Source organism: Gemmata obscuriglobus, from assembly GCF_008065095.1.
Classification (GTDB): domain Bacteria; phylum Planctomycetota; class Planctomycetia; order Gemmatales; family Gemmataceae; genus Gemmata; species Gemmata obscuriglobus.
Genome location: NZ_CP042911.1, coordinates 2180616 through 2238286, shown reverse-complemented (window position 1 = coordinate 2238286; position 57671 = coordinate 2180616). Strand labels below are relative to the sequence as shown.

The following is a 57671-nucleotide window of genomic DNA, read 5'->3' as shown; positions in this document are numbered from 1 at the left end:
CGCGACCAGCGCCGCAAAGGTCGGATACTCGGTGCTGTCGAGTTTGCCCGTCGCCATGTAGCGGGCGCCGGGCGAGTGGTTGTTGGTCGAGTAGTCGAGCCCGTTGAACGTGAGCAGCTCGGCGCCGAACTCGGAGTAGAAGTCCTCGTTACACAAGCCGCCTTTCGCGTGCGCCTTGTTGGGGGCGTACTTGTGCGCGCCCTTCGTGAGGATGTCGCCGTCCTTGTAGAGCCGGTTGATCCCGTTGACCCCTTTCGGGTCCATCAGGTACGTCGTGTCCCACCCGCCGGAGGCGTTAAACACGACGTAGAACGGCCCCGGGTAGGGCTCGTCCGTGGGCTTCCCCGCGGCGCGCGATTCGCGCGACCGGAAGGGCACCGCGAGCCCCAACCCGGCCAGCCCGCACAGTTTCAGGAAGTCACGTCGCACGTGTTTGCTCCGTCGAGCGCGGGCGGAACGCCGTGGCACTTAAATACAACAGCGGTCCGCGTTTCGCAACCTCCACCTGTACCCGGGCTCCGCCGCGCGAGCCCGCGAGTTCCGGTCGTTAAAACCCACCGATCGACGCCCCGCCCACATACACCTGCCGCACGTTCAGTTCGTGATCGAGTACGACCAGGTCCGCACGCTTCCCGACCTCCAGGCTGCCGATCTCGGTCTCCAGCCCAAGGATGCGGGCGGGTGTCAGACTCGCCATGCGGACCGCTTCAACGAGCGGAACGCCGGCGGCGAAGTGCATGGTCCGCAGGCAGTGATCCATACCCATCACGCACGACGCCAGCGCCGTGCCGTCGAGCGTCACGCCGACACCGTCCTTCTTGCGGACGCGCTCCCCGCTCCCTTCGGCGCCGAACCAGTATTCGCCGTCGGGCATATCGACCGCGCGCATCGAATCCGTCACCAGCGCGAGCCGGTCCGCGCCCTTCGCCTTGTACGCGAGGCGCAGCAGTTCGGGTGCGAGGTGCTTCCCGTCGGCGATCACTTCCGTCGTGAGCTGGTCGAAGTACAGGGTGGCTTCGAGCACCCCGGCCCGCATCGGGAACGCCTGTGTTTGCCGCAGCCGCGCGCGATCGGACATCGCGCAGAAGAGGTGGTCGACGTGCTTCACCCCCCACGACACCGCCGCTTCCACCTGGGAGAACGTGCCGTGGCTGTGCCCGGCGTTGAACTTCACGCCGCGGGGGGCGTAGGTCCGAACGAGCCACTCCGCATTTTCGATCTCGGGCGCCACGGTGACGACCAGGGGCATTTTCGCCGCGAGCTTCGTGAACCGGTCCGCGTTATCGGCGTTCGGAACGAGGAACTCCTGATCGGGGTGACACCCGCGGGCCGGACGTGCGAAATAAGGGCCATAAAAGTGGCTGCCCACAATGCGGGCACCGCCGAGAACGTCGCCGTACAGTTCGTCACACAGATTCAGGAACTTGTCGTACTGCGGGCCGGTGGCGACGGTGCTCGTCGGGGTGAGGCTCGTCGTCCCGTGGCGCGCGTGGCACCGGCACACGGTCCGGAACGCTTCGGCGGTGCCGTCCATGAAGTCGGCGCCGTCACCGCCGTGAACGTGAAGCTCCACGAACCCGGGCGCGAGGTACATTCCCCCGAGGTCGATCGCGTCAACCACGTGCAAGTCCTGGTCGATCTCCGAAATGCGGCCGTCGGTAACCGCCAGCGTGGCGCCGGGCCACACGCGATCGGGCAGCACGAGCGTTGCGTTCGAGAAAACCGTTACAGCCATTTCAGCTCCCCGTATTTACCGAGATCATGTTAGGACCGGCCGGCGCGACTTCCCGTGCGTTGTCGTAGAACTAACGTGGAGTGTTCGCAGAGGGGATGTCATGGCGCGTCGGAATCTGAGCGGGCTGCGTGTGCTGGTCACCGGGGCGTCGCAGGGCATCGGGCGGGCGCTGGTGACCGAGGCCGCGAAGCGCGGGTGCCGGGTGCTCGCGGCGGCGCGGTCGCAACCCCTTCTGGACGAACTCGCGACCGAGGTGCGGGCCGCGGGCGGCACCATCGCGACCGTTGCCGCCGACATCACCAAGCCCGACGACCGCGCCGCGATGGTGAAGGCCGCAACCGACAGCTTCGGCGGGCTGGACGTGCTCATCAACAACGCGGGCATCGGGGCGACGGGCCACTTCATGGACTCGGAGCCCGAGGTGCTGCGTCAGATCTTTGAAACCAACTTCTTCGGGCTGACCGAAACGACCCGCGTACTCCTACCGCTGCTGAAGCAGGGGACCACCCCGGCGATCGTGAACATCTCGTCGGTGGTGGGCAAGCGGGCACTGCCGGCGCGGTCGCTGTACTCCGCGAGCAAGTTCGCGGTGATGGGGTTCAGCGAGTCCATCCGCGCCGAACTGGCGAAGGACGGCGTCGATGTCATCGTCGTGTCGCCCGGCCTGACGCAAACCAACTTCTCGAAGAACATGTTGGAGCAGAAGGCCAAGATGCAACTCGACCACATGCGCGGCATGACGAGCGAAGAGGTAGCCGCGGCGACGCTGAACGCCGTCACGCGCGGGAGCCTGGACGTGACCCTCACCTTCCGCGGGAAGCTGCTGGTGCTGGTGAACCGCTTCGCCCCGTGGGTCGTGGACTTCTTCTCGAAGAAGACGGTGCGCAAGCTGTTTGCGGACGAGATCGCCGAGCGCAAGAAGAAACAAACAGAAGCGGCGGGGAAGTGAACACGCCCCTGGGACCGCGGCCGTCTCGGCCGCTTTCGGTCAACGGTTGAGGCCGCCACGCGCTCCTTCGCCAAGCTCATCCATCGGACTACCGGCGGCCGGGACGGCCGCGGTCCCAGCGGAAGAATAGGCTCACCTCACGGTCACGAACGGGCGCAACTTGTCGAGCGTTTTCGCGCCGATCCCCTTCACGCGGTCGAGGTCATTGACGCTGTCGAACGGCTTCGTCGCGCGAGCCGTTACGATCGCGTGGGCCATTACGGGTCCGACGCCCGGCAGGCGCTGGAGTTCGTCCGGCGACGCAGTGTTCACGTCGATCGGCGGATCTCCCGGCTGAAGCTTTTTCGCGCCGGTGGAGGCAACCGGTCGTGGCGGAAGCGGCGGCGGGTCCGATGTAAGTGGTGAGGAGAAGGAGGTACGAGTAATCGTTGCGGGCGGTTCCGGCGGCGCGAGCGGGTCTGTGGCAATCGTCTCCGTGTGGAACCGGTGCCGCACTTTTTCGAGCGTCTGCGCTCCGATCCCACGAACGTTCCGCAACTCTTCCACCGACCGAAACGGGCCATGCGTTTGACGGTGAAGCACGATCGACTGGGCCGTTTTCGAGCCGATGCCCGGCACCTGCACGAGTTCCGCCTCGCCCGCGGCGTTCAGATCAACGGGTGCGGCCACGGCCGGTTCGGTGGGCCGCGCGCCGAAGTGCGAGCCGTACCCGCGGTACGCGAGCAGTCCGAGCAGCACCGCCAAGAAAATGCCCAAAACCGCCTGCGCGCTGCCCGATGTTCCGGGCGCGTTGGCGGTCGGCGAGGGGGGCGCGGGCGCACTCATCGGGGCAGCTCAAGCAGCACATTCCGCACGGCCCCGACAGTCTATCCGGCCCGCAGGACGATCACCACATACCGGCACCAGTTTTCGAGCGGCGGAACAGTCCGCAGCAGCCGCACATCAACCGCATCAAGGAGGCGGAGAGCCGGCCGGTTCTTCCACACCCGCCGCACCATGCCCAGGAGTTGGAACCCGCGAACGTTCATCGCCGGGAAGATGCGCCGCAGCGGGTCCAGGTCGCGGCGCGTGAGCGGGTGCTCGTCCGGGGTGCGGTCCTTGCCCGGGTACGGCAGCGCCCGCCGGGCGAACCCCAGCAGCGGGTTCCCGCCCCACGGCTCGCAGAACACCGCCACCCCGCCCGGCTTCAGCACCCGGCGCAGCTCGGCACCGGCACGCGCCAGGTCGAGGTGGTGAAGGATCGCGTTGCCCCAAACCGCGTCGAAGGATGCCGTCTCGAAGGGCAGCTCTTCGCCGTCGGCGGTGACGCACTCGACGACGACCCCGTTCGCATCGGCCCGGGCGCGCGCCTCGGCCACGTACCCCGGCGAAAGGTCGAACGCGGTCACATGTGCGCCGGCGCGGGCGAGCGTGACCGCCGCCATCCCGTGCCCGCACCCGTAATCGAGCGCCCGTCTCCCGCGCAAATCGCCGAGCGATCCGAACGCGGGACGCACCCAGGTTTCGTGATCGAGGTAGTCGTCGGTGTTAAACCGGAGCGAACCGGCGTCGCCGCGGAACGTGTCGGCGCGTTCCGCGGCCTGCTTGTCGTGGAAGAGCTGTTCGGCGAGTCGGCGGTCAGTGCCGGTCATGGCGGTCGCTCACGTGGCGCTCGCCACCCCGGTCAGAACGGGAGCAGCGCGGGCGGGATCAGAGCGTACCCGCCCACGCCGACCGAGACCAGCCCGATCAGCCCCGCGAACAGCCACAGCGCGCTCTTCTGCTTGCGGGCCAGCGCCAGCGACGACGCCACGGCGCCGATCTGGGCCACCAGCATTGCAATTGATAGCGCGTCGCTCTTGCGGCGGTGCTTGTCGCTCTCCGCGGCGCTCACCTTGACGCGGATCTCGTACAGGAACCCGATCCCCTGCTCGATCCGCGACTCGGTCCGGTACCGGCGCTGCTCCAGCTCGAACCCGGCCGCCTGGGCCGCGGTCGCCGCGTGCTTCGCGGCGTCCGCGGCGTCGGGCTTGGACACCTGTTGCGCCCGGACCCACGCCTCCGCCGCGGCGACCACCGGCGCCCACTCCTTGTCCGTTTGCTCCTTGTACCGCTCGGCGTCGTCGATCGTCTTGGTGATCCTGGCGATGTCCACCCGGCCAGCCTTCTTGAGCTGATCTCGCTCCGGTTCGCGGTGCTCGATCGCGTCGCGCAGCTCCTTGATCCGCTCGTCCTCAATATCGGGCAGCTTGGCCGGCGGCGGCCCGCCCTTCTCGCCGCGCTCGGTGAGCCACGCGAGCGCCTTCTGTCCTTCGGCGCCGGACGCGTCCTTGGGAGCCGCATCGAACTTCGCGGGCGCGTAACCCGCGGTGGCCCGGAGCTGCGCCGCGGTGGTCTGCATCATCAGCGAGCGGTCCCGCTTGAACCCGGCCAGCGACCACTGACTGGTGGACTTCGCCTGGTCCTGGGCCGCCTGCGACTTCCAGTACATCGCTTCCTGGAGTGCCCCGTTGGACATGGACCCAAACACCGCGGCGAGCGCGGTCAGGGCGACCGGGAGCGCGGCCCCGGCCTTCTCCAGCAGGCTCTTCGGCTCGTCGGACTTCTTGTCGTCGGCGTTGGACGCGGAAGCGTCGCTCGACATGGGTTCCGTCTCCGTGGTGGAACGAACGTCGGAACAGTGTAGCGGCCCGGCCCGGGGCGGTCATGGCGCGAGCGAATTTTCACCCGGGCTTCTTCTTCACCTTTCGCTGGCGCCGTGGCCTCATTTGTCCGGTTGTTGACGCGGTGTGGGTACGCGCACGGCCCGGTCAGCGCCGCGCGAAACCGCGGCGCTGCGAAACGGCGCCCCCGCGCGTTCACCCGCCCTTCCCTTCCGGACAACGAGGCGCGGGAACGGGTCCACCCGCGAACGCTCGCCCCCTCTCGGGTGTCCTTGCATTCGACCCGTAACTAAAAAGCTCTTAACACCCAACACCGTGGAAACGGAAGAATTTACCGTGGCGGACGAAACAACCGACCTCGCCGAAGTGCGGCTCCAGAAGCTCCGACAGATCGAGGCCCTCGGCCTCGACCCGTGGGGCCACCGGTTCGATAACGCCCAGCCCATCGGCGAGATTCGGAAACTCCCGGCCGACAAGTTCGACGACGCCAAGTCCGGGCCGAAGGTCCGCGCCGCCGGCCGGGTGGTGCGGGCGCGCACCGGCGGCAAGCTCATGTGGTTCGAGATCTGGGACCAGACCGGCCGCGTCCAGCTCATGGTCCGGGTCAACAAGCTCACCGAGACCGAGTGGCAGGTCGCCCAACTGCTCGACCTGGGCGACATCATCGGCGTGGACGGCGAGTTCGGCACCACCAAGACCGGCGAACTCACGATCCAGGTCGAGAAGCTCACGTTCCTCACGAAGAGCCTGGAGCCGCACCCCAAGGACGTGTACGGGATGGGCGACGAGGAGTACCGGCTCCGGCACCGGTACCTCGACATGGTCTACACGCCCGACACGCTGCGCCGCGCGCACCAGCGGGTGAAGATCATCCGCACCATCCGCAACCACCTCGACGCTCAGGGGTACATGGAGGTCGAAACGCCGACGCTGCACGCCATCGCCGGCGGGGCCGCGGCGCGGCCGTTCGAGACGCACCACAACGCGCTCGACATTGACCTGTTCGTGCGCATCGCCCTGGAGTTGCCGCTGAAGCGGTTGCTGGTGGGCGGGATCGAGAAGGTGTACGAGCTGGGGCGGGTGTTCCGGAACGAGGGGATCAGTCGGAAGCACAACCCCGAGTTCACGATGCTCGAGCTGTACCAGTCGTACGGCGACTACCAGACGATGATGGACCTCACCGAAGGGCTCATCGTCGCGTGTGTCGACGTAGTCGGCCCGACTGCGACCGTCAACCTGGACGAGGAGTACGAGGATAAGGGCGAGAAGAAGACCCGCGCGGTGCCCCACCGCGTGTACGACCTGCACGGCGAGCGGCACCTGCGGTTCGGCGAGAAGGTGGTGAACTTCAACCCGCCGTTCCAGCGCGCCAAGTACGGCGACCTGTTCAAGGAACACGTTGGCTGCGACATGACCGACGAGGCCGCGGTGCTCGCTGCGGCGCGGGCGGCAAATATTGCGACGGAAGGGAAGGATAAGACGACAAACTACGCTGAGAAGCTTAATCTCGCTTACAAGAAGGTCGCCCAAACTGTCCCTGCAGATGCACAACCGCCCCGTGAAATTACTACGCCCAAGGCGCACGTGGTTCTCGTTCAAGAACTGTTCGAGAAGTTTGTGGAGGACGCGCTGGTCGGTCCGGTGTTCGTGTACGATTACCCTTCACCTCTGTGCCCCCTCACGAAGCGCAAGCGGGAAAACCCGGCCATCGCCGAGCGGTTCGAGCTGTACGTTCACGGGATGGAGCTGGCAAACGCCTACACCGAACTGAACGACCCGATCACGCAGGAGCAGACCTTCTCGCAGCAGCTCGCGGGCCTGAGTGACGACGACTCAATGGCGAAGATGGATCACGACTTCATCCGCGCGCTGCGGCACGGCATGCCGCCGGCCGGCGGCCTGGGCATCGGCATCGACCGGCTGGTGATGCTGCTCACGAACACCCAGACCATCCGCGACGTGATCCTGTTCCCGCTACTGCGCCCGGAGCAGAAGTGAGCTGGGGGTTGCACTACACTCTGCCCTGGGACGTGCTCGACCGCGACCGCATCCGCGCCGCGGCCGAGCACGTGGTGGGAACCAACCTCGGGCTAACCCGGTACGAGATCGACGACCGCGGCCCGGACTTGGTCTGGGTGTTCTTCTACTTCCCGGCCGCGCTCGAGCGGCGACTGGGGCACTCGAACGCGGAACGCAATTTCCCGCTGTACGGCATCGCGGACGGTGACGAGGCGTTCGTCCACTTCACGTTCGAGCACACCCCACCCGACAACGGGTACGAACTCCCGTGCGAGACGTACTTCGAGTTCTATTCGAACATCTCGGGTAATTTCATCTTTGCCGGGGTCGGGATCGAGGTCGCCGATCGTCTCGGCAAGCACTTCGGGGTGACGTGCCGCCCGGATTGAAGACCACACAACCACACCACGACCGTACCGACCGCAACCGGCCCACCTCCTTCGGGCAAGCGCCCCCACGCACCTCAAGTCCAACGCTGCTTCAGGCAGCAGAATAAATCATCACGGATTCGGCACGCAGCCGCAGTTGAACGCACCGGCAGTTGGTCGGTATACTACTCGCGCAGCTATCCACAACGCTCACGCGAGTATTAACCTTGCGGAGGAAGGAGCCCCGTGACCGGACAACCTTTCCGTTCTCGCCTTCACTGTGAACAACTCGAGACCCGTTACACGCCCACGACCATCGCGAACCCCTCGGTCATAATTTCAGGCTTGGTTCAGCCGACCGCAATGGCGGCCAGTCCGGACGGCCGCATCTTCGTGGCCGAAAAGGCCGGCACGCTCCGTGTGGTCCAGAACTACGTTCTGCCCTACACCACGCTGATCCAGGACTACGCCCTGCTCGACACCCCGTTCGTGTCGCTGAGCGTGGACACCGCCGGCGAGCGCGGGCTGATCGGCGTGGCCCTCGATCCCAACTTCACGACAAACGGGTTCGTCTACGCGTACTACACCACCGCCGGCCCCACGCCCGTCAACCGGGTCAGCCGGTTCACCGCCAACGGCAACGTCGGCACCAACGAAACCGTCCTCCTCGACAACATCGCATCGGCCCCGAACCACAACGGCGGCGCACTGGCGTTCGGTGCCGACGGCAAGCTGTACGTGGGCACCGGCGACGCCGGCGACGGGAACAACGCCCAGACGCTCAATAACCTCAACGGCAAGGTGTTACGGCTCAACCCGGACGGCACCGTCCCGACCGACAACCCGTTCTACGCAACCGCCACCGGCGACAACCGCGCGATCTACGCACTCGGGTTACAGAACCCGCTCGCCGTCGCGGTTCAGCCCGGCACCGGCCGGCTCTTCATCACGGACAGCGGCGACCTGTCCGACGAGGTGAACGAAGGCGCGCCGGGAGCCAACTACGGATGGCCCGGTAACGAAGGCGACTTTGACCCGGGTGCATTCCCCAACTTCACCCGCCCGGTGTTCACCTCTCCGCACCTCGTAGTGGTCCCGGGTGCCTCCGCGCCGGCAGTTACCGACATCGTTACGATCGGCGGTTGGCCGACCCACGCGCTCAGCGGCGGAACGTTCTACAACCCCGCGACCCCGTACTTCCCCGCCCAGTACGTCGGTGACTACTTCTTCGCCAAGCCGGCCACCGGTGACATCTTCGTCCGAGACGGAGCCACCGGCGCGGAAAGCCTGTTCGCGTCCGCCGGTTTCGGCACCGTCGATCTTGATGTGGCGGCCGGCGGCTGGCTGTTCGCTCTGAACCACAGTGCGGGAACGATCACTGTATTCGTCGGAAGTACGGTCCCGAACACGAGCGTCCCTCCCTACCTCTCTGTCACGCCCTCCATTCCCACCCCCCAGTACCCCAATCCGACCGGCACCGGAGCCACGCAGCCGGTACAAACGATCGCAGTCGGTACCGGGCCGGGAGCGCCGGCGCAGGTGGCGGTCCTCAACACGGACGGCACCGTCCGGTTCAAGATCGCGGCCTACGACGGGTACAGCGGCGGGGTGCGGGTCGCCACCGGCGACGTCAACGGCGACGGGGTCGAAGACGTCATCACCGGCACCGGTCCCGGCGCCCCGCCGCACGTGAAGGTGTTCGACGGCGCGACCGGCGCCGTCATCCGCAGCTTCCTCGCGTTCGATCCCGCGTACCGCGGCGGGCTCTACGTCGCCGCCGGCGACATCGACGGCGACGGCCGCGCCGACATCATCGTCGGCACCGCCACGGGAAGCTCGCACGTGAAAATCTTCGACGCGGTGACGGGTGCGGAGGTGCGCAGCTTCCTCGCGTTCGACGGGTTCACCGGCGGGGTCACGGTCGCGGCGGGCGACTGGACCGGCCGCGGCCGGGCAGATGTCATCGTCGGCACCGCGACGGGCAGTTCGCACATCAAGGTGTTCGACGGCACGACCGGTGAAACGACATCCAGTTTCTTGGCGTTCGTACCGGAGTACAGGGGTGGCGTTTCGATCGGGGCCGGCACGGCCGGGCTGTTCGTCGGCTCGGCGGCCGGCGCGACCCACGTAAAGCTCTTCTCCGGGGGGCAAGAGCGGGCCAGTTTTTACGCGTTCGACCCGGAATTCGCGGGCGGCGTGCGGGTGGCCGCAAACGGCCCCGTGCTGGTCGCGGGCGCGGGGCCGGGTGCCGGTCCACAGGTGAAAACGTTCGAGTCGTTGCGATCCGATTCGGCGGTGCTCGACCGGCTCGCATTCGACCCCGCCCTACCGGGCGGCGTTTTTGTCGGATGATGCCGCCCATCCCCGCCGCGGATCGCGGCGGGGATTCTCGACCGCCACAAAATCGCGACCGCGGCTCGGACGACAACTACTGACTCGACAACGGAGCCCCGCTGTCACCAGCCCAGCCCTTTGGTGATGGTCTTCACGCGGGTGAGTTTGTCGTTGGTAGCGAGGTACAGTACGGTCCCGTCGTCCCCCCAGCCGCAGTTCGCGGTCTTGTCGTTGGTCACAATCCGACCCAGCAGCGTCCCCTCGGGGCTGAACACGTACACGCCGTTGACCGCGGTGGCGAAGATGTTCCCCTTCGCGTCCACCTTGAGGCCGTCCGGCAGCCCCTTGTTGGGCGCGGCCTTCACGTCCGCGGTGGCGTCGTAGAGCAACTTGCCTTTGCCGAGCGCGCCGTCGGCGCCGATCGGGAACGCCATCCAGACGGCCTTATCGGGATCGGAGTTGGCGACATACAGCGTCTTCTCGTCGGGCGCCAGCGCGACCCCGTTGGGGCGAGTCATCTCCTTGGTCAGCAGCGTGACCTCACCCTTGGGCGAGAGCCGGTACACGCCCTGGAAGTCGAGTTCCTTCGCCGGGTCCTTCACCTGCTCCGGGAGGCCGTAGGGCGGGTCGGTGAAGTAGATGTCGCCGTTCTTCGCGAGCACGAGGTCGTTGGGGCTGTTGAACCGCTTGCCCATGTACTTGTCCGCGAGCGTCTCGAACTTTCCGTCCTTGAGTCGGGCGATGCGGCGGTCGCCGTGCTGGCACAGGATCAGGTGCCCGTCCTTATCGAACGCCAGCCCGTTGGCGCCGGGTTCTTGGCCCTTGAACTCGGCCTTCCCGGTGTACCCGCTCGGTTTGAGGAAGTCACTGACCCCGTCCTTCGCCGACCACTTGACGACGCGGTTGTTCGGGATGTCGGTGAAGAGAAGCGCGTTGCCCTTCTTGTCCCACACCGGCCCCTCGGTCCACTTGAACCCGCCCGCGAGGACCTCGATCCGGGCGTCCTTCGGGATCAGGGCGTCGAGTTTGGCGTCCCGGCGGTCGATGGAGCCGAGCGTCATCGGGAGCTTGGGCTCTTCGGCCCCGACGAGCGGGGGGCGCGGCCCCACTGCTACGGCCACGAGCGCAGCGGCGGCAACGGCGGCGAGTGAGCGGAACATGAAGTGTGATCTCTCGGGATTCGGCGGGCCACGGCGGGTGAGGTTGGAGGGAGGCTGCGGCGCCCGCACGCGGACATCGTACCCGGTCGCGGCGCGCAAGCAAGCGGGCAGCAGAATTCGCGTGCCGGACGCGGGCGCGGTGGGTAAGATCGCTACACTTCTCCGCACAATTCCCCGCAACTTTCGCTCAAGGGCCAACCGACGTGTCATCAGCCGTGCCATCCGCCTCCGTCCCGCCCGACGCACCCACGGGCCACCCGCCGGGGTTCTGGTTCTTCTTCTGGGGCGAATTCGCCGAACGGTGCTCGTACTACGGGATGCGGGCGATCCTTGCGAAGTACATGATCGACAAGTTGGGCGTGGCCGAGGGAGACGCCGGCACGTTCATGTCACTGTTCATCGCGGCTTGCTACTTCTTCCCGCTACTCGGCGGGTACATCGCAGACAACTTCCTCGGCAAGTACTGGACCATCGTCGGGTTCTCGGTGCCCTATGTGGTGGCCCAGTTCCTTGTCGGCATGGAGGATAAGTACATCGTGTTCATGTCACTCGTACTGCTCGCGATGGGCAGTGGGGTGATCAAACCGAACATATCCACCCTGATGGGCCTGACGTACGACCAGCAGCGGCCCGGCCAGGACCAGTTGAGAACCAGTGCGTTCAGTTGGTTTTACATGGCCATCAACATCGGCGCATGGCTGTCGCAGATGGCAATGCCGTGGCTGCGGAACAAGTACGGTTACCAAGTCGCGTTCCTATTTCCGGCCGGTTTAATGGCGATGGCGCTGGTCATTTTCGCGCTCGGTAAGCGGTTCTACGGCAAGGAACGCATCGAGCGCAAGGTGGTGACGGCGCCCGGCACACAACCGCCCGACGGCCGAACGATCACCGGCCTGCCGGTCGTCTACAAGGCGGTCACGCCGGAAGAGAAGCGGGCGGACTTCAAGTTGAAGATGGAAACGCTCAGCCGCATCGGCCTGTTGTTCCTCACCGTCATGTTCTTCTGGGCCATCTTCGACCAGTCCGCGAGCACCTGGATCTTCTTCGCTGACACTTACATGGACTGCACGCTGTTCGGGATCCCGGCCCCGGCCGACGCGATCCAAAGCTTCAACGCGCTGTTCATCATTATCCTGGTACCGATCAGCGTGTTGTTGTTCAAAAGCCTCGACCGCGCGGGTATGGGAATAAAGGCGACTCAGAAGCTGGCCCTCGGCTTCATCCTCACCGGCCTGAGCATGGCGATCATGAGCGTCGCCGGGTCCCTGGCCGGGGCCAAGCAGGAGATGCTAAAGGTTACCACGGCCGAAGGAGTGTTAGTGCTGCCAAAAGCCGACGCCAGCGACCTGAGCAAGGTCAGCGGAACCGCGAAAGTGGGCACCGACGTGCCGGTGTCGGCGACCGACTTCGCGTTCGACGAGGGCAAGAAGAAGCTGAGCTTCGCGAACGGCACGATCACGCTGAAAAACGGTCAGGTGTTAACCGTTTCGGGCGGCCACCTCGTAACGAGTGCGGTACCGAATGCCGGCGACTTAACCGCGGGCGGAGTGGCCGAGCCGCTGCTGAAATCGGACCAGGATATCGCCGCCGTCAAGCGGGACTCCAGTGACAAGGCAACACTCGAATCGATCGGCTGGGTTAAGCCGGAAGAGCGGGTGACGGTGTGGTGGCAGGTGCTCGCGTACCTGATCATCACCGTCGCCGAAATCCTGATCTCGGTGACCGGTTTGGAGTTGGCATTCGTGGCCGCGCCGAAGACGATGAAGAGCTTTGTCACCGGGTGCTGGCTGGCGGTCGTATTCTTGGCCAACCTGCTGATCAACGCTCCGATCACACGCCTCTACCAACACCTCTCGCCGAGCGCTTACTTCGCGATGCTCGGCGGGGCAATGGTCGTTGTCGTTGTGGTGTTCATCCCGATTGCGGCCCAGTTCAACCGCGCGATGCTCCGGATGAAAGAAGCCGAAGACGCCGCAAAGGCTGCTGAGGGCAACACCGAAGCGGTGTAGTCGAGCGGCCCGCTCCTGCGATCAGTAGCGCGGCACGGCAGGGTCGACCGACAGCGACCAGCGGTCGATCCCACCGGCCAGCGAGAGCGCTTCAAGGCCGGCGGCGCGGAGGATGGCCGCACCGGTCAGGCTCCGAACGCCGTGGTGGCAGTACACCACCACCGGCGTCCCGTCGGCCGGCACCTCTTTCACCCGCCCCGCCAGTTCCCCCAACGGAATGAAGAGGCTGTTCGGCAGCGCGCAGAACGCGTGCTCGTCCGGCTGGCGCACGTCGAGCAACACAACAGGCATGTTCGCGTCCAGTGCCCGTTTCAGGTCGGTCGGTTGGATCTGAGGGATCATGCGCCGTTCAAAAATGAGGGCTCACCGCCGGATGCGTGTGAGGGCAGGGATTCAAGAGAAGATAACGTCAATACTCTTACGGCGTCTCTCCGTGCCCTCACACGCATTCGGCGGTGAAGAGGGCTTCAATTTCCCGCAATGTCCGGCAGTCCGAGTTTCGTGAGGTACTCGCGCTCTTTGGCCCGCATCTCGCGTTCGCTGTCGTCGTCGGTGTCGTCGTACCCGGTCAGGTGCAGGCACCCGTGGACGACGTACAGCAGCAGTTCGAGGTTGAACGCGTGGTTGCGGTCGGCGGCGTACTCCTTCGCCACCTCGTACCCGATGACCACCTCCCCTTCCAGCGACTTCGCGCCGGGGTCGGTGTACGGAAAGGTCAGCACGTCCGTCGGCTCGTTGTGGTTCAGGAACTGCTTGTTGAGCCGGTGGATGTGCGGGTTGTCCACGAACGCGAGCGTAACCTTGCCGGCTTTCACGCCCTCGCCCTCCAGCACGGCGCGCGCGGCGTCCTTGAGTTGCTGGAACTCGAGCGGGTACTCATACGGGTTCGCGACGGATACTCGGATCATGACGCCATTCTAGCGGCTTCCCAGGCGCGCAGCACGCGGTCCGCCGCGTCGGGAGCGTCCGCGGGGACGGGAACGCAGGCCGGGAGGTGGCGGAACCACGTGAGCTGGCGCTTCGCGAACTGCCGGGTGTGGGTCTGGATGAGGGCCACGGTCTCGTCCCAGTCGCCGCCGACATCCAGGTACTGAAGCAGTTCGCGGTAGCCGAGTGCCTGCTTCGCCTCGCGGCTGAGCGGGTGCGGTAGTTCACGGAGCCGCCTCACCTCGTCGAGGAAGCCCGCGTCGATCATCTGAAGGACTCGTCTGTTGATGCGGTCGTACAGGGTCTCGCGCGGCAGATCGATTCGCACGGCCGGAACGCGCACCGGGGGCGGTGCGGGTTGCGACGCCCCCGCGAACGCGGGCGTGTCCCAGGTCTGCTGCCAGTCGGAAATGGGCTTCCCGGTGAGTTGATGCACCTCCAGCGCGCGAACCACGCGCCGCACATCGTTCGGGTGCAGGCGCGCGGCGGTCTTCGGGTCCACAACCGCGAGCCGGGCGTGAAGCACGACGTTCCCTTCTTGCACGGCCTCGGACTCGAGTTTCGCGCGCAACTCCGGGTCGCCGGGCGGCCCGTCGAACAGCCCGTGCAACAGCGCCTTCAGGTAAAACGGCGTGCCGCCGACGAAGATCGGCACCTTCCCCCGTGCGGTAATGTCGGCACACGCGGCCTCGGCCCGTTCGAGCCACCACGCGACCGTCAGCGACTCCCACGGGTCGAGAACGTCGATCAGGTGGTGCGGGACCCGCGCCCGTTCCGCCGCGGACGGCTTCGCGGTTCCGATGTCCATGCCGCGGTAGACGGTCATGGAGTCGAGCCCGACGATCTCGCCGCCGATGCGCTCGGCGAGGTCGAGGGCCAGCGCGGACTTCCCACAGGCGGTCGGCCCGGTCAGGATAACGGCGTTGTTGAATGCGGACATGAACCGAATTGTAGCAGTGCTCAGGGTAAGAGGTCGCTCACCGACACCGATACAGTCGGGGCGAAGAGGGTCGAGACGTGATCCGTCGAACCGAACGTGGCGTGCGTGCGGTAGGCCGTGGCTCCGAGCCCAGCAGGCAGCGGTTGTGGATCACGAAACACGCGCAGTTGGCGGTGCTCAAGATCGATCACCCAATACTCAGGTACTCCAGCGGTCGCGTACAGCTCAGCTTTCGTCGTAGTGTCAGTAAAGAGCGTCGTGTCGGCGACCTCAACGATCAGGGCCGCACGGGTAGGTGTCGTTGTCGTGCTGCGAATTGAACCGAGTACGACAGCCAGATCCGGCCCGGGATCGTTGTCGGTACCGATGTCAAAACCTTGCTGGTTGCGGACGTAGTGACCGGCAGGACAAACAACACGTAAGAACTCGTAGGTCAAGTTGAGGGCCATGTCGTGAGGGGGATTCGGCATGGGCATCACGTACAACTCCCCGTGCAGCAACATCGTCTTCACGTCATGAAATAACCCGGCGCGAGCCAACTGGCGGTATTCACCAATCGTCCAGTGATGCGGCGCAAGGCGATGCGCCCCGCCGCGGGGTGGTGGGGTGGTTGCGAGAGCCGGCGGCCGAATCGCGGTAGACATGCTTCACCTCCGCACCCAGCGTACCATCACTCGTTCTCGATAACGAGGTCAACAGCCCAGCAGCCGCGAACATGTTCCCCGTCGCGCCGTTCACACTGAAGGACGACGGGCGCCGGTTACTTCAATTCACCGCGGCTGCCGCATCATGCCCTCTCCCTTCCCGACGCCACGAACGGCATACATCACCGGTCGCGCCCGATCAGCGACGCAGGTTCGCGTCGAGGAATTTGACGACGGACGTGAGCGTGTGCTCCAACCGCGGGCCGCCCCACACGTGCTCCGCGCCGGCCTCTTCCACCAGTTCAACAGTTACACCCGCCCGGCGCAGCTTCGCGGCGAACGTCCGGGCCTGGGCGACCGGCACCAACTGGTCGTGGGCCGAGTGGACGAGCAGGACCGGCGGGTCGTCTGAAGTGGCATAGGCTCCCGGCGAAGCACGCGCGTACAAAGCGGGGTCTTCGGCAAACGTCTTGCCCAGGAACGGGCGGAGGTAGTGCGCCTCAACGAACGTCGACCACTCGCCGCCGGTCCAATCGACCGGCGCGCCGAGGGCGACGACCGCCTGTACACGGCCAGCAACCGGCTCCTCGCCGGGGTCGTCGAACCCGTCGTTCGGGCCGGTTGTGCCGAGCATGCACACCCCATAGCCCCCGGCAGACACTCCAATCGCGCCGACCCGGTCGGCCGCCAGCCCCAGGCGCCCGGCGTTCGCCCGCAACCACCGGACGGCGGCCTTGCCGTCCTTGATCTGGGCCGGGAACGGGTGCGCGCCGATGAGTCGGTAGTGGATGGTCGCGACCGCGTAGCCGGCGCGTGTGAGGGCCTTCACCAGAATGCGGCAACGATCCTCTCGCTTGAACGAGCCGTCCCAGTCGCCGCGGTGCGGTGCGAACAGAACGACCGGGTGCGGCCCCGGTCCCGCCGGGTAGTCGATCTCCAGGGTCAGCGGCGTTCCGCCCGGCGCCGCGTACACGATCCCGCCGTCCGGCGCCGGCCATGCCAGCCACGCAGCCAGCACGCCGGCCCCACAAACGACGGCGAGCACGGCCGCCCGGCGCCGGGTCACGGCGGGGCGGCCCCCACGGGTCAAAGCGGTCATGGGATTTGAAAGTCGTGGGTTTGTGGGCCGGACTTCACCTCCACCCGCAACGGCGATTCCCACGGCTGCATGTACTTGTCCGGCACGCGCGAGACCGGCGCCTTACCGGGCATGATCGCTCCAGTCGGCAGCTTGCCCGCCAGCTCCGGCGGTAACCGCCCCTTATCGAACGCGGCGATCGTGCCCATGTTCAGGGACATGATGAACGCGGGATCGCGGTCGTACAGGCACACCCGGTGGGCGCCGACCACGGCCCCGTCCGCCCCGGTGTCGGCTTGCAGCCGGTACCGGCCGTTGGCGTCGGTGAGCGCCGTCGACCGCGGCCCGCGTGTCGGCTCGTCGGCGTAAAAAGCGACTTCGATGTTGGCGACCGGCCGCCCGGCTCGGGTGACCGTCCCTTCGACCGGTGCGAACTCCGGTTGGCGCTCGCACCCGCAGGCCAGGGCGGCGAACAGGAGCGGAGCAAAATAATAGCGACGCACGATTCAATGCCTCCTCGGGTGCGGCGGTGCGGTCAGTACGCCGTGGCGTCGATGGGCTCGCCACCGGCCCGCGAACAGAGCGCCGGCAGAACCAGCGGGGAGCTGTTGATGTTGTTCGAAATGAACCGGACGGACCCGTCCGCAAAGGACACGTTCGCCCCGCCGCTGTGGCTGCTGCCGAACGCCTGCGCGCGGAGCTGGATCGTGTTCAGCGCGGTGGTCAAAGTGGTCCCGGACGGCGCCGCGGGCAGCCGGTAGTTGAACGGCAGGCCGCCCGTGGCCAGGCAGCCCGAACTGCTCGAATCCCAGACGCCCGCGAAGATCCACAGCTCGTACCGCGAGTCGCTGCCCACGAACGGCGCCCAGCTCACAAAGTTGGGATCGAAATTCGTCCACTCCCCGAACAGCAGCGTGTTCGACGTGCCGTCGGTAATGTCGAGGATCTTGACCGTTCGCGCGTTCGGGATCGCGCCATCAGTGCCCCACTTGCTGTTCGACTTGTCCAGGCCGGTGGCAACCGGGTGGTAGCTGGTAAGGCCGTGGTAGAAGTTGCTGCCGGGTTCCTGGCCGACCGCCGGGTTAGGCATCTTGTCGGACGGGCAAACGAGTAGCGGGATCGGTGTGGCGTCGAGCGAGTTCGCCCCGCCGTCGCCCACCCCGCCCACGTACTTCCGGTTCGCCGCAACCGCCTTGGCGCGTAGCGCGTCGTACAGGGCGGACTGCTCCAGATACGGGAGCAGGGCCACGAAGCAGGTCGAGTACCCGGAGGCCACGGTAGTGCCCGTGAGAGTCGTTTGCGGAAAGCTCTGGTTAGCGTCGTGGTAGTTGTGCGCGGCCAAGCTTATCTGCTTGAGGTGGTTGCTGCACTTCATCCGGGCCGCCGCCTCCCGGACCTTCTGAACGGCCGGCAGCAGGAGGCCGATGAGTATGGCAATAATCGCGATCACCACCAGCAGCTCGATCAGCGTGAACGCCGAACGTCGCGTACCCCGAGTCATAAACTCCCCCCTCCAAATGAAAGAGATAACGTGGACCGGTATCGTTTCGACGAACCGGCCGAACCGCAGGAGAGAGAGCGGTTCGGCCCAGCGCCCAATCCCGGCGCCGGTTGGAGAAATCAAGCCTTTGGTAACGCCCGTTCGGTCGCCCCGGTTTTCACTGCGCAGTGGCCGACACCAGCCGCCGGTATGCCGCCCGTGACTCACGCCCGAGCAAGCTCTCGGTCGGCGCGCCCGCGAGTTCTCGTAAGAGTTCCCGGGCGGCCGGGTCCGCTCCCAACCGTTCCAGAACTTCGACACCCCGTACAACCGCCCGGCTGTCCGGCGACAGAGATCCGAGCCGCTCCAGCAACCGCCGGAGCCGGGCACGCACCTCCGGCGAGCCGGCGGCGGCGAGCGCCTGTTTGAGTTCCGGGAAAACCTGATCGCCCCGCCGCGCCAGTTCGCGGCTCGCGGCCTCGCGGGTCGCGAACTGGTTGCTCCCCAGGTCCGCCAGCCATTCCCGCACGCGCGCGGGCGGTGCGGCGGGCGGGGCAAGTTTGGAGCGGAGCAGCGGAACCGCAACACCGGGCGAATCGACCAGCGCCGCAATCGCGCGGTAGGCCGGTGCCGCCTCGTGCCCCGTCAGGGCGGCCCAGAGTTCCTCGGGAGCCGCCCGATTCTTCGGCACGGCTGGGAGCGTCCCGACGTCCCACACCAGCGCGGTACAGTCGTAACTCGCCGACGCCACACGCCGCGAGTCGGGGCTGTACGCCACCGAGAACACCCCGGCGCGGTGCCCGGAGAAGCGGTACCGCTCCTCGCCGGTTGCCACCTCCCACACCCGCACCGTCCCGTCCCGGCCGGCCGCCGCGAGGGTGCGCCCGTCCGGGGAGAAAACAAACTCGGGCGCGGGTAGCCCGCTCAGCCGCGCGTCCGCCTGCCACAGTTCCGCCCCGGTCGCAGTTTCGATCACCCGCAGCCGGCCGTCGCGTCCGGCAACGCACACCGCGAACAACCGCCCGTCCGGCGATAGAGCCAGCGGCGACAGCGAGAATTGAACGGCCGCGCCGTCGTCCCGCGGCCAGGCCGTCTGGCGGCCGTCCACCAGCGAGCAAACGGTCACCCGCCGCGCGGAGACGTCCAGCACCCCGACGCAGCTCCCGTCGGCCGAAAACGCGAGGCTGTTCGCCTGACACTTGATTGGGAGTGCTCGCACCTCTTGACCGGTCGCGCGATCACAGAACACAACGCGGTCGCCGGTCGCGGCGGCTACGTAACGGCGGTCCGGCGATGACGCCCCGCACCGGGTCCCGGCCGGCAGCGGGTAGCTGGCCGGCGGACGACCGAGCCCCTCCGCCCACGTCATGACGCGAGTCCGCGGCGCGGGGTTTCGGTACAGCGGCACGCTCGCCACCGACACCGCCCCGTCCGGAGCGATGTCGAGGCCCCAGATAATGTGTCCCGTTCCAGTACCGGCCTGCCCCCGGAGTTTGCCGTCAGTCGCATCCCAGAGGTACAACGAGCCCCCGGCCGACTCGCTGTACGCCGCCGTCACGACGGACCGGCCGTCCGGGGCGAACGCGACGGCATGAACCAACCCGTCCGGCATCCCCGCGCCCGCGCCGATCTCGCGGCCGGTCGCGACCTCGCGCATCCCGGCGCCGAACAGCCCGGCCCGAGCCAGGAGGGTTCCGTCTCCCGAGAGGAGGTACGCGTCCGCGGTGTCCTCGGCCCGGACCGGCGGCCTCGACTGCGCCCCCCGCACCGTATCCCAGAACCGGACGCGACCACCGCCCGCCTCGATCAATGTGCCGTCGGGCTGGAACCCGACGTAGGCGAGGGGGTCAGCGTCTGCGGTCAGATCGGCCCGCCACGTTCCGTCAGCCGCGTTCCAGAGCCGCAAGCGGCGATCACCCGCAGCCGTGGCCACGGTCGTACCGTCCGGAGAGAACGCAACGGCCGAAACCGCTCCGCCCTTCGGAGCGACCTGCAGGGTGTACTCGTGCGCCCCATCCGCAACGTTCCAGACCGACACGTCCGTCACCGCGACGCTCGCGTTCACGGCCGACTCGTGAGACCAGGCCGCGAGGCGCATCGAATCCGGCGCGAAGGTCAAGCCGGAACCGACCGCAGGAAACGTGCGCAGTTCGTCGCCCGTGGCCGCGTCCAGCAGCACGACCGTTCCCTTCACCGAACCGTGGGCGACCAGGCGCCCGTTCGGCGAAATTGCGATGCTCCCGCGCACGATCCGGGGCTGTTGTGTCTTCCAAAGCACGGCCGGCGGGTTGGCCGCAAGATCCCACGCCCAAACCTCAGAAGCCCCAACGCCAACCAGGCGCCGCCCGTCCGGGGTTGCACTGACCGCGGTGCAAAGCCGCGGGGCGTCCAGGCGCGGCCTTTCGCGGCCGGTAACCGGGTCCCAAACGTGGACAACGTCGTCGCCGTGCGCCGACAGCAGCGATTTGGCCCCCGGTCCGAAAGCGACGCTCGACGTGAAACCCATCCGCCCGGTCCGGAAGCGAAGCGTCCCCAGGCGGGCGATCGCCCCTGTCGGCAACGGATCACCGAACGCATGGCCGCCGTCGCGAACCTCTGGAGGGGAGGCGGAGCGCACGTCGGCCGGCGGGGTCGGCGCCGGCCCCAACCCCACCGCCGCGGCGACCGTCACGCCGAGGAACGCGACGGCCAGCACGCCCACAAATTTGATGTTCACGCCGGCGCGAACCGGGGGCACACCGAGGGCGAGTTGCCCCGCCGCGGTGCCCGCGCCGTCGCCCGTCACAAACGGCCGGGCCGCGGCTGCGGTAGCGTCCGCCAGCCGGGCCGGTACAGGTGCGACCGCTGCGCGAGCCGTCGAACCGGCGGCCGCGAGAACCACAGCGACTTGACCGACGGCAAGAGCAACACCGCGGCGGGCGAGGCGATCGCGAAGAAGTTCACACGCCCGGGCCAGCCGCCCCGACACGGTCCCGACCGGGCACCCCAACTGTCGGGCCGCGTCGGCGTGCGTCTTGCCCTGGAAGTAGCAAAGCACAAGAGGCTCGCGGAACCGAGCGGGGAGTTGCCCCAGTTCCTCGTCCAGCACCCCGCCCAGCTCAAAGGCAGGCGAAGCGGGTGCCGTCGCCCGCTCGCTCCAGTCGGCGGCCGCTTTCTGCTCGTGTTCGCACCGCCGGGCTTGCGACCGCCGCAGGTTGTGTGCGATCCGCTGGGCCGTCAGGTAGAGCCACCCCGCCAGGGTCTCGTGCGTGCGGGCACGCTCCGCGAGCGCACCGGCCTGACGCGCTAGCGCGAGAAACGTCGCCTGGAACGCGTCCTCGGCGTCGTTGGGATCGATCAACCCGCGGCTGCAAACGCCCCACACCAGCGGCCCGTGCCGGGCGACAAGATCGGCGAACGCCTGGTCGTCCTGTTGGTGAGCGAAAGCCGAGAGCAAATCGGCGTCGCGCGCGTGGTCCTGCCGCAACCCGCCTGCGAACTGGCGGATCATTTCGGACAACGCGGGCCGAACGCGGGTCGACATCGAATGCCTCGATCGGGTCTTCACAATACTCATTCCGCCCGCGGCGGCTCAAATGGGTCGATTTCGCGATTTTTTCACATCGCCGACGATCGCCAAACGGAACCGGACGGCCACGGGCGCGGCCGGAGCCGATTAAGCCCATCCGCTGTAGCAAGAGAGCGCGCCGCACCTTGCAGCCGTAACACCTTCCTCGCCAACCACTTTCTGAACGCCCGCGCGCTCCCGGGTGTCCCCCACCCCGAGCAGGGGCCTTGGTCGGTTCCGGTACCGCACCCCACTTGGGCCGGCCGGCGTTCGACCCGTACCGGTTCCGGAGCGGGCCGCGACGGAAGCCGTATAATGTGGGCTACCTTCCCGAAACTGCGAGGTTCAAGCCGCGCGCCATGACCGGCTCACTCGTACAGAACATTCACCACTACTGCATCGGGCTCAGCTACCTGTGCGCGTTCCTACTGGAAACGGGCCGGCTGCTGTGGCCCGCGGCCGGGTGGCGCCTCACGGGTCTGGCGTTCGGCGCCGCCGGGCTGTTCGCGCACTCCGCGTACCTGCTCGTGAACCAGCCGTCGCCCGCGGTGCCGTTCGGGTCCGTGCTGCTGCTCGCCTGGGTGCTCGCGCTGTTCTACTTCTACGGCACCGTTCACCACGCGAAACAGGCGTGGGCCGTGTTCGTGCTGCCGGTCGTGATCGGCCTCGTGGCCGCCTCGCGCGTGCTGCTCACCGTCGAGCCGGAGTACGCCGCGGTCGATCTGGCGCAGTGGACCTCCGGTGAGCGGTTCTGGGGCGGCGTTCACGGGGTGCTGATCCTCTGTGCATCCGTGGGCGTGAGCGTAAGCTTCCTGGCCAGCGTCATGTATTTGATTCAGTCGCGGCGGCTGCGGAACAAGGTGAGCCCGCGGGCGGTGGTGCCGATGCTCAGCCTGGAGCGGCTCGAACACATGAACCGGCGGGCGATCAACATCGCGTTCCCGATGCTCACCGTCGGGTTGCTCGTCGGCACCCTGCTGCTGGAGAGCACCCACGCGCTCGGCGAGAACTGGTTCTCGGTCAAGGTGCTGTCGTCGGCCGGGCTGTGGGTGCTGTTTCTCGTTCTGCTGTACCTGCGGTACGCGGTACACCTCCCCGCGCGGCGGCTGGCGCTCTTCTCCATCGCGGCGTTTGCGCTCCTGCTCGTGGCGCTGGGCGCGGCGCACCCGTTCGCGATCGGGGGTGGCAAGTGAACCTCCGCGCCATCGGCTGTAACGTCGCGTCCGCCAGCGTCGAGTTGCGCGAGAAGCTCGCGTTCAACGACGAGAAAGCTCGGCGAGCGCTCACCGAACTCAACGCGCGGTTCGACGCCGAAGCCGTCGTCGTCGGGACGTGCAACCGGGTCGAGATCTACGTCGCGCGTCAGGACACTGTCGCGGCGCTGCACGCCCCGCTCATGGCCGAGTTCCTCTCGGAGGTTCACGGCGTGCCCGCGGACGCGATCCTGCCGCACCTGTACGAGCACGCCGACGCCGACGCCGCGAAGCACCTGTTCCGCGTCGCCGCCGGGCTCGACAGCGTGGTGCTGGGCGAGGGGCAGATCGCCGGGCAGGTGAAAGACGCCTACGAGTCCGCGCACAAGGCCACCGCCACCGGCCCGCTGCTGAACGCGCTGTTCCCCAGCGCCCTGCGGGTGTCCAAGCGGGTGCGCACCGAGACGGGCATCGGGCAGGGCCACGTGTCCGTTTCCAGCGCCGCGGTGGACTTCGTCCGCCAGGTGTTCGACACGTTCACCGACAAAACCGTTCTCGTCATCGGCGCGGGGAAGATGGGGCGGCTCACGCTCAAGCACCTCGCCGAGGAGCACCCGGCGGCGATCCTGGTGACCAACCGCAACGCCGACAAGGCCGCGGCGGTCGCCGCCGATTGCGGCGGTACGGTGGTGCCGTGGGCGCAACTGGACGACGCACTGGTCCGTGCCGACATCGTGCTCAGCACCACCGGCGCGCCGGAGCCGATCATGCCGGCCCGGCGGTTCGACGAGAAGGTGCGGCGGAGCCGCGCGGGGCGGCCCCTGGTGGTTTTCGACATGGCGGTGCCGCGCGACTTCGACCCGGCCATCCACGACGGCGACGCCGTGAGCGTGTTCAACGTGGACGACCTCGCCCGCGAAGCCGACCGCTGTCTGGGCGAGCGGCGGCGGCACCTGCCGGCGGCCGAGCAGATCATCGACACCGAGGTGTCGAAGTTCGTGGAGGACTGGAACCGGCGTGCGAACGGCCCGGTGATCGGGCAACTCACCGCCGAGATCGACAAGCTTCGCGCCGCGCTGCTCGAGCCGATGCTGGGCAAACTGAACGGCAAACTCACCGCCGCAGATAAGTCGCTGATCGAAGGGACCTTCCGGCTGTTCCAGAACAAACTGCTGCACGGCCCGATCGCGGCGCTGAGCGAAGCGAGCCGCGAGGGGCACAGCGGCAGCTTGCGCGACGCCCTCCGCAAACTGTTCCGGCTGAACAACGGCTGATACCAGTTCGCGGCCGATTTCACGGCTCTGTCGCGGCCACCGGCGCCGGCTCCCGCCCGAGAAGGCGGAACCGCGTATCAAATCACACACGCTGCAACCTGTTCCGCAATCACATGTTGCAGCGCAAATCCCATTCCATACCGAAGCGGCGTTCCGTTCGTCCGGGAGCATTATCCGGGTTTTGCGGGCGCGATTCCGTGGTAGCGACCGACCAGCAATCAGGTAGCGACTTGGTAGCTCAACGGCAGCGAATGACCCGTCGGAACCCCACTGAGCCGGCTGCGTGTGTCGCACTGTAACCCCCGTTACAACGCGCGCGAGCTTTTCCCGTTCGCGCCACCTGGATGGCTTCGGTCATCCGGTTCGCACCGCGCGCCCGGCCAAGCCCCATACTCACCAGATGGCACCGCGCCCCAGTTCCGGGTTCCCGACTTGGTGAAGTCTGGCACGGGGTCACTCCAACTCGACTTCCAGCACCTCGAACAGTGGCATTTCTGCGAACAATTCCCACACCGCGGCCCGCTGCTCAACCGTGATCAAATCCTGGCACAGGTCCCACCACACCCGCCACTCTTCGTCCCACGGATCGTCCGGACACTCAACAGGAAACCCGAGCGCGCGCAAGCTCGCAGCGAGCGAGTCACTCACAGTGACATGTGTGAACGGGCTCACGGTCGATCGCGCGGCCGTACCCAACGCCGAAGCGTGTGCCTCGGCTGCGACGCGGGTCACGAACAACCGCAGCGGGACGCGCGAGCCGGTGTCGGACACGAACTGGTCCCCGCAGCCGGCGCCGCCCGCGGTCAGCGCCCGGCGCACCACCAGGAACGCGGTGCCGCTCACGCATCGTCCCCCAGGTCGATCTCCACGACCTCGAAGAACAGGGTGTCGGCCATGCCGCGTGGCCCTTCGGTCTCGCCTCCGTAACGGGTGGAGCGGGTGAACGAACTGTACCCGTTGTGATCGGGCCGACTTTGGCGCTCAAGGTTCAATCGGGCGCACTCGGCCTCGGCCCGCTCTCGCGAGCGGAAGGCACGGACGGCGAGCCCGCCCTCATAGTCAGCTTCGAGTGTCGATTCGTCCTCCCACTTCCAATGCAGTTCCACGATGACGTACCCCTTCGGTCCCGACCGCCGCTCCGACACCTCGAAGAACTGTATTTTGTCGAACGCCTTCCACGCGTGTGCCAACTGCTCCGCGCTCCACGTCGGCGCAGCCGTATCCCACCACGCGGCCCACCCGGCGTGCGCCTGGGGTGCGGCCGGCGGGTCGATGCCCACATCCATCAGCCAATCGTGTAGGCGCGGGGCGTCGAGCGACGTTTGGTAGAACAGCGACTCCCCGCCGTACCAGAAGGGGTTCGCACGCGCCCGCTCGGCGGCCTCGCGCGCCGCGCGATCGTCCTCGGCAGCGTCGAACGTGTCGAACGCTGCCACGCGCTCGGTTCGCGGGGTTCGACGCGCGTACGGTTCGCCGTACTCGGATCGCGCCCAATCGATCCGCCGAACCACGAACCGGTCGGGGTCACTCATCGGCCACCTCCACGCGCAGCACCTCGAACATCGGCTGGTCGCACGCCCGCCACACCGCCGCGCGCTGCTCGTCGGACACGTCCTCCTGGCACAGGTCCCACCACTCGATCCAGTCGCGGCGGCGGTCCCCGGACGGGACCGGCAGCGGGAGTTCGAGGGCGGCCAGCTCCTCCCGGGCGCCTTCCGTCGCCGCGCCGTGGGCCGGGTCGGCGAAGACGAACGGGTTCAACACCTGCCGGCTCTCCGCGGCGAGCCGGTCGCGGTGCTCGATCGCGTCCGACCGCGACGCGTACAGCGCCACCGGAACGCGCGCGTCGGCCGGCGGGCGGGTCCGCCACACCGTCCCCGCAAAGGTGTCAATCACGGCGCGGCGCTGCACCAGGTACCCGACGCCCGCGAACGGCGGCACGTCCGACGGCACCGCCAGCGCTTCGTAAAACGTCGCCTGACGAGCCGGGATCGGGTTGTGCGGGTCGGCCGAGTACCCGGCGCGCCGGTCGTACCGGTAGCGCCCGCCGCCCGCGTTGCGGTCGCGGCTCAGTTCGGCCCGGAACCGTTCGGCCCGCGCCGTTCGCCGGTACACGCCCATCAGCCGGCCGCCCTCCGTGCCGGCGGTCATCGCGTTCCAGTCGCGCTCCAGCAGGCCCCACACAATTTCGATCACCGCGTGCGCGACGCTCTGCGGCTCCTCGATCACGTCGAAGAACCGGACCTTGTCGAACGCGCTCCAGGCGTGGTGGAGCTGGCCTTCGGTCCAGGTGTGCGCGAACGCGGCCCACCACTCGTGCCAGTCGCCGTGACGCAGCTCGCTGGCGGGCGGGTCGATGCCCTCGTCCATGAGCCAGTCGTGGAGCCGCATCCCGTCGAGCGACGACTGAAAGAAGACCGAGCACCCGCCGAACCGGAACGGGTTCTCGCCCACGCGGGCGCCCGCTTCGAGTTCTCGTCGGTGTTCTTCCGCGGCGTCGAACGTGTCGAACCCCGCGACCGGCACCGCCGTGGGCACGCGCCGCGTGTACGGGTCGCCGTGCGGCGGCTGATACCAACCCAACTGCCGAACGGTGTAACGCGACTCGCTCATACGCCCCACATCGGAGAAGTCGTTGAGAACGCGGGGCGGAGTGCGCCCACGCACGGGGCGCGGCCAGCCGCGGGCAATGTGGCACGAAGGCGCCAAGGCAATTTTGACAGGATCGACAGGATAAACAGGATGAAGACCGATCAATTTAAAATCCTGTTTATCCTGTCGATCCTGTCAAAATCTGCCTTCATAAACACGAGGCCCGCGTGGGCCGAAACGAATCCACGACCGGCCGGTCTACCGTTTCTCGTTCCAGTCCGGGTGGGCGTATTTCTCGGCCCGAATCGCCGCCGTGCGCTCCTGCTCCGTGACGGTCCAGTCCCTGGGCGTCAACGTCCAACCGGTGTCCGCCGCAAACGCCTCCGCGATCAGCTTCGCGAGCGATTCGGGGTCGAACACGGGCGCCCCGTCCGCGTCACAGATCCCACCGAGTGCGGGGGCGAACTCGCTGCGGCGCAACAAGATGCTGCCGTGTTGAAGGAGCGCGCCCTTCATCTTTCGCTGCGCGCTCCCGGCCACCTTCGACCCGTTCAGCAGCAAGTCGCCCGGCGTCTGGTGCAGGAAGCAGACCACCGGGCCGAGCTTCTGCTCCTCGCCGCACACCACCGCGTGCGTCTCCACCCCGTGTGCGCGCAGGACGCGCTGGACGATGTGGTGCATCAGGCAAATCCAGTGCTCGGCGGACGCCCACTCCTTTCCCGGCGGCAACGCGAGGGCGTAGGTCAGTTCGTGGTGGTGAACGATGGCCGCGCCGCCGGTCGAGCGACGGACCCACGCCAGCCGCGCGAGGTTCGCGTCGGCGGCGCGTTCGTTGGCCCGCTGGAAGTAACCGAGCGACAGCGTGGGCTCGCTCCAGGTGTAGAACCGCAGCGACGCGACGCCGCTGGACGCCGATTCCAAAAGCGCTTCGTCGGCGGACATGTTCGTGGCGCCGTCGGCGCCGGCAAACGGTAACAGGCGGATGGTTTGGCTCATACCGGCATTTTATCCCCGCCCCCGCGATTTCGCGGTGATCGGCCGAAATCGACCGCCGCGCTTGGCGAACACTCAGGCAGAGAGTACGATTTCAAAGTGATATCACAACAGTATCGGAGACTCCTGCCATGGAAGACCGTGAGCTGAAACTGAATTCCGGCTGGCTGGCGCTGTTCGGGATGCTCGTGTGGCTGGGCGCGGTGATCGCACTGATCACCTACTCCGCACAGTGGCACGAGCCCCGGCTCGTGTGGGCCATCGTGCCGCTGTCGCTGCTGTGGCTGTTCGCGTGGGCCGGGTTCATCGTGAACGGGCCGAACCAGGCGCGGGTGGTGCAACTGTTCGGCAAGTACGTCGGCACGGTGCGGCGGACCGGCTTCTTCTACGGCAACCCGCTGTACTGGCGCACCCGGGTGAGTTTGCGGGTGCGGACGTTCGAGACCGGCATGAACAAGACCGAGGAGAAGAAGGACGCCGCGGGGACGGTGCTGGTGCCGGCGAGCACCCACCGCGAGCCGATCAAGGTGAACGACAAGGACGGCACCCCGATCGAGATCTCCGCGGTGGTGCTGTGGAAGGTGGTGAACCCGACGGAGGCGGTTTTCCAGGTGGACGACTACGAGGAGTTCGTGAAGCTCCAGGCCGACGCCGCGCTCCGCAGCCTCACGAGCCGGTACAGCTACGACGCGCCCGACAGCGACGCGCACTCGCTCCGCGGGCACATCGAGGAAGTGGCCACGCAACTGAAGCACGAGCTGCACACGCGGATGCAGTTGGCCGGCGTGGAGGTGCTCGAGGCGCGGATCAGCTACCTGGCCTACGCCCGCGAGATCGCGGCGGCGATGCTCCAGCGCCAGCAGGCCGGGGCGATCGTCGCGGCCCGGTCGCAGATCGTGGCCGGCGCGGTCGGGATGGTCGAGAGCGCGCTGGACCTGCTGAAAGAGCGGAACGTGGTCGAACTGGACCCGGAGCGCCGGGCCGCGATGGTGAGCAACCTCCTGGTGGTGCTGTGCGGGCACGCGGTGCCGCAACCGGTGCTGAACACCGGCACGCTGTACAACTAACTCCCCTCTCGTGAGGACGAAGGGCGGGGCGAAGGGCGACGCAGCCGGCTGCGTCGCCCGCGCGGTCGTCCTTCGGCACGTCATGGCCAAGAAGGAAGTGAAGCCGTTCCTGCTGCGGCTCGATCCGAAGGTCCACGCCGCCGTCCAGCGGTGGGCCGAAGAGGACCTGCGCAGCCTGAACGGGCAGATCGAGTTCATCCTGCGCCAGGCGCTCGCGAAGCGCGGGATCAAGCTCGACGCGCCGGACGAGGAACCGCCCGCCGCGAGCGGGTGATACCGGCTCTCGCCCTGTGCCAGCCACCAGTGGCACGGACCGCCGATCACCCACACACGTTCGCGCCGGACGCCTTCCCGGCCCAAACGCGACCGCGCCGCGGGCGCGGCTCTACTGATACCCGAGCACCAGCGACACCCGTTCCACCGGATGTCCCGCGCGACCGGAGGGGGCTTCGGACGGCAGAACCCGGTGTTTCCACTCGTACCGGCTCTCACCGCTCAGCAAGAGCAGCGCCCCGACCGGCAGCATGATGTCGGTCACCGCGCCGCCCTTCGCGATCTGGAACAGCGCCTCCCGCTGAACGTTCAAGATCATCGTCACCACGCCGTTCGACGGGATGTCGACGTGGAACGGGAACCCCGCGACCCGGCCGTTCGCGCGGCGGTAGAAGTTGGCGGTGAGCTTCCACGTCAGCTCTTGCTCGGGGGTCACGAGCCCTTCGGACGCCACGAGCCCGTGAACGCCCGGCACCAATTCATCGCGAACGAAATCGGGAAGGTTCGCATCCCGCTGGAAGTACCCCAGCGAGTGACCGTCTTCACCGTACCGCGGAAAGTACTCGGCCCGGATCGTGCGCCCCTGGGCTTCGCTAAGGGCCACGCGCACGAAGCGTTCTTCGCTCGCGAGGTTGTGGTCTGCACTGCGGACGTAGGCGGGTTGCGGGATGTGCGCCTGCTCGGACGCGCCGCCCTCCCCAACCGCGACTTCAAGCCGCTCGTACAGGCGGAGCGAGTGCGCCAGCAGGCCGGCGCATTCCGGGGGAGCAAAATAGGTGGGATCGAACAGCAATCCCGGGACGTGCGGGAAGCGCTGGAGCGACATGGGCGTGTTCCGTACGCGGCGGGCGACGCAAGGAGATACTCGTCGCATCTGCCGCGCTTTACACCCGGCGGCCGTTGCGGTTCACGGCCGGGTGCGGCGCTCGATCCTCTTGACCGCCCGGGCGGCACACCCGCGGACGTTCAACGCACCCGTGTCGTCATCACTTTCGGCGAGCTTCTTCAGCGCGGGTAGCGCCTTCCGGCTGCCCAGCGTTGCGAGCGCGTTGCTCGCGTTCACCTGCCGCCAGGGGTTCCCGCCCGCGAGTGCCTCAATGAGCTTCGGTTCTGCGGCGTCCAGGCCCAGGTAGCCCAGTGCCCGGGCGGCCTCGCCGGCCGCCCGGTAGTCCTTGCCAGCGAGCAATTCTAGCAGCGGGGCCAGCGCCCGCGGATCGCCGGAACTCCCCAGAGCCAGCATCGTTTCCGCGCGCTCGTCGGGGTGCGCCTTGAGCCCCTGAAGCAACACCGGCACGAGGTCTTTGTGCGGGCGCAGGAACGCCAGCCACGTGCCCCAGAGATAATCGCCCTTCTGCAGTTCGCGCAGGATCGCCGCCGGTTGGAGCGCGTCTTCGACCGCACCCCGGAACGCGCGGAACGCGGCGCCTCCGGGAGGCGGTCCGGCCAGGTACTTCAGCACCGCGGCGGCGTGGCGCCGGCTCCGCCCCTTCCACAGCGCGCGGGCGGCGGCCAGTTGCTCGTCGGCGTCGCCCTTTTCGAGTACCTTCGCCAGCCCCTCTTCCTTCTCGTCGAGGCTGCCAACGCACCCGTACTGTAACTCGGGCGGGTTCAGGTGGCTCCACGAGAATTCGCCCGGTTCCGGGTCGAGCCGTTTCGTGTCGGCGGCGCCGAATGCCGGCGCTCCCCACACGGTGAGCAGGACCAGCGCGGCCGGCAGTGCGGGTCGGGTCATCGGGGACCTCCTGGGTAGAACAACAACGCCGGCCCGCGGCGCCCGTTGGCGGCCCTTTCGCGATTGCCCGTCCGCGCCCGCAATCGTAAACCTCTAAAGCAAGCAGTTTCACCTCTAACTCGTCGGACGGCTTCCATGAGCCAGAAGAAGGTTCGCGTCGCGATCGTGGGTCTCGGGTTCGGGTCCGAGTTCATTCCCATCTACCAGGCCCACCCGGACGCGGAGATGTACGCCATCTGCCGCCGCAACCGCGCGGAACTCGACGCCTGCGGGGACAAGTTCGGCATCCCCAAGGAGCGCCGCTACACCAGCTACGAGGACCTGCTCAAGGACCCGAACGTGGACGCGGTCCACATCAACAGCCCGATCCCGGAGCACGGGGCGCAGAGCATCGCGGCGCTGAAGGCCGGCAAGCACGTCGCCTGCACGGTGCCGATGGCGACCAAGAAGGACGAGATCAAGCAAATCATCGAGCTGCAGCGTGAGACCAAGAAGGTCTACACGATGATGGAGACGGTGGTGTACGCCCGCGAGTACCTGTTCGCGAAGGACCTGTACGACCGCGGCGTGCTGGGCCGCATCCAGTTCCTCCGCGGCAGCCACCAGCAGGACATGGACGGCTGGCCGGGCTACTGGCCGGGCCTCCCGCCGATGCACTACGCCACCCACTGCGTGAGCCCGTGCCTTGCGATCCTCTCGGACCCGGCGAAGGGCAAGGTCGCGCTGGCCGAGAGCGTGGTGTGCCACGGCTCGGGCCGCATCCGCGAGGAGTTCATCCCCATCTACGGGTCCCCGTTCGCGGTCGAGAGCGCGACGTTCAAGATCGGCGGCACGGACGTGGTCGCGGAGGTGACGCGGAGCCTGTACGACACCGCCCGCCAGTACCGCGAGAGCTTCGACGTGACCGCCAGCAACGTCAGCTTCGAGTGGCAGCAGGTCGAGGGCGAGGACCCGGTGCTGCACATGCGCGGACTGCCCGAGCACCAGATCCCGCGGCGGGTGAAGGTGCCCGACTTCGCGGGCCGGCTCCCGGACCCGATCCGCAAGTTCACCGGCGCGATCCACGACGCCACGCACCTGAGCTTCGTGCAGGGCGGCGGGCACGGCGGCAGCCACCCGCACCTGGTCCACAACTTCCTGATGGCCGTGCTCGGGAACCAGCCCGCGTTCCCGGACGCCCCCACCAGCGCGAACTGGACGCTGGTCGGCATCTGCGCCCACGAGAGCGCGATGGCCGGCGGCACCCGGGTCGAGATCCCGAAGTGGTGAAAACGGGGCGGAATGCGTGTGTTGTTGAGGGTGGTCCGCTCACTCCGTGAGCGGTCGGTCTGCACGCCAGACCGGCTTCGCGTGAGGTCCTGGCGGTTCAAAGCGGTGTGGGACCCACCCGCCCGCGGATCCGATCCGATGTGCGAAGCGGCCGCTCACGGCGTGAGCGGCCCACCCTGAAAAGCACTGGCGCCCGCGCCGCGACGCCAGTTCTGTGCCGCCCGGTATCACGCAACGTACACGCCGCCCAGATCGGACCCGGCCGCGAACATGCTGAGCAGTTCGTTGGCGCCGATGGCCTTGAAGTGCCCCCGCGTGCCCGGACCGGAGCCCACGAGGACCACCGTTTCACCGTTCACCACCGCGGTGCCCACGCGCACCCCGCCCACGAAGCCCGGATCGAACGCGAAGAAGCTCCTTTCGAGCGCGAAGCCCTGCCCGCTGAACACCTTCACGTGACCGCCCGGCGCCCCGGCCCCGCTGCCGGTGATGACATCGGCCAACCCGTCCCCGGTCACGTCCCCGGCCCCGACATATATCCCGCCCCGGAACCCGGCGTCGTAAGCCAGGAAGCTCTTCAGCAGCGCCCCGTCCTTGCCGCTGAACACCTTGACGTTGGCCGCGGCCCCCGCGCCGTTGCCGGTGACGATGTCGGCGAACCCGTCCCCGTCCACGTCCCCGACCGCCACCCGCACCCCGCCGCGGAACCCGGCGTCGTAAGCGAGGAAGCTCCGCAACAACGAGCCGTCCGCGCCGCTGAACACCTTGACGTGCGGGGCCGCGCCCGCGTCGGCGGACACCACGATGTCGGCGACCCCGTCCCCGTTCACGTCGCCCGTCGCCACGAACACGCCGCCAGCGAAGCCGTCGAACGACAGGAAGCTGAACCGCTGGGCGCCGGTGGCCCCGTCGAACACCTTGACGTGCCCGCCCATCGAGCCGGCCCCGGCACCGGTGATCAGGTCGGCGACGCCGTCGCCGTCCACGTCACCGGACGAGACCCGGACCTCGCCCGCGAACCCGGTGTAGGCCGGCACCGACGCCCCCGGCTGTCCGGTCACGGGGTCGAGCTGTTGCACCATACCGCCCACCGGCCCGAGGACGATCCGGGTCGCGGTGTCGTCGTTGGTGATGGTCCCGGTGCCGTTGCCCGCGATTACGGCGGCGACAGGAGACGACAGCACCAGGCGGAACGTCTCGTCCGCTTCCGCCGCGGTGTCGCCGGTCACCAGAACGGTGACGGTTTTGGTCGTTTCCCCTGGCGCGAACGTTAGCGTCCCGGAAGCGGCCGTGTAGTCGGTGCCTGCGGTCGCCGTGCCGTCGGCCGTGGCGTACGCGACGGTAACGGTTTGAAGGCTCGGCGCGGACAGGGTCACGGTGAAGGTGAGCGCGGTGGTCCCGCTGTTCCCCTCGGCCACCGACGCGCCGGTGACCGACAGCACCGGCAGGGGGACGGCGGTCAGGGTCACGTCGTTACCGTCGCCGCCGGCGTACGAGATCCGGAACGTGGTGCCGCCAAGGAGGAAGGTCCCGCCCTCGCTCAACCCGGCGAACGTGCCGACGACCGCGTCGGAGCTGTCGTTGCTGATGAGCACGAACGTGTCGCCGCCCGCCGGGGTGAAGCCGAGCGTGGTCGCGAGCGTCGCCCCGGTCAGGTTCACCGTGCCGGCGACGTTGAGCTGGTCGTACTGGGCGCCCGCGGTCGTGCCGTTGAGTTCGACAGCGAAGGTCGAGCCGATGGCGAACGTGGCGTTGCCCGAGGCAAGGGCGCCCGACGGGTTTCCGGGAGCGACCGTGCCCCCACCGACGAGCAAGAACGCGGGGAGCGCGCCCGAGCCACCCAGAGTAGCTCCGACGACGAGCGTCACCGCGCCGCTCGTGGCGATGCTCCCGTCAACGAGCAGGGCGCCGCCGGCGACAATCGTTGGACCGTTGTAGGTGTTCGCCCCGCCGAGTTGGAGCGCCCCGGCGCCGGTCTTGGTGACGGCGGCCGTGCCTGAAATCACGCCCGAGAGTGCCAGCGTCCCGCCCGCGGCCACGTCGAACGTCTGGTTACCCGTCAGGTTCGTGGCGAGGGCGATCGTCGAGGTGCCGGACGCGTAGCTCGTGGTCACCCCGCTGTCGAGTTGAATCGCGTTGCCGGTGAAGGAGAACCCGGCCCCGTCGATCGTGATCGACTTAAAATTAGTCCCGGCGACGAAGTCGTTGACGCTGGTCGTCCGGGCGGCCCCGGCGGGGAACACGAGGTCGTCGCCCGCGACCGGGGCGACCCCGCCGGCCCAGTTCCCGGCGGTGGACCAGTTGCCGTCCCCACCCAATCCGGTCCAGGTACCGGTCCGACTCACCAGAGTCAGGACCACATCGTTGCCATCCCCCCCGACGTAGCTGATCGCGTAAGTCGCGGAACCGGAGGTGATCGTGGCGCCCTCGGCCAACCCGGCGAACGTGCCGCTGACCGCGTCGGAGCCGTCGTTATTAATCAGGGCGAACGTGGTCCCGACGGTGGGCGCGTAACCAATGGACAGACTGAGTGTCGCGCCGGCCAGGGTCACCGTGCCGGTGACGTTGGTCTGGTCATACTGGGTGCCGGCGATCGACCCATTGAGTTCGACGGCGTAGGTCGAGCCGCTGCTCTGGAAGGCGAGGTCCCCCGTATTCAGGGCGCCCGGTGAGTTGCCGGGCGCCAGCGTACCGATGCTTGAGACCGTCACGGCGGGGAGCGTGCCCGTGCCCCCGAGGGTGCCGTCGACGAAGACCACGTTGCTGGTGGCGAGCGAACCGTTGACGATCAGCGTGCCGTCGTTGACGTTCACGTTGCCCGTGTGGGTGCTCGTGCCCGTGAGGACCAGCGTCCCGGTGCTGTTCTTGTCGAAATCGGGGGAGCCGCTGATGGCCCCCGAGACCGTCAGCGCGGTGCCGCCGGCCACATCGAAGGCAACGTTGTTGCCCCCGGTGATCCCGACGTTGCCCTGAATGATGTTGTTTCCCGAGACGCTGTTGATCTTGCTCCGGTTGGTGACAGGCACGCCGTTGAGAGTGATGGCGTTGGTCAGCGTGATCCCGCCACTCAGGTCCAGCGACCCGGTGTTGCCGACCGTTACCAGGCCCGTGCCGAGTGCCGCGCCGTTGCTGATCGCGATCACGCCGCCGCTGATGGTCGTGCCGCCGTCGTAGGTGTTCGCACTGGAGAAGGCCACCGTGCCCGACTGGACCTTGGTGAGGGCGTAGCTGCTGGCGCCGTCGCTGATCGCGCCGCTGAACGTCAGGGTGCCGCTCAGGGAGCCGATGGTGCTGTTGGCCCCGAGCGTGAGCGCGCCGGAGATGGTGTTGTTGCCGTTCCCGTTGAAGACCGCCCCCAGGCCGCCGAACCCCACCCCGTTGATGGTGATCGGCTCGGGCACCGTGATGCCGCCCAGCAGGGCCAGCGAGAACCCGCTGTTGACGACCGTCCCGGCCGACGCCGCGCCCAGAGCGTTGTCGCTGGCGATCTCGATGGCCCCCGCGGTGATCGTGGTGATGCCGTCGTAGGTGTTGTTCCCCGATAGCAGGAGTTGACTGTTGGCACCAGCCTTAATGAGCCCCGCGCCGGTCCCGCTGATGTTGGCCGTGATGCTCAGGTCGGGGTCGAGTTGGGCGTTGTTGGCCACCGTGAAGGTGCGGGTCGCCCCGCCCAGGTCCAGGTTGCCCGAGATGACGGAGGTGACCGTGTCGGAGTTGGTGGTGACGTTCCCGCCCAGGGTGAGGGTCCCGGTGCCGGTGGCGACCGTGGCTCCGGTGAGATTCAGGGCGCCGATGGCGTCATCGAAGTTGCTCAGGTTGAGCGTCGCACCCGTGGCCAGAGTCACAGAAGCGGCGTCGGGGATCTGGTCCGATGCCAGGAGCGTGACGGCGTCGGGGCCGGAACTGTCACCGACGACCAGATCCCCCGCGAACGCGTTCACGCCGGCCGTCTTGTTGAGCTCGAGCAGGCCGTCGTTGACGGTGGTCGCGCCCGTGTAGGTGTTCGCGCCGGCGCCCGAATAGCGGAGCGTACCGCCGCCGGTCTTGGTGACGCCGAAGCCGGTTCCGGAGATTGCCCCGGACAGGTCGAGCGCGCCGCCGGTGGCAACGTTAAACGTGCTCGACGATTGCAACGCGAGCGGCAGCGAGACCGTCGAGTTCCCTGAAGCGTAAGTGGTTTGCAGCCCACCGAGCAGGTTGATCGCGTTGCCGCTCAGGGCGTAACCCGCATCCCCGACGGTCAGCGAAGAGAACTGAGAACCGGCGGCGAGGTCGTTGGTGTTCGTGAGCCTCAGGGCGCCAGTCGGGAAAACAAGATGGCTGGGCTGCGAAGGCGCAACGTCGCCGACCCAGTTGTCGGGCGACGACCACAGGCTGTCGTCGGCGTCGCCGCCGTCCCAGGTGAAGGTCGGGATCGTGACGTTCGTGACCGTCAGGACCACGCCCGAATTGAAGTAGCCGATACTAAACGTTACCGGGCCGGAGGTGAAGCTGGCAAACTGGCTGAGGCCGTTGAACCGCCCGGTAATCGGGGACGCATACGTCTGCGAGACGATCTGGAAGCTGGTGCCCACCGTCGGCAGGTAACCGAGGCTAACGTCCAGGGTCGCGCCGTTCGGGTTGAAGAGGGCGGAGCTGTTGGTGAGCGCCAGTCGATCGTAACCCGTTCCGACGGTCGACCCGTTGAGGTCGATGTGGAGCGTCGTGCCAGACGCAAGGGCGAGCCCGGTCGCGTTCGCGTACGTCAAGATCCCGGTCCCGCCGACTGTTCCCGGATCGACGGCGCCCGACGAGGCCGTGATCCCGGAACCGTTGAGCGTGCCCGAACCGCTCAGCGTGCCCCCCGCAAGAACCACCGCGCTCGAGATCGTCCCGTCCACCTGCAGCACGCCCGCGTTGATCGTGGTGCTGCCGTCGTAGGTGTTGGTCCCGGACAGGGTCAGCGTCCCGGCGCCGGTCTTCGTCAGGCCGAACGTCCCCGCGCCATCGCTGACGGCCCCGCCGAGGCCGAAACCGCCGCCGCTGATGCTCATGGTCACGTCGGCGAGTAGCGTGATGTCCGTGTTGAGCGACGAGGGCACGGCTCCGCTATAAGTGGTCGTGATCCCGCCCGTCAGGTTGAGCGGGTTGCCTGCGACGCTGTAGCCGTAGTCGCCGAACACGATCGTCCCGAACGTCGCGTTCGTGAAGTCATTGAACGGATTGTATCTGACGCCGTTGGTGGGGAATGTCAGGTCATCGTTATCGACGGGAGCGACATCGGTCGACCAGTTTGCGGCGGTCGACCAGAGGCTGTCGGCGCTGCCGCCGCCGTCCCAGACGCGGGTCGCGGGCACCACACGGTCTTCGAGGCAGGTCAGTGCGAGGCGTGGGCGGAGCGCCGGGAGGACATTTCGGTTGGGGCGGATCGCGAGTCGGAGGCGGGAGCGGAGAGAGTCGATCCAGTTCATGTTGTTGATCGCGTTTGGAGATGACGCCGACCGCTGAAACTACTCAGCGACGGCAACCCTGGAAATTGGGGCGTCAGGCGCTCACCCGAATCTGCTCGGACCGTAGTTCATGCCACGCGCAATAGCAGGGAACGAAAGCGTAAATAGCTGTGAACACGGTAAAGGAATCTCAACGTTACGCTCCCGCGTGAATGTTCGAGTGCAGGCGAAAAAGTCGCGCGGGGCAACCGCAACAGGCGGTAAGTGGTGCAGGGACAACGGACAAAGAAGCCGCCCTGCTCCGCGCGATCGGTGGCCCCGGGCGGCTCGCGAGCTATTTGATGTGTGGCTCGCTACCGACGAATTGCACACACGAACCGGCACAACGCCCCGCGCGAACAGCGCGTGGTTCGAGTTCCGTTCGGCGTTCGTGCCACGACTGATTATTTCAGAGGCGATTGCGGCAACATCCGATTTGGCTCATGGCTCCGTCTTTTCGGACAGGAACCGATTCCAGCCGCCACCGCGCCGCAGAAGGTGCGAAAAACGATAGGTAGCATTCTAGACTCAAGCCGATATAATCCGTATGGGGATCACACATTCTTCATGAAACTCTTCACGTTTCTGCTTGAGTTTGTGAGCCAGTGTACTTACTGTTTCCAACACGTTGCCGCCCCGGTCGAGGCAGGACCATGGCCGAACACAACCTGACAGTCGCCGGCGCGGATTGGGCACAGTACGACCCCGATGTGGCGGGCCGCTACGGCGGGAACTGGGTCGTCGCGGTCGCCCGCCAACACAACGGCCGGTTTCAGGGCGAGGTGATCGCCCACGGCCAGGACCCGGAGGCCGTTCGGCGTACGGGCGCGGAGCGGTTGGGCGTGGCGCTCGATGTCGTCGTCGTCTGCGCGGTCGCCACGATGGAATCCCGCACCTGGATCGGGTGGTAGCGCCGATGCCGTGGTTCGCCCTTCAGCCGGACGTTATCGAGTACCAGACGGTTTCGTGGGGTCCGCTCGTCGCCACCCGACCGACCTTGCGGGTCGAACTCGCGGGCGCGCGGGGCCTGCAACCGTACACCTTTCTCGACACCGGCGCGCCGGTGTCCGTCGTCAGCCAGGCGGTCGCGATCGGAATCGGGGCCGCGCTCCGGCCGATCGCCGTCCCCAACCCGGTGCCCCGCGTCCAGCACGGCCGGCCGATCCCCGCGGAACCGGCGACCCGATTCCTGACGTGGCGCGATCCGTTCGCGAACATCGACATCCCGTGCCGGCTGGCCGAGTTCGACGTGCAACTGCGGGACCGGCACACGGGGGCCACGTCCGGCCCGCTGACGATGGTGGCGAAGGTGCTCCAGGCCCCGGCCCAGGCTTACAGCGGGTACTTCGTGCTCATCGGGTTGCACCTGTTGCTCGCCAACGCCGGGCAACTGCATCTCGAAGGCCAGCAGTGGAACCTCGGCGGCCCGGGCCTGTTCTTCCCGCCCTGATCCGCCCCCTTCTGAACCTGCTCCGCCCCGATCGCGTCTGTAGAACAGCTAGATTGCGACGCAGGGAGACGAGCCGTGACCGACAAGCCCCGCTGGTTCCAGACCACCGCCATCGACTACCCGAACAGCCGGCCGCACATCGGCACCGCGTTCGAGAAGCTCGGCGCGGACGTGCAGGCCCGGTACCGGCGGATGGAGGGGTACGACGTCTTCTTCCTGATGGGCAACGACGAGAACACCCTCAAGGTCGCCGACCGCGCCAAGTCGCTCGGGCAGGAGCCGCAGGCGTACTGCGACGACATGGCCCGTCAGTTCCGCGAGGTGTGGGACGCCCTCGACATCAGCTACGATACCTTCGTCCAGACGAGCCACGAGCGGCACAAGCAGTGCTGCCGCAAGTTCGTCCAGAAGGTGTACGACAACGGCTACATTTACAAGGGCAGCTACGAGGGCTGGTATTGCCCCGGGTGCGAGGAGTTCAAGAGCGACAAGGTCCACGCGGAGAGCGGCGGGCTGTGCCCGAACCACAAGCGCCCGCTCGTGCGCCGGTCCGAGCCGTGCTGGTTCTTCAAGCTGTCGGCGTTCAAAGATCGGCTGCTGGAGCACCTGAAGGGTAACCCCGAGTTCGTGCAGCCGGAGAGCCGGCGAAACGAGATGATCGGGTTCATTGAGGCCGAAGGGCTGCAAGACCTCAACATCTCGCGGCACGGCGAGGAGTGGGGCATCAAGCTCCCGTTCGACCCGGAGTTCACCATCTACGTCTGGTTCGACGCGCTGCTGACGTACATCACCGGCATCGGCTACGGCGACGACGAGGCGACGTTCCGCAAGCACTGGCCCGCGGACGTTCACTTCATCGGCAAGGACATCACGCGGTTCCACACGCACATCTGGCCCGCGATGCTCTGGGCCGCGGGCGAGGAAGCGCCGCGCAAGGTGTTCTCCCACGGGTTCGTGAACAACAACGGCCAGAAGATGGGCAAAACCCTCGGCAACATTGTTGACCCGATGGAGATCATCGCGAAGTCGAACGCGGACGCGTACCGCTACTACTTCATGCGCGAGTGCCCGTTCCCGTCCGACGGCGACTACAGCGGGCAGCGGTACGAAGAGGTCTACAACTCCGAGTTGGCGAACAACCTCGGGAACATGCTGTCGCGCGAGCTCACGATCACCTTCAAAAACTTCGAGGGGGTGTTCACCGGGACCGCGGGGGTGACGCCCGATCCCGTGGTTCCGGGTCTCGACCTGAAGTTGTTCGTGGGCGAGGTGCGGGAGCACGTCGAGGCGTGCCGGTACAACCTGGCGCTTCAGAAGATCGTTCAGGACTTCCTCACGCCGACGAACCAGTACCTCGAAGCCAACGCCCCCTGGAAGCTCGTGAAGACCGACAAGGACGCGGCCAAGAAGGTGCTGTTCAACGCGGTGCAGTCGCTCCGCATCGCCAGCATCCTGTTGAAGCCGTTCATCCCCAAGAGTGCGGAGGCGATCTACACGAGTTTCAACTTCCCGACGCCGTGGGCGGAGGTGAAATACGCCGATGCTGCCGAATTAAAGGCCCAGGCTGACGACCTGCGCATCACTGCCGAACTGATCGACGGTAAGCTGAAGCCGCTGTTCCCGCGCATCGGCTGAGTGGGAGTGCCGCACACGGCGATTGCTGTGCCAGATCCGCACAGCAATCGCCGTATGCGGCACTGTGCCAAATCATCACCGGCCTCACAGCCCGTACAGCCGATTCACGGCACACGTCTTCGATCTGCCACAACGCGTTTCCCCCCTCACTTCCCGACAAGCAGCTCCGATATTCCTTACACGGGGCACGGACTCGCCCCGCTGCCGTCGCGCACGGTCGCCTGACGGTTACTCCAATCGGAACTCACGGATGAACACCCTCGCGCTCAGCGCCCTGCTCGCCGCCGGTTCGGTCGGCGCCGACCCGGCCTACCAACAACCGCCCGCGCAGGGCTACCAGACGCTCCCGATCTCGGGGTACGCAGACGCGGCTCCGCCCGCGCAGGGCTACTCCGGAACCGCGGTAGCTGCCCCACCCCCGGGGCCGGGATACGCCGCCCCCGGCTACCCCCCCCCGGTCGGCACAGTCCCGGCACTGTCCGACGAATGCACCAAGCCGGTGCGCCGGCTGTTCCAGAGCGACCACGAGTTCGACGACTTCGTCGGCCCGGTGTCCAACCCCATCCTGAACAAGGACCCGCGGTCGAACTCGCACGCGCGAATACTGTTCATCAACAACAACGTCCCGGGCGGTCACCCGCTCGACGGCAACATTCAGGCGTACGCGCTGCAAATGAACCTCGCCGTCACCGAGCGGCTCAGCATCATCGCCGACAAGGACGGGCTCGCGCACATCTCGCCCCGCAACGGCCCCTCGACGACCGGGTTCCTGAACTTGGCGGCCGGGCTCAAGTACACCTTCTACCGCGACGTGGAGAACCAGACCCTGGCCGCGTTCGGGTTCCTATACGAGATCCCCAGCGGCGAGGCGAAGGTGCAGCAGAACCAGGGGTCGGGCTCGTTCGCCCCGTTCGTCACCTACGGCAAAGAGTTCGGCAACAAGTGGCACTACCTGCAAACCACCGGGTACTATTTCCCGCTGAAGAGCTCGCAGGGCTCGAGCTACATCTGGAACAGCTTCCACGTGGACAAGCAACTGTTCGGCTGGTTCTACCCGCTGGCGGAGCTGAACTGGTTCTGGTACACGAGCGGCGGCAACCGTCTGCCCCCGGTGTTCGGCGAGGGCGACGGGCTGCTGAACCTGGGTACCCGCGGGCAGGCCGGGGCGCACCTCGTGACCGCCGCGCTCGGTGCCAAGGCGGTGCTCACCAACAAGTACACGGTCGGCTTCGCGCTCGAGTTCCCGCTGACGAGCCGCAACGACATCATCAACCAGCGGCTCACGGTCGAACTGATCGGCCGCTATTGATCGGAGTGGTGTGACGGCCGAGGTGTGCATTCCGAAAGTGTGAATCGTGATGCGGCGGGGCGCATGCCCGCCGCATCGTTCGTTCAACCAATCGTCGCACCCATCAGCTTCAGAAACGCCCGCAGCCACGCCGGGTGCGCGGGCCACGCGGGCGCGGTGACGAGGTTCCCGTCGGTGTGCGCCCCGTCGATGGGCACCTCGGCGAGCGTTCCGCCGCACAGCCCGATGTCCGGCCCGACGGCCGGGTACGCGCTACAGGTGCGGCCCTTCAACACGCCGGCCGCGGCGAGCAACTGCGGCCCGTGGCAGATCGCCGCCACCGGCTTACCCGCCGCGAAGAAGTGGCGCACCACGTCCAGAACGGCCGCGTTGAGGCGCAGGTATTCGGGGGCGCGCCCGCCCGGGATCACCAGCGCGTCGTACTGACCGGCATCAACGCCCTCGAACGTCGCGTTCAGCTTAAAGTTGTGCCCCGGCTTCTCGGAGTACGTCTGGTCGCCTTCGAAGTCGTGGATCGCGGTGCGAACCGTATCGCCGTCCCGCTTACCCGGGCACACCGCGTGAACGGTGTGCCCGACCATCTGGAGCGCCTGAAACGGAACCATGACCTCGTAGTCTTCCACGAAGTCGCCGACCAGCATCAGGATGCGTTTCGCGTTCATGACCGGCTCAGTGTGTTCGGGGGCGGGTGGGACGAGCCCACCCGCCCCCGGGGTGACGAAAGCGGCTATGGCAATCACTTCTTGCGCCGGCGGTTCTTCTTGTCGCGGCGACCGTCGGGCTGCGGGCCGTCGGTCCCGGTCCCTGGCGGCGGGTTCGGCCCATCACCGGGTCGGCCGTTGCGGATCTGCCGCTTGGCCTGCTCGTCGGCCTGGCGCTGCATCTCTTCCATCTTCGCCTGAAGGGCTTCCCGCAGCCGCGTCAGGAACCCCTTGTTCTTCGCCTTGGCGGCGGCCAGCGCCTCCTCGGTCGTCATCTTACCGCCGCCCGCGGTGCCGGTGGGAGCGGCGACTTTGGCTCCGGTCGCCGGCGCCGGGCTCGACGTGTCGATCACCGGCTTGGGGATCAACTGGCGCTCGATGATCGCCCACGCGGTGCTGACGATGAAGTACAGGGCCAGCCCCGCCGCCACCTTGTAGAAGAAGACGGCCATCATGATCATCATCAGCTTCATCATCATCCGCTGCTGCTCGGCCTGCGGGTCGGTCGCGGGCGGCATCATCTTGGACTGCTGGAACAGCATCAGCCCGACCGCCAGCAGCGGCAGCAGGTTGAAGTACGGCCCCAGGTAGATGAAGCTGCCGATGTCGTCCGGGGTGCTGACATACGGGATCTGCTCCGTCCACCACTTGAGCATGTCCGGGGCGGCCAGGTTGTCGATCCACAGGAACGAGTCGAGCCGGAAGAAGATGCTCTCCTGGAGGCAGAAGTACAGCCCCATCATCACCGGCATCTGCGCGAACAGGAGCAGGCACCCGCCGGCCATCGCGAACGGGTTGGCACCGTTCGCCATCATCAGCCGCGTCTTCTCGCGGTTGTAGGTGTTGAAGTCGTCCTTGTACTTCTCCTGGAGCTTCTCGAACTCCGGCTGGAGCCGCTTCTGCACCTCCATCATCTTCATGCTCATCGCGGTCTGCTTGCGGCTCGGGTACATCAGCACCAGCCGCACGCACACCGTGAGCATGACGATGGACAGCGCCCAGTGCCCCAGTACGGAGTGAATGGCCGCGAGCAGGATGTGCATCAGGTTCGTCATCGCGATGACGAGGTCGGTCCAGAAGATGAAGCTCGCGAACCGCCCGATCGCCGTGTCCGACCGGAAATCGGTGATCGAGGACATCATCATCGTGTCCTTGTACTGGTCCACCAGCTCCTCGCGGACGGCCGGCACCTTCTGCCCATTAACCTCGACCTTCGGCAGGAGCTTGAGCAGCCCGACCTTCGCCGGCCCGTTGTAAATGAAGTAGCGGTGGGCGGTGGACTGGCCCGGCTCGAGGTCGATCGTCTCGGACGCGGCCCGCACCGTGATGTCGTCGAAGTTGGGCATCTGCGGGTCTTGCTTTTTGTCGAGCGGCAGCTCGGTGGTGGCCCGCACGTAGGACCACGGGTGCGTCTTCTTCGCCTCGTCCGCCGAGTAATCGATGGCGACGGCGGAGGCGAAGAACTGGTTCGCGACCGCCATGTAGTGGAACGTGTTGTCCTCGCGCCGGGCCTTCTCGCCGCCGCGCTTGCTCCCGATCGACGCCGCGTCCTCGTACTGGCGCCGGAGCGTGCCGTTGCGCTCGCGCCAGCCGACGATCGCCACGCGGTACGTGCTGGTGTACCACTCGCCCTCGATCGGCAGCCCGCGCGGGCCGGAGAGCTGGTACTTCAGTTGCCCCTTGCCCTTCGCCGCGCCGGGCACCTTCAGCTTCTCGATCCCGACGTGCAGCCCGATGTGGTAGTCCGTGCGCGCGAGCGTGTACGTCTTGCGGATCTTCACGAAGTACGGCTCGCCCAACTCCTTCTCGAACACGACTTCGTGCGGGCCGTCGGCGGGCCGCTTTTCGGACACCACGGTCCAGTTGGTCTCGCCCAGCAACGGGTCCGGGTTGTTGTCGTCCGGGGTCGGGTAGTGGAACACGGTGAAACACGGCTCGGCCAGCGCCGCCGGGTTCGCAACCGGGCCGGCGACCAGGTCCGGCGGCTGGTAGTCCTCGCGGAGGTGCTTCGCGCGGGGGTGGTAGGTGCCCGGGATCAGGTGGAGCGGTAGAGACGCAGCCGTGGGGTTCCCGTCCTTGTCCCGGGCCTTGACCTCACGACCGAGCCGGTCGGCCTGACCGAACTTCGGGAGCAGCACCTGCTGCACGCCGCCGCCGCGGGTGGTGAGCAGCACTTGGTTGTAGAACGTGTCGTCGCCGAGCGCGATCAGCGTCGGCCGGCTCGCCGCGTCGAATATGCCCGCGACGATCGCGTTGTGGATGGCCCGCGGTTCGACGCCCGCGACCGTCAGCGGCGGGGCCTTCGGCGGCTCGGGCGGCTTCGGCTTCGGCAGCTCGGTGCCGACCGCGAGGCCGCCGCCGGTCGCGGCGAGGAGCTTGCGTTTCTCTTCCTCCTCGGCCTGCCGCTTGGCCTGTTCCTCGGCCTGCTTTTGCAGATTTTCGGCCATTTTCTCGGCCGGGTCCTTCTGCGGAACGGGCTTGGGCATCAAGTTCTCCTCGGCGTAACGCCACAGGAAGAACAGGCCCGCCGCGAGGAACAGGAAGACGATGACGTTTAAGACGTTCTTGCGCATGAGTGCCAGATACCGGGGCGGTGGCCGATCAGGAGAGTATCTTACGAAACGGAGCAGCCCACGGACGGCGGCCGTCCGTGGGCTGCAGTGTGATTCGCCGGCGCGGGGCGGAACTTTCGCCCGCGGGTGGCGCTACCGCCACCCGCGCCAGGGCCGCTACCGCCCTTCCCCGAGCCGGTCGCCGAGGAAGTTGTCGAGGTCCGGGATGTCGTAGATCTTGTCGCGGGTCTTCTGCCAGTCGTACTCGACCCGGCGGAACCGGATCACGTCGCCGTCGAGCACCACGTAGCACGCCCGCCAGTTGCCGTCGCGCGGCTGACCCACCGACCCGACGTTGCAGAGCGTCTTGCGGCCGTCGAGCTTGTGCGCGAACTCGACCTCTTCCGGGCTGAGGAACTGCATGCTCTCGGTGAAAATGCCCGGAACGTGCGTGTGGCCCTGAAAACAGTACCGGTCGACGAGGGCGAAGATGCGCTCCATCTTCCGCTGGTTGTACACGTCTTCCGGGAACACGTACTCGTTGAGCGGGTTGCGGGCCGAGCCGTGAACGAAGAGGTACCCGTTTTCGCGGTGGCTCCGGGGCCGCTCCGACAGGAACTCCCAGCGCTTCTCGCGCAGCGGCCGGGGCTCGGCGGGCGACTCCAGTTGCCCGCGGGTCCAGAAGATGGCGCGCTCGGCCGACTGGTTGAACCCGTCGGGGTCGAACATCGCGCCCTGGTCGTGGTTGCCCAGCAGCACCAGCTTGCAGTCCATCACGAGGTCGATGCACTCGCGCGGGTTCGGGCCGTAGCCGACCACGTCGCCGAGGCAGTACACCTCGCGAATGCCCTGGGCCTTGATGTCCGCGAGCACGGCCTGGAGGGCTTCCATGTTGCCGTGGATGTCGCTGATGATCGCCTTCACGCCAGACTTCCGTAAGAACGGGCCGGGCTAGTGGCCCGTGTTAAGTGTAAACTATAGCTCACACATTCGCGCCGGTAAACAGCGGAACCCGCGGCGACTGCCCGTTCTGGAGCCGCGCGGCGGCGCCCACGGCCCCGGCCGTTACAGAGCGCTCAGCGATTCGAGGTCGCGGCGCAGGCTCGCGGCCTGGTCCGGCGTCAGCGGGACGTGCGGCAACCGGACCGAGCCGAGGTCGAGGCCGCGCAGGCGGAGCAGCTCCTTTGCGGCGGCCAGATACCCGTAGCGCATGAGCACCGCGACCACTTCCACGCCCCGGTACTGCTCCGCGCGGGCGGTCGCGAAGTCGTTCGCGCGGGCGGCCGCCAGCAGCCGGTTGTAGAGCGGCGCCGCGAAGTTGTACCCGCTGCCGACCGCGCCCTGCGCGCCCAGCACCACCGCCGTGAGCAACTGCTCGTCCATCCCGAACAGCACGTCGAACCGCCCGCCGCCCGCCCGCAGCAGCCGCTGGAACGTCATCAGGTCGGGGTTGGTGAACTTCACCCCGCGGAGCGTCGGGACCCGCTCCGCGGCCTGATCGAGGAAATCGACCATCGGGAGCGCGACCCCGGTGAGCACCGGGATGTCGTAGAAGTAGAACGGCGTGTTCGGCGCCGCCGCCGCCAGCTCCGCACACCACTGAACCAGCACGTCCACCGACTTCGGCTTGAAGTAGCTGGGCGCGACCGCCGAGATCGCGTCGGCCCCGAGCGCGTCCGCCTGCGCCGCGAGCTGCTTCGCGTCCGCCAGGCAGTTCGCCCCGACGTGAACCACCAGCCGCGTCGGGCTCCCCTTCACGACCGCCGCCCAGCGCTCCGCCAGCGCGAGCCGCTCGCCCTGCGTGAGCGACGAGAACTCCCCGGTGGTGCCGCCGACGAACACCCCCGCGACGCCGTCGCGGGCGAGCCGCTCCGCCTGCGGTCCCACCGCGGACAGGTTGAGGGCGCCGCCCGCGTCGAACGGCGTGAGGACCGCGGGAACCAATCCGACGAACGGTGTGTGTGCGCGCATCGCATTTCGTGCAGTCGTGAGGTTGGCGGCCCGCGCCGCGCCGGCCGCTCGGATTCGTACTCAACCCGCCCAGCCGTTGCTCTCGAACCAGTTAGCCATGTCTTTCGTCATGGCGCCGCTGTTGTCCATGCGCGGCACTTTGTTCTGCCCGCCGTACTTCCCGCGGGCCTTCATCCATTCCGCAAAACCGCCCGGCTTCACCACCCGCACCTCGGGCATCAGCATCGCGAGGTCGCCAACGCGGTGCGGCCCGTAGTCCTCGTTGATGCGGTTCAGCTCGTCGTCGATCTCCTTCGCGAACCGGGCCAGGTCGGGCCGCCCCTCGGCGAACTCGACGAGGTACAGGTGGTGCCCCGCCTTTCCGGGCACCGACGGGAACACCGGCCCCACGTGGAAGTCCACCGCCACCGCCCCGCACACGCTCGCGGCCCGCGCGACGGCCGCCTCGACCTCTTCACTGATGAGGTGCTCGCCGAACGCCGAGAGGAAGTACTTCGTCCGCCCGGTGAAGCGGATGAGCGGCGGGTCGCGGCGCTCGAACGCCACGGTGTCGCCCACGAGGTACGACCACACGCCGGCGCACGAGGTCAGCACCACCGCGTACTGCACGCCGACCTCGACGTCCGCGAGCGTGTGCCGCGTCGGCCGGTCCTGCCCCAGTTGGCCGACGGGAACGAACTCGAAGAAGATGCCGTGATCCGGCACGATGCGGAGGTGCTGGTGCCGCGGGTCCTCGGTCGCGACGAACCCCTCGGAGCACGGGTACACCTCGCAGAACTTCACGAGATCGCTGCCGATCTCCTTCTTGAACAGCTCGCGGTACGGGTCGAACTTCGTACCGCCGTGGACGATCAAGCGCAAGTCGGGCCAGATCTCGGCGATGGTGCCCTTACCGGTCACCTCCTTGAGGCGCGTGAACAGCACGTGCATCCACGCCGGGATGCCGCTGAGGGCGGTGACGGGCTCGCGCGCGCTCAGCTCCGCGAACCGGCGCACCTTCTCTTCCCAGTTGGTGATGAGCGTGAGGTCGCGGGGCGGGAACGTGTACGGGCGGAGCAGTTCCAGCAGCTCCTTGGAGGCGATGCCGCTAAGGTCGCCCGCAAGGCTGCCGTCGTCCTGCCGGCGGAGGTCCGTGCTGCCCCCCAGGAAGAAGAACTTCCCGGTGAACAGCTTCGCGCCCGGGTTCGCGTGCCGGAACAGCGCGGTGGTGGTGAACCCCGCCTTCTTGTTCGACGCGACCATCTCCCACGAGACGGGCACGTACTTCGTCGCCCCGCTCGTGGTGCCGGACGAGAGCGCGTAGTACGGGATCTTCCCCGGCCAGGTGAGGTTATCGATGCGCGGGAACGCGGCCTTCCAGTACGTGTCCCAGAACCACTCGTAGGTGCGCACCGGCACGCGGGCCTGATAGTCCGCGATCGAGCGGATGCGGGAGAAATCGTGATCGCGGCCGAACTGCGTGCGTTTCGCCCTGCGAACGAGCCGCATGAGCGTGTTGCGCTGCACCGCGGCCACGTCCATCCGGTCGAGCTGGGCGGTCCGGTGGTGGGCGTAGCGCAGCAGGACGGCGTCCGCGGCCCGGCGGACCAGGCGCGAGTCGGTGAGCGGCGCGAGGAACGCAGTGCTGGCCATATGGGGCAACCCAATACAAAAGAGTGTTCACCGCAGAGGGCACAAGAGGGCGCAGAGAGAAAACTAAGAGAGATTGTTCTTCAAACTCTCAATGTCTTTCTCTCTGCGCCCTCTCGTGCCCTCTGCGGTAAACACTCTTTTTTGGTCTTCTGTGCGAGCTACTTTGCGGGCTGCGCCCCGCGGTACCCGCGGCACACGTACACGCCGCCCGGGGGCAGGTTGAACGGCACGAACCGGAACCGCACGTCCTCGAAGTACCGGCGGTACATCTTGTAGTAGATCAGCGGCATCACGGTGAGCTGGCGGAACGTCCCGCCGGCGCTGATGGTCTTGGCCGACGTTTCCAGGATCGCGTCGCGGGCCGCGGCCGGGAACGACGGGAGCGGCAGCCCGGACAGCACGTGGTCGACCTTGGGGATGCCGCGGGCGGCGAGGATCTCGCCGAACTTCGTCGCGTCACCGAGCACCACCTCGACGTTCGGCGACTCGCGGAACCGCGCCTGGAGCCGGCCGCACAGCACCGGGTCCAGTTCGATCACCACCAGCCGCGCCTTCGGGTGCGCGAGCCGGACCAGTTCCGCGGTGATCGGCCCGGTCCCGGCGCCCAACTCGACGATGGACCGGGCGTGCGCCCAGTCGATGCCGTCGAGGAGCTTGCGGGCCATGAACCGGGAGCTGGGCGCGAACGACGCGATCCGCTTACCCTGCGTGAGGAACGCCCGCATCATGAGCCACCAGTCCGGCCCCTTCGGCGCGGAGGCCGGCGGGTTCGGGTTGGTCCGCCCCGCTGCCCCCAGGTCCGGCGGGGTGTGCGCCGGCGCGGCGGGCGGGAGCGGGGCGGCGGTCGCCGGCTGCGGCGGCACGATGGATGGCGTCATTTGCTCGCTCGGGGGGCCTTCGCCAGGATGAGTTTGGTCCACGACGGGTGCGCGGTGGGTCGCGTCGAACTGAGGAAGTCTACGACCAGTCGGTTGATCAACCAGTGCTTCTCGATGTGCGGCGCGTGCCCGCACCGCTCGATCTTGCGGAAGTGGCCGTTGGGCAGTTCGCGGGCGGCGTCCTCGGCCGTCTGAGGGTCGCACACCTTATCGCCCGACGCGGTGACCAGCAGGGTCGGCGCCGTCACCAGCCTCATCTTGTCGCGCACGACGTGGTCGAGCGTCCCGCGCACGGACCGGATGAACCCCTTCTGCCACTTGCGGTTCGCGAACTTCGACCGGTAGTAGCGGAGCAGCCCGCCGTCGGCCCGCCGGGGCTTGTGGAACACGCTCTCCACCATCGCGCGGGCGTTGCGACCGACGACGCCCTCAATGATGGGCAGCTGCTCCTTGTCGCCCATCCCGGACGGGCACAGGAGCACCACCCGGTTCACGAGCTGGGGGTACTTGGCCGCGAACTCGACCGCGACCTTGCCGCCGAGGCTGCTGGCGACGAGGTGGTACGGCGGCGTCTGAACGAACTGCGTCAGGTACGTGTGGAGTTGCTCAACAAGATATTCGACGGTGACGGGCTGTTTGGCGTTGATGCGCGCGTGGAGCGCGTCGCCCTCGTAGGCGAGGATGTTGGGCGTCAGCACTTCGAAGTACCGCGACCAGAACTTGCGGTTGCGGTACCACGATTCGGCTTGTTCGGCCAGGCCGTTGATGAGCACGAGCGGCTCGCGCCGCCCGTACTGCCGCGGCCGCAGTCGGTCGAACAGCCCCTTGAGCGGGGAACGCATGGCTCTTCACTCCGCGGCGTCGGCCCCGGGGCGGGCGCGCCGTATCGGCGCACGTGAGGAACAGGATAGTGTGAGCGGTGCGGGTGTGAAGAGAAAAAGTACAACCCGCGGGAGTTTCCGGGCACCGCCCCCGCCCGTCCGCTACCGCCGACCGAGATTGCCACACCCGTGGTCCGCTCGTTCGTAGGAACCCTCCCTCGAACAAGGGACGCGATCCGCCCCCGCTCTCGCCGGCACGGGCATGCGGTACCGGCCGTCCCGGCGATTTCGGTATCAAGCGGCGACAAAACCCTTTGCACCCCTCGCGCCCGAACCACTAAGATGAGGGCACGGCACCTCACGCCTCAACCAATCCCAACCGGCGGCACTGCGGGAGCGCTCCATGCCGAGTTTCAAGGTCCAGTGTCCGAGCTGCGAGGCCCCGGTTCTCATCAAGAATCCGAACCTCGTCGGCACCAAGGTCGAATGCCCGAAGTGCAAGTACCGGTTCAAGGTCGAAGAGCCGGCCGCTGAGGTCGCTGCGGCCGGCGCCGATCCGACCAAAGACAAAGACGCCGCCAAAGAGAAAGACAAGAAGGCCGAGAAGAAGGCCAAATCCGGCGGGGGCGGGAAGAACAAGAAGCTGGTGCCGATCGTCGCCGGGGTGGTCGCGCTGGTGGTGCTCATCGGCGGCGCGGTCGCGTTCCTCGGGGGCGACGGCAAGAAGCCGAAAAAGGACCCGTTCGCGGTGGGCTCCGGCCCCAGCAGAACCGGTTCGGCGTCTCCCGAAGAGACGCAACCCGAGGACGGCAACAAGGAAAAGACGAGCGCCCCGGTCACACCGTCGGTCCCGTCCAGCGACAAGGTGACTTCCAACCTGCTCCCCGGGCAGGCGGTGGCCGTGTACCGGATCAACGTGGATCAGTTGCGCGGCGGGCCGGTGTACGCGGCGCTGGTCGACCAACCGATGACGGCGCTGTTCAATGGCACGCTCGGGTTCAACCCGGACGACGTGGACACCTACATCCACTGCGTCGCCGGCGACGGCCGCGACCCGTTCGGCGTCATCAAGCTCAAGAGCCCGGCAAAGGCAGCGGACCGGCTGGCGAAGATGCCGCTGAAGTCCGCGCCCAAGGCGGTCAAGGGCCGCGACCTGCACGAGTTCCGTTCGGCCCCGCTGCTGCACGCGATTTCGCACGCAGTGGCGATGCGGTCGCTGTTCGGGGACCTGTACTCCGCCCTCCCGCCGGCCGCCGCGGCCCCGCCGAAGGACAAGCCCCACGGCGTGTGCGTCCTCGACACCCAACACGTCCTCGTCGGCGATTACGGGCTGCTCGAGCGGTTCCTCGGCGAACTCGACGCCAACGGCTACCCTCCGTTCAAGAGCGACCTGGACGTGCTGGTGGTCCCGGCCACGCCGCCCAGCACGCCGCCGACGGACGGGGCACCGGCCCCCGCACCGGAACCCGCCCCCACACAGCCGCAGCCGAAGCCTCCGGCGAAGCAACCGGCGTCTGGCGCCCAAACGTCCTCCACGATCAACGCCTACCGCACCATCGAGCCGACGCTCAAGCGGGCCCTTGACGACATGGAGGCCGACCGCGCCGCCCGCACGGTGCTGGTGTACGCCGAGAAGTTCGACGCCCGCCAGTACGACCCGAAGCTGCTGAAGAAGGAGTACCAGATCCTCGCGACCACGCTCGACCCGATCGCGTCGCGGCTGCGGTACATCGCCGCGAACGTGACCGCGTTCGGCTACCAGCAGTTCGCCGCGAACGTGCAGCTCACGCTCGCCGACGTGGCCGACGCGCGGACCCTGGCTAAAGAGAAGGTCGCGCCGGGGCTGACGATGGTCACCGAGCTGTTCAAGCTGTACCTGACCACCCCGGTCGAGTTCCGCGACTACACGGTGGCCGGCGGCGGCTTCCCCGGCACCGGCCAACCGGGCAACGGCCTCCCCGGGATGCCTCCGGGTAGCGGGTTCCCCGGCGCCGGGCCGGGCCGCTTCGGCCCCGGTGGCGACGGGGAAGAAGGCCGCACGCCCCCGGGCGGTATCGGGCCGGGCCGGATCAATCCGGGCAGCATGGGGCCGGGGGGCGCTGGCCCAGGTCGCATGGGGCCGGGGGGCCTCGGGTCTGGGAGCATGGGGCCGGGCGCCATGCCGGGGGGCATGGGGTCTGGGAGCATGGGGCCAGGAGCTATGCCCGGCAGCATGGGGCCGGGGGGCGTCCTACCCGGCGGCGAGGCCCCGGCACTCCCGCCGTCGCACTTCGACCTGTACCACCGGGACGATCAATTGCTGATCGCGATTGACCTGTTCTGGAACGACTTCACGTACCGCACCACGGTCGCGCCGCGGGTGATCGGCATCGCGAACCAGATCAAGGGTAAGGTGGCGGTGTTCTCGGGCGAAGCGGGCCTGCACGCCCTCGCGACGGTCGCGCCGCGGGTGCTGAGCACGGCCAAAACGACCCCGCGCGGCACCTGGGACCGGGCGAAATCCGATCCGGCCCGCCTCGGGCTGGAGTACCCGCCGATCCAGCGCGTCAGCCTGTTCGCCGAACTGCTGCCGCACCTCGGGCGCGGCAGCCTGGCGGGCCAGATCGACCGGAACGCCGCGTGGTACGCCCTGGAGTACGACCCCGTGGACCCGAACAACCCGACGGTCCCGCCCCGCAAGCGCGTGGACAACGTGACCCCGGGCGGCGAATGGATACCCGAACTGCTGGTCCCCTCGTACCCGCAGTCGGCGTGGCGGGCCACCAGCCCGTACGCCCCGGACCACACGTTCGGCGCCACCAACTACGTCGCGATCGCCGGCACCGGCCTGAACGCGGCCCGGCTCGACCCGAACTCGTCGGACCCGGAGGTGAAGAAGAAGTTGGGGATGACCGGGTACAACTGGGGCTCGCGCGCCGAGGACGTGACCGACGGGCTGGCGAACACGATCTACCTGATGCAGACCCCGCCGGGGTTGCAGCAGCCGTGGATCGCGGGCGGCGGCGCGACGGTCCGCGGGTTCAACGAGGACGACCCCATGGCCGGGTTCCGCCACGCCAACGGCGGCAAACCCGGTACATACGCGCTCATGGGAGACGGGTCGGTGCGGTTCGTCCCCGCCAACGTGGACAAGAAAGTTCTTCTGGCGCTCGGCACGCGCGCCGGCGGTGACATGGCAGATCTCGCGGACGTCAACACGGCCGCCCCGCTATCCGCACTGCCGAAGCCGGCCGGCCCGGTCGCCCCGAAACCCGCCCCGCCGGCGCCCGAAAACAAAACGACCACGCCCCCGCCGGCCAAAACCGAACCGAAGGGCTCTCCTGACGCGACGCCGGCGCCCCGCGAAAAGAAAGAGGGCGAAAAGAAAGAGGGCGAAAAGTAACCCGCCCCAGGCGACCGGCGGGCACGAGGCCAGAGGCGGTCGCAATTGGATATCGTGAGGGCCGGTGCAGGCGCGCGTCACATCGTGCCGCCTGCACCGGCCCAACTCATTTCGCCTCACGCCCGCGCGGCACGGATCGCGTCAGCGCCGCCCTTTTCGGCCACCAGGACGCCCGCGCCCGCAATAAGCCCCGAAGCACCAACAATCTGCCGAGCAAAAACCTTCAAGGCGCCCAGCCGGGCAACGCCGCCGCCTGTTCCACCCAGGCCGTCATCTGCGCCTCATCGAGCGCGTCGCCTTCGTAGATGTCGATCCAGCGTGCGTCCTTGCTCTTCGGCGTGCCACCGGAGGGAACGGGTTGCAACGAGAGCCCCCGAAAGAAGGTCACCTTGACGTACTTCGTCAGGCAGTGGACGCTCAGAAACCAACCTCGTCCTGCGACGCCGTAAAACGGCGAGTTCCACTTCACGGCTTTGCACACGCCGGGCACCGCCCGGACGACGAGCGCGTCGATCCAGCGGCCGATGTCGTGCTTCCAACCCGGCATTGCGGCGATGTACGCCTGCACCGGGGCGTCACCGTCTCCCTTCGCAATCTGCGGGTTTCCGCCCGAAAGGAGTTTCACCGGGCCGACCTCATGCGCACCCGATCGTGCTTTTTTCACCGATGTCAGGTTCTGAGCGATTGCGGCGGCGACAAGCGCTTTGAACGCATCCCCATCAACCTCTTCGCCTTCGTGAATATCGATCGCTCTTCGGGTGTTGCCTTCCAGGCTGGAATTGAAGAGCCGCGACGGGTCCGGGACGCTGGCACCGCGGGCGAACGTGAGCTTTACGGCCTTTGTGTACGCCTCACCGGTACAGACGATGCCGTGATGGGACCAAACCGGATTGTTCCACTTCCACTCTTCGGTCACCTGGGGATCGGCTTGCAGGATCAGCGCCCGCACCCGAGCCAGCGCCTCCCCGCGCCATCCCCCCAGGTCACTTATCCGCTGGTCGATGAGGCGGGAAGCGGACGGCCCGCCGGCGCCGGCTGTCGCTACCGACTTGGCTTTCGCGCCGGTCGCGGCAGCCGGCTTATCAGCCCTGTTTACCCGAGGCGCGCGTTTGGCCTTGGAATTCGTCTTATCCTCAGACATCACTCGCACCTTCCAACGTGCTCCCAAACGGGTGATCGATTCCAGCGGGAGTTGCAACGGCCAAACGATGGCAGACCGGATCGTGACGGACGTGCGACACGCCTCCCGACAAGAGCGTACCACCCCTGGCGCCAACCCACGAATGCTCTCGAACTCTACCGCAAGGGGGTATCAGAGCAGAAGCTCAGTCAGTGCGCATCGGGTTGGTACGGCGCGACGAGAAGCCAAGTAGATTTTGACAGAATCCGTCCTAATTCTGCCGATCCTGTTTATCCTGTCGATCCTGTCAAAATCTTCTTCGTACACGCGAGGCCGTGTAGGACGGCGCGAAGTCGGGACAATCCGGCACACGACCAGTTATCAGCAGACACGAGCAACACGCCGCGACCACCACACGGCGTTCGTGATGGTCGCGGCGGCCGTGATCAGAAATCGATGCTGAGCGCGCGGCCGTCGGAAATGCTGGCGGTGAACGGGTACACGCCCATGTCAATGCTCGTGCGCACCGCGTGAACGGACCCGTCCGCGAACAGCATGTTGACGCCGTTAATGTGGGGCGACGAGAAGTCCTCGGCGACACCCGCTTCCGCGCTCGGCGGGTGCTGCCGGCACGCGTGCCCCAGCACCTTCGCCGCCGCGATGTTGGACGGCACCCCGCCGTAGTTCGCGGTGTCGTTCGCGCTGCGCCACTGCGAGCCCGGAATCACCCCCACCCACGTCGCCATCGTGTTCTTCGCGTTCTTCTCGCCGACAGCGAGCGTATTCGAGAGCCCGTCAGTCACGTCCGCGATCCGCGTCCTGCTGTTGCGGTAGAACATGCCCTTCCCGCTCACCCCATCAACAACGAGGTGCGTGGTCAGAACGGCCGCGGACTCGCCCAGAAACGGCGTGTTCCCGTAGCACGCGACGTAGTTGGTGCGCCCCAGCGGCGTGGTCAGGCCGGCGGCGGCGGTGAATTCTGCCGGCTGAATCGGCTCCTGCCGCGGGTCCGACGGGCACCGGAAAAACGGCACGTTCACCTGGCGCACCGCGTCGTGGTTTCCCGCTGCCGTGATCGGCTGCGTGAAGTCGATGCCCCGATGCAGGTTGTCCTGCTCCAAGTCGGGCAGCAGGTGCGCGGCCCACCCCCAACCCGGACCGGCATCGGAGTTGGCCGCCGTCGAAGTGTACCCCGGCGGGAACGCGCTGCCGCGGTCGTGGCAGTTGTGGAGCGCCAGCCCGATCTGCTTCAGGTTGTTCTTGCACTTCAGCCGGGCCGCCGCCTCACGCACCTTCTGAACGGCGGGAAGCAGGAGCCCGATCAGAATGGCGATGATCGCGATCACCACCAGCAACTCGATCAGGGTAAAGGCGACTCGCACGCCCCAATTCAGAGAGGCCCCATTGCGCCGCCACCGAGAACTTCGAGTGCAAAGCATACCGTTCTCCTTCGTTGCTGTAGCCTCAGCAAAACTAGAAATTAGTTTAACCTAATTCACTATTTCGTCCAGAGTAACAATCCCATTTGCCGCGACGAATCCGATACAAGTGTGGAACCAGATGGAAGGAGCGACGTGCTAAACTGAGTGGGACGACCACCTGCGGAACCGGGCCGCTATGCAGACCGAGGCCGAAGCCTTCCTTCAGCGCATCCGGGCGTACCCGGACGACGACGCGCAGCGGCTCATCTTCGCCGACTGGCTCGACGAGGAGGGCGACCCGCGCGGGCGGTTCATTCGCGTGCAACTGGCGCTGGCGCACCTTCCCGAGGGCGACCGGGCGCGCCCGGCGCTACTGGCCGAGGAGCGCCAGCTACTCGCGGCCCATCGCGACACCTGGGAGGCACCGCTTCGCGGGCTCATAAGCGGACCGGTGTTCCGCCGCGGGTTCGTGGACGAAGTGAAGGTCGAGGCGAAGCAGTTCCTTCAGCACGCGCACCGGATCTTCGACGCTACGCCGGTGCGGCGCGTCCACCTGCTCGACGTGGGCGGGAACCTGCCGGCGGTCATGCAGTGCCCGTATTTGAGCCGGCTGTCGGCGCTAACGGTGTACGCGCAGCACGCGAGCGAGCCGCTGGCCCGCGCCGTCGCGCGGTCGCCACACCTCGGTGCGCTGCGGGTCCTTCACCTCGGCCGGAACCGGCTGGCCGACGACGCGGTAGAGCACCTGGCGGGTTCCCCCAACCTGCCGGCGCTTGAAGAACTCGATCTGAGCGAAAACGAGATCGGCGAAACCGGCGCGCTCGCGCTGGCGGGGTCACCGCACCTCGGGAACCTCCGGCGGCTGGAGCTGCGCGAGAACCGGCTCGGCCCCGGCGGGGCGGAAGCGCTCGCGGGGTCCGACCGGCTCACCTCGCTGCGGACGCTGGGACTGGGCGAGAACGAAATCGGCACCCCGCGGCTGCTCTCGCTGGCGCGCCCGCACGCGCTGCTCACCGTGCCGGTCCTGGACCTCACGATGAACGAGCTGACGCACACGGGCCTCCAGGCGATTTTGGGGCGGCGGGCGGCCGACCACACGGCAATCC

The 57671-nt window shown here is 67.4% G+C and carries 46 protein-coding genes (2 of these 46 cut by a window edge); 16 read left to right on the top strand and 30 right to left on the bottom strand.

Translation table 11 applies throughout. From position 1 onward, the window contains the following. Positions 1-429: the start of a DUF1501 domain-containing protein gene (locus GobsT_RS09455; RefSeq protein WP_010048162.1), read on the bottom strand. Its footprint begins 861 nt before the window's first position; 429 of the gene's 1290 nt are visible here — the first part of the coding sequence; its start codon is at positions 427-429; its stop codon lies beyond the left edge, outside the window. Positions 430-547: 118 nt separating this feature from the next. Continuing rightward, positions 548-1735 carry an N-acetylglucosamine-6-phosphate deacetylase gene (locus GobsT_RS09450; RefSeq protein ID WP_010048163.1) on the bottom strand — a complete coding sequence of 396 codons (1188 nt, stop codon included), beginning with the start codon at positions 1733-1735 and terminating at the stop codon, positions 548-550. 100 nt (positions 1736-1835) lie between these two features. On the opposite strand from GobsT_RS09450, the gene GobsT_RS09445 reads away from it, so the two are divergent. After that, a complete protein-coding gene (locus GobsT_RS09445; RefSeq protein WP_010048164.1) occupies positions 1836-2684 on the top strand; it encodes an SDR family oxidoreductase in 849 nt (282 codons plus the stop codon). A 132-nt stretch (positions 2685-2816) separates the two neighbouring features. On the opposite strand, the gene GobsT_RS09440 is transcribed toward GobsT_RS09445, so the two are convergent. The 3 genes from GobsT_RS09440 to GobsT_RS09430 are packed head-to-tail and all read right to left on the bottom strand — an operon-like array spanning position 2817 to position 5307. Further along, positions 2817-3509 carry a ComEA family DNA-binding protein gene (locus GobsT_RS09440; RefSeq protein ID WP_010050417.1) on the bottom strand — a complete coding sequence of 231 codons (693 nt, stop codon included), beginning with the start codon at positions 3507-3509 and terminating at the stop codon, positions 2817-2819. 41 nt (positions 3510-3550) lie between these two features. Further along, complete coding sequence (locus GobsT_RS09435) at positions 3551-4315, bottom strand: class I SAM-dependent methyltransferase (protein WP_010050415.1); 765 nt, start codon at positions 4313-4315, stop codon at positions 3551-3553. Between the two features lie 32 nt (positions 4316-4347). Further along, entirely contained in the window at positions 4348-5307 is a 960-nt protein-coding gene (locus GobsT_RS09430) for a hypothetical protein (RefSeq protein WP_010050413.1), read from the bottom strand. Between the two features lie 355 nt (positions 5308-5662). On the opposite strand from GobsT_RS09430, the gene lysS reads away from it, so the two are divergent. The 3 genes from lysS (at position 5663) to GobsT_RS09415 (ending at position 10065) form a co-directional block, all read left to right on the top strand. Next, complete coding sequence (gene lysS, locus GobsT_RS09425; RefSeq protein WP_010050411.1) at positions 5663-7324, top strand: lysine--tRNA ligase; 1662 nt, start codon at positions 5663-5665, stop codon at positions 7322-7324. Beyond that, positions 7321-7734 (top strand): hypothetical protein, encoded by a 414-nt coding sequence (locus tag GobsT_RS09420; protein ID WP_010050408.1) that lies wholly within the window; start codon positions 7321-7323, stop codon positions 7732-7734. The genes lysS and GobsT_RS09420 overlap by 4 nt, the downstream gene beginning before the upstream one ends. Before the next feature lie 342 nt (positions 7735-8076). After that, complete coding sequence (locus GobsT_RS09415; protein ID WP_109571181.1) at positions 8077-10065, top strand: PQQ-dependent sugar dehydrogenase; 1989 nt, start codon at positions 8077-8079, stop codon at positions 10063-10065. Positions 10066-10169: 104 nt separating this feature from the next. Here GobsT_RS09415 and GobsT_RS09410 read toward each other — a convergent pair whose 3' ends face one another. Then, positions 10170-11207 carry an SMP-30/gluconolactonase/LRE family protein gene (locus tag GobsT_RS09410; RefSeq protein WP_010044166.1) on the bottom strand — a complete coding sequence of 346 codons (1038 nt, stop codon included), beginning with the start codon at positions 11205-11207 and terminating at the stop codon, positions 10170-10172. A 215-nt stretch (positions 11208-11422) separates the two neighbouring features. Here GobsT_RS09410 and GobsT_RS09405 point away from each other — a divergent pair, with 215 nt between their 5' ends. Next, on the top strand, positions 11423-13216 hold the full coding sequence (locus tag GobsT_RS09405; protein ID WP_010044167.1) for a POT-type proton-dependent oligopeptide transporter: 1794 nt from the start codon (positions 11423-11425) through the stop codon (positions 13214-13216). Between the two features lie 21 nt (positions 13217-13237). Here the strand turns inward: GobsT_RS09405 and GobsT_RS09400 are convergent, their stop codons facing one another. The 8 genes from GobsT_RS09400 to GobsT_RS09365 all read right to left on the bottom strand — a co-directional run bounded on the left by GobsT_RS09400 (position 13238) and on the right by GobsT_RS09365 (position 21808). Continuing rightward, positions 13238-13558, bottom strand: coding sequence for a rhodanese-like domain-containing protein (locus GobsT_RS09400; protein WP_010044168.1), 321 nt, complete (start codon positions 13556-13558; stop codon positions 13238-13240). 125 nt (positions 13559-13683) lie between these two features. Further along, positions 13684-14124, bottom strand: coding sequence for an rRNA maturation RNase YbeY (ybeY, locus tag GobsT_RS09395; RefSeq protein WP_010044171.1), 441 nt, complete (start codon positions 14122-14124; stop codon positions 13684-13686). After that, on the bottom strand, positions 14121-15083 hold the full coding sequence (miaA, locus tag GobsT_RS09390) for a tRNA (adenosine(37)-N6)-dimethylallyltransferase MiaA (RefSeq protein WP_010044172.1): 963 nt from the start codon (positions 15081-15083) through the stop codon (positions 14121-14123). The genes ybeY and miaA overlap by 4 nt, the downstream gene beginning before the upstream one ends. Positions 15084-15103: 20 nt before the next feature. Next, complete coding sequence (locus GobsT_RS09385) at positions 15104-15727, bottom strand: Uma2 family endonuclease (protein WP_081471779.1); 624 nt, start codon at positions 15725-15727, stop codon at positions 15104-15106. Positions 15728-15926: 199 nt separating this feature from the next. Next, on the bottom strand, positions 15927-16826 hold the full coding sequence (locus tag GobsT_RS09380) for an alpha/beta hydrolase (RefSeq protein WP_050790317.1): 900 nt from the start codon (positions 16824-16826) through the stop codon (positions 15927-15929). Further along, positions 16823-17308: a transthyretin-like family protein gene (locus GobsT_RS09375; protein WP_010044178.1), complete on the bottom strand. Its 486-nt coding sequence runs from the start codon at positions 17306-17308 to the stop codon at positions 16823-16825. The genes GobsT_RS09380 and GobsT_RS09375 overlap by 4 nt, the downstream gene beginning before the upstream one ends. Before the next feature lie 32 nt (positions 17309-17340). Continuing rightward, positions 17341-18306 (bottom strand): DUF1559 domain-containing protein, encoded by a 966-nt coding sequence (locus GobsT_RS09370; RefSeq protein ID WP_010044180.1) that lies wholly within the window; start codon positions 18304-18306, stop codon positions 17341-17343. Between the two features lie 157 nt (positions 18307-18463). Then, entirely contained in the window at positions 18464-21808 is a 3345-nt protein-coding gene (locus GobsT_RS09365) for a sigma-70 family RNA polymerase sigma factor (protein ID WP_010044182.1), read from the bottom strand. Positions 21809-22191: 383 nt separating this feature from the next. Here GobsT_RS09365 and ccsA point away from each other — a divergent pair, with 383 nt between their 5' ends. After that, positions 22192-23025, top strand: coding sequence for a cytochrome c biogenesis protein CcsA (gene ccsA, locus GobsT_RS09360; RefSeq protein ID WP_148087676.1), 834 nt, complete (start codon positions 22192-22194; stop codon positions 23023-23025). Continuing rightward, positions 23022-24299 carry a glutamyl-tRNA reductase gene (hemA, locus tag GobsT_RS09355; RefSeq protein ID WP_010044186.1) on the top strand — a complete coding sequence of 426 codons (1278 nt, stop codon included), beginning with the start codon at positions 23022-23024 and terminating at the stop codon, positions 24297-24299. The genes ccsA and hemA overlap by 4 nt, the downstream gene beginning before the upstream one ends. Before the next feature lie 453 nt (positions 24300-24752). On the opposite strand, the gene GobsT_RS09350 is transcribed toward hemA, so the two are convergent. The 4 genes from GobsT_RS09350 to GobsT_RS09335 form a co-directional block, all read right to left on the bottom strand. After that, the gene (locus GobsT_RS09350) at positions 24753-25142 is read right to left on the bottom strand and encodes a hypothetical protein (protein WP_010044188.1); all 390 of its coding nucleotides are present in this window, start codon (positions 25140-25142) and stop codon (positions 24753-24755) included. Continuing rightward, positions 25139-25831, bottom strand: a complete 693-nt coding sequence (locus GobsT_RS09345; RefSeq protein ID WP_010044194.1) for a hypothetical protein — start codon at positions 25829-25831, stop codon at positions 25139-25141. Before GobsT_RS09345 ends, GobsT_RS09350 begins: the two co-directional genes overlap by 4 nt. After that, on the bottom strand, positions 25824-26912 hold the full coding sequence (locus GobsT_RS09340) for a hypothetical protein (RefSeq protein WP_010044197.1): 1089 nt from the start codon (positions 26910-26912) through the stop codon (positions 25824-25826). The genes GobsT_RS09345 and GobsT_RS09340 overlap by 8 nt, the downstream gene beginning before the upstream one ends. A 237-nt stretch (positions 26913-27149) precedes the next feature. Beyond that, positions 27150-27887 (bottom strand): lipoate--protein ligase family protein, encoded by a 738-nt coding sequence (locus GobsT_RS09335; protein WP_010052883.1) that lies wholly within the window; start codon positions 27885-27887, stop codon positions 27150-27152. 128 nt (positions 27888-28015) lie between these two features. Here GobsT_RS09335 and GobsT_RS09330 point away from each other — a divergent pair, with 128 nt between their 5' ends. Beyond that, on the top strand, positions 28016-28951 hold the full coding sequence (locus tag GobsT_RS09330) for an SPFH domain-containing protein (RefSeq protein ID WP_010052886.1): 936 nt from the start codon (positions 28016-28018) through the stop codon (positions 28949-28951). A 10-nt stretch (positions 28952-28961) separates the two neighbouring features. Beyond that, on the top strand, positions 28962-29225 hold the full coding sequence (locus GobsT_RS09325) for a type II toxin-antitoxin system antitoxin (RefSeq protein WP_232068343.1): 264 nt from the start codon (positions 28962-28964) through the stop codon (positions 29223-29225). Between the two features lie 111 nt (positions 29226-29336). On the opposite strand, the gene GobsT_RS09320 is transcribed toward GobsT_RS09325, so the two are convergent. Together GobsT_RS09320 and GobsT_RS09315 are read right to left on the bottom strand one after the other, a co-directional pair. Further along, complete coding sequence (locus GobsT_RS09320) at positions 29337-30050, bottom strand: alpha-ketoglutarate-dependent dioxygenase AlkB family protein (protein WP_010043331.1); 714 nt, start codon at positions 30048-30050, stop codon at positions 29337-29339. 81 nt (positions 30051-30131) lie between these two features. Next, positions 30132-30956, bottom strand: coding sequence for a HEAT repeat domain-containing protein (locus GobsT_RS09315; RefSeq protein ID WP_010043332.1), 825 nt, complete (start codon positions 30954-30956; stop codon positions 30132-30134). A 135-nt stretch (positions 30957-31091) separates the two neighbouring features. Here GobsT_RS09315 and GobsT_RS09310 point away from each other — a divergent pair, with 135 nt between their 5' ends. After that, the gene (locus tag GobsT_RS09310) at positions 31092-32225 is read left to right on the top strand and encodes a Gfo/Idh/MocA family protein (protein ID WP_010043333.1); all 1134 of its coding nucleotides are present in this window, start codon (positions 31092-31094) and stop codon (positions 32223-32225) included. 227 nt (positions 32226-32452) lie between these two features. Here GobsT_RS09310 and GobsT_RS09305 read toward each other — a convergent pair whose 3' ends face one another. Beyond that, a complete protein-coding gene (locus GobsT_RS09305; RefSeq protein WP_010043334.1) occupies positions 32453-37675 on the bottom strand; it encodes a beta strand repeat-containing protein in 5223 nt (1740 codons plus the stop codon). Between the two features lie 671 nt (positions 37676-38346). Here GobsT_RS09305 and GobsT_RS09300 point away from each other — a divergent pair. The 4 genes from GobsT_RS09300 to GobsT_RS09285 all read left to right on the top strand — a co-directional run bounded on the left by GobsT_RS09300 (position 38347) and on the right by GobsT_RS09285 (position 42087). Continuing rightward, on the top strand, positions 38347-38604 hold the full coding sequence (locus GobsT_RS09300) for a hypothetical protein (protein ID WP_010043335.1): 258 nt from the start codon (positions 38347-38349) through the stop codon (positions 38602-38604). 5 nt (positions 38605-38609) lie between these two features. Further along, the gene (locus GobsT_RS09295) at positions 38610-39143 is read left to right on the top strand and encodes a hypothetical protein (RefSeq protein ID WP_010043337.1); all 534 of its coding nucleotides are present in this window, start codon (positions 38610-38612) and stop codon (positions 39141-39143) included. A gap of 75 nt (positions 39144-39218) precedes the next feature. Then, complete coding sequence (gene metG / locus GobsT_RS09290; RefSeq protein WP_109571183.1) at positions 39219-40778, top strand: methionine--tRNA ligase; 1560 nt, start codon at positions 39219-39221, stop codon at positions 40776-40778. Between the two features lie 250 nt (positions 40779-41028). Next, positions 41029-42087 carry a hypothetical protein gene (locus tag GobsT_RS09285; protein WP_010043342.1) on the top strand — a complete coding sequence of 353 codons (1059 nt, stop codon included), beginning with the start codon at positions 41029-41031 and terminating at the stop codon, positions 42085-42087. Between the two features lie 83 nt (positions 42088-42170). Here the strand turns inward: GobsT_RS09285 and GobsT_RS09280 are convergent, their stop codons facing one another. The 7 genes from GobsT_RS09280 to olsI form a co-directional block, all read right to left on the bottom strand. After that, entirely contained in the window at positions 42171-42749 is a 579-nt protein-coding gene (locus GobsT_RS09280) for a DJ-1/PfpI family protein (protein WP_010043343.1), read from the bottom strand. A gap of 74 nt (positions 42750-42823) precedes the next feature. Next, positions 42824-45361, bottom strand: coding sequence for a YidC/Oxa1 family insertase periplasmic-domain containing protein (locus GobsT_RS09275; RefSeq protein ID WP_010043345.1), 2538 nt, complete (start codon positions 45359-45361; stop codon positions 42824-42826). A gap of 156 nt (positions 45362-45517) precedes the next feature. Next, entirely contained in the window at positions 45518-46264 is a 747-nt protein-coding gene (locus GobsT_RS09270) for a metallophosphoesterase family protein (RefSeq protein WP_010043347.1), read from the bottom strand. A gap of 141 nt (positions 46265-46405) precedes the next feature. Continuing rightward, a complete protein-coding gene (locus GobsT_RS09265) occupies positions 46406-47311 on the bottom strand; it encodes a dihydrodipicolinate synthase family protein (RefSeq protein WP_010043350.1) in 906 nt (301 codons plus the stop codon). A gap of 60 nt (positions 47312-47371) precedes the next feature. Then, positions 47372-48943, bottom strand: a complete 1572-nt coding sequence (olsH, locus tag GobsT_RS09260) for a lyso-ornithine lipid synthetase OlsH (RefSeq protein WP_010043352.1) — start codon at positions 48941-48943, stop codon at positions 47372-47374. 158 nt (positions 48944-49101) lie between these two features. Beyond that, on the bottom strand, positions 49102-49821 hold the full coding sequence (locus tag GobsT_RS09255) for a class I SAM-dependent methyltransferase (protein ID WP_010050646.1): 720 nt from the start codon (positions 49819-49821) through the stop codon (positions 49102-49104). Next, a complete protein-coding gene (gene olsI, locus GobsT_RS09250) occupies positions 49818-50663 on the bottom strand; it encodes an ornithine lipid biosynthesis O-acyltransferase OlsI (RefSeq protein WP_010050644.1) in 846 nt (281 codons plus the stop codon). Before olsI ends, GobsT_RS09255 begins: the two co-directional genes overlap by 4 nt. Positions 50664-51045: 382 nt before the next feature. On the opposite strand from olsI, the gene GobsT_RS40790 reads away from it, so the two are divergent. Then, a complete protein-coding gene (locus tag GobsT_RS40790; RefSeq protein ID WP_010050641.1) occupies positions 51046-54024 on the top strand; it encodes a DUF1559 family PulG-like putative transporter in 2979 nt (992 codons plus the stop codon). 223 nt (positions 54025-54247) lie between these two features. Here the strand turns inward: GobsT_RS40790 and GobsT_RS39480 are convergent, their stop codons facing one another. Together GobsT_RS39480 and GobsT_RS09235 are read right to left on the bottom strand one after the other, a co-directional pair. Continuing rightward, positions 54248-55165 carry a DUF1801 domain-containing protein gene (locus GobsT_RS39480; RefSeq protein ID WP_071529304.1) on the bottom strand — a complete coding sequence of 306 codons (918 nt, stop codon included), beginning with the start codon at positions 55163-55165 and terminating at the stop codon, positions 54248-54250. A 425-nt stretch (positions 55166-55590) separates the two neighbouring features. Continuing rightward, positions 55591-56526: a DUF1559 domain-containing protein gene (locus GobsT_RS09235; protein ID WP_010043166.1), complete on the bottom strand. Its 936-nt coding sequence runs from the start codon at positions 56524-56526 to the stop codon at positions 55591-55593. Positions 56527-56761: 235 nt separating this feature from the next. Here GobsT_RS09235 and GobsT_RS09230 point away from each other — a divergent pair, with 235 nt between their 5' ends. Further along, positions 56762-57671 carry the 5' portion of a TIGR02996 domain-containing protein gene (locus GobsT_RS09230; protein WP_010043167.1) on the top strand. It continues 338 nt past the right edge of the window, so 910 of the gene's 1248 nt are visible here — the first part of the coding sequence; the start codon lies at positions 56762-56764; its stop codon lies off the right edge, out of view.

What these genes read in the sequence shown, in the direction of transcription:
- GobsT_RS09450 (WP_010048163.1), bottom strand. Translation starts at nt 1,735, where the DNA reads ATGGCTGTAACGGTTTTCTCGAACGCAACGCTCGTGCTGCCCGATCGC.
- GobsT_RS09445 (WP_010048164.1), top strand. Translation starts at nt 1,836, where the DNA reads ATGGCGCGTCGGAATCTGAGCGGGCTGCGTGTGCTGGTCACCGGGGCG.
- GobsT_RS09440 (WP_010050417.1), bottom strand. Translation starts at nt 3,509, where the DNA reads ATGAGTGCGCCCGCGCCCCCCTCGCCGACCGCCAACGCGCCCGGAACA.
- GobsT_RS09435 (WP_010050415.1), bottom strand. Translation starts at nt 4,315, where the DNA reads ATGACCGGCACTGACCGCCGACTCGCCGAACAGCTCTTCCACGACAAG.
- GobsT_RS09430 (WP_010050413.1), bottom strand. Translation starts at nt 5,307, where the DNA reads ATGTCGAGCGACGCTTCCGCGTCCAACGCCGACGACAAGAAGTCCGAC.
- GobsT_RS09415 (WP_109571181.1), top strand. Translation starts at nt 8,077, where the DNA reads ATGGCGGCCAGTCCGGACGGCCGCATCTTCGTGGCCGAAAAGGCCGGC.
- GobsT_RS09410 (WP_010044166.1), bottom strand. Translation starts at nt 11,207, where the DNA reads ATGTTCCGCTCACTCGCCGCCGTTGCCGCCGCTGCGCTCGTGGCCGTA.
- GobsT_RS09400 (WP_010044168.1), bottom strand. Translation starts at nt 13,558, where the DNA reads ATGATCCCTCAGATCCAACCGACCGACCTGAAACGGGCACTGGACGCG.
- ybeY (WP_010044171.1), bottom strand. Translation starts at nt 14,124, where the DNA reads ATGATCCGAGTATCCGTCGCGAACCCGTATGAGTACCCGCTCGAGTTC.
- miaA (WP_010044172.1), bottom strand. Translation starts at nt 15,083, where the DNA reads ATGTCCGCATTCAACAACGCCGTTATCCTGACCGGGCCGACCGCCTGT.
- GobsT_RS09385 (WP_081471779.1), bottom strand. Translation starts at nt 15,727, where the DNA reads ATGTCTACCGCGATTCGGCCGCCGGCTCTCGCAACCACCCCACCACCC.
- GobsT_RS09380 (WP_050790317.1), bottom strand. Translation starts at nt 16,826, where the DNA reads ATGACCGCTTTGACCCGTGGGGGCCGCCCCGCCGTGACCCGGCGCCGG.
- GobsT_RS09370 (WP_010044180.1), bottom strand. Translation starts at nt 18,306, where the DNA reads ATGACTCGGGGTACGCGACGTTCGGCGTTCACGCTGATCGAGCTGCTG.
- GobsT_RS09365 (WP_010044182.1), bottom strand. Translation starts at nt 21,808, where the DNA reads ATGTCGACCCGCGTTCGGCCCGCGTTGTCCGAAATGATCCGCCAGTTC.
- ccsA (WP_148087676.1), top strand. Translation starts at nt 22,192, where the DNA reads ATGACCGGCTCACTCGTACAGAACATTCACCACTACTGCATCGGGCTC.
- GobsT_RS09345 (WP_010044194.1), bottom strand. Translation starts at nt 25,831, where the DNA reads ATGAGTGACCCCGACCGGTTCGTGGTTCGGCGGATCGATTGGGCGCGA.
- GobsT_RS09340 (WP_010044197.1), bottom strand. Translation starts at nt 26,912, where the DNA reads ATGAGCGAGTCGCGTTACACCGTTCGGCAGTTGGGTTGGTATCAGCCG.
- GobsT_RS09335 (WP_010052883.1), bottom strand. Translation starts at nt 27,887, where the DNA reads ATGAGCCAAACCATCCGCCTGTTACCGTTTGCCGGCGCCGACGGCGCC.
- GobsT_RS09330 (WP_010052886.1), top strand. Translation starts at nt 28,016, where the DNA reads ATGGAAGACCGTGAGCTGAAACTGAATTCCGGCTGGCTGGCGCTGTTC.
- GobsT_RS09320 (WP_010043331.1), bottom strand. Translation starts at nt 30,050, where the DNA reads ATGTCGCTCCAGCGCTTCCCGCACGTCCCGGGATTGCTGTTCGATCCC.
- GobsT_RS09315 (WP_010043332.1), bottom strand. Translation starts at nt 30,956, where the DNA reads ATGACCCGACCCGCACTGCCGGCCGCGCTGGTCCTGCTCACCGTGTGG.
- GobsT_RS09310 (WP_010043333.1), top strand. Translation starts at nt 31,092, where the DNA reads ATGAGCCAGAAGAAGGTTCGCGTCGCGATCGTGGGTCTCGGGTTCGGG.
- GobsT_RS09305 (WP_010043334.1), bottom strand. Translation starts at nt 37,675, where the DNA reads ATGAACTGGATCGACTCTCTCCGCTCCCGCCTCCGACTCGCGATCCGC.
- GobsT_RS09300 (WP_010043335.1), top strand. Translation starts at nt 38,347, where the DNA reads ATGGCCGAACACAACCTGACAGTCGCCGGCGCGGATTGGGCACAGTAC.
- GobsT_RS09295 (WP_010043337.1), top strand. Translation starts at nt 38,610, where the DNA reads ATGCCGTGGTTCGCCCTTCAGCCGGACGTTATCGAGTACCAGACGGTT.
- GobsT_RS09285 (WP_010043342.1), top strand. Translation starts at nt 41,029, where the DNA reads ATGAACACCCTCGCGCTCAGCGCCCTGCTCGCCGCCGGTTCGGTCGGC.
- GobsT_RS09280 (WP_010043343.1), bottom strand. Translation starts at nt 42,749, where the DNA reads ATGAACGCGAAACGCATCCTGATGCTGGTCGGCGACTTCGTGGAAGAC.
- GobsT_RS09275 (WP_010043345.1), bottom strand. Translation starts at nt 45,361, where the DNA reads ATGCGCAAGAACGTCTTAAACGTCATCGTCTTCCTGTTCCTCGCGGCG.
- GobsT_RS09265 (WP_010043350.1), bottom strand. Translation starts at nt 47,311, where the DNA reads ATGCGCGCACACACACCGTTCGTCGGATTGGTTCCCGCGGTCCTCACG.
- olsH (WP_010043352.1), bottom strand. Translation starts at nt 48,943, where the DNA reads ATGGCCAGCACTGCGTTCCTCGCGCCGCTCACCGACTCGCGCCTGGTC.
- GobsT_RS09255 (WP_010050646.1), bottom strand. Translation starts at nt 49,821, where the DNA reads ATGACGCCATCCATCGTGCCGCCGCAGCCGGCGACCGCCGCCCCGCTC.
- olsI (WP_010050644.1), bottom strand. Translation starts at nt 50,663, where the DNA reads ATGCGTTCCCCGCTCAAGGGGCTGTTCGACCGACTGCGGCCGCGGCAG.
- GobsT_RS40790 (WP_010050641.1), top strand. Translation starts at nt 51,046, where the DNA reads ATGCCGAGTTTCAAGGTCCAGTGTCCGAGCTGCGAGGCCCCGGTTCTC.
- GobsT_RS39480 (WP_071529304.1), bottom strand. Translation starts at nt 55,165, where the DNA reads ATGTCTGAGGATAAGACGAATTCCAAGGCCAAACGCGCGCCTCGGGTA.